This window comes from Streptomyces sp. NPDC051636 (assembly GCF_044453765.1).
Taxonomy (GTDB): domain Bacteria; phylum Actinomycetota; class Actinomycetes; order Streptomycetales; family Streptomycetaceae; genus Streptomyces.
The window spans coordinates 500,662-554,769 of sequence record NZ_JBITDA010000002.1; the positions used below are offsets into that span (position 1 = coordinate 500,662).

Below are 54,108 nucleotides of genomic sequence, written 5' to 3' on the forward strand. Positions count from 1 at the left end.
CACGGTAGCCGTGGGCATGGGTCTCGACGTACTCCAGGTACGCGTCGAGGCCGGTGGTGAGCTGCTCGCGCACCGGCACCCCGGACACGACCTCCGTCATGCGGAGCATGCGCTCGCTCTCGCGCTCGACGACCGCCGCGAAGAAGTCCCGTTTCGTCGGGAAGTAGTGGTACAGCAGCCCGCGCGAGACGCCGGCGATCTCGGCGACCCGCTCGATCCACACCTCGTCGTACGGGCTCTCGGAGAACAACTGCGCGCCCACCGACAGCAACTGCTCGCGGCGCTCCCGGGTGCTGAGTCGGCGGCGGATGCGCTCACCCTGGTTCGCGGCCATGTCCGCACCTTACTTGACGTGGATTCAACAAGGGGCTCAGACTGGAACGCGCTATTGAACCCACGTACAACACGCTCGGCCGACGGTTTGGACCAAGGGAGATCGCGTCATGGCGGAGACGGGCACCAGGACGACGGGCGGGGCCGCGCCGCCGAAAGGGTTCCGCGGGGCCGAGCTGGGCTGGCCGGAGCTGGACCGCATTCCCCGTCCGCCGTACCGGATTCCCCTCCTCGGCGACGTCCTCGGCGCCGGCCGGGACACGCCCCTGCAGGACTCGATGCGGTACGCCCGCCGGCTCGGCCCGGTCTTCCGGCGCAAGGCGTTCGGCAAGGAGTTCGTGTTCGTGGCCGGCGCCCGGCTCGCGGCCGACCTCGCGGACGAGTCGCGGTTCGCCAAACACGTGGGCCTCGGGGTGGCCAATCTGCGGCCGGTCGCCGGGGACGGGCTGTTCACGGCGTACGACCACGAGCCCAACTGGCAGCTGGCGCACGATGTCCTGGCCCCCGGCTTCAGCCGTGAGGCGATGGCGGGCTACCACCCGATGATGCTGGACGTGGCCGGGCGGCTGACCGGCCACTGGGACCGGGAGCTGGCGGCCGGGCGCGCCGTGGACGTGCCCGGTGACATGACGAAGCTGACCCTGGAGACGATCGCCCGGACCGGGTTCGGGCACGACTTCGGCTCCTTCGAGCGCGGCCGGCCGCATCCCTTCGTGGCCGCGATGGTCGGCACGCTCAGCCACGCGCAGCGCCTGAACATCGTGCCCGCACCGCTGACCCCGCTGCTGCTGCGGGGCGCCTCCCGGCGCAACGCGGCCGACATCGCCCTCCTCAACCGGACGGTCGACGACCTCGTACGGGCCCGGCGCGGGACCGGCGGGCAAGGGGACCTGCTCGACCGGATGCTGGCGACGGCGCATCCGGAGACCGGGGAGCGGCTGTCGCCGGAGAACGTCCGGTACCAGGTGATCACCTTCCTGGTCGCGGGCCACGAGACCACCTCGGGCACGCTCTCCTTCGCCCTGCACTACCTCTCCCGGCACCCGGAGGTGGCGGCCCGGGCCCGCGCCGAGGTGGACCGCGTCTGGGGCGACACGCCGGCGCCCGGCTACGACCAGGTCGCCAAGCTGCGGTATGTGCGCCGGGTCCTGGACGAGTCGCTGCGGCTGTGGCCGACCGCGCCCGCCTTCGCCCGCGAGGCCCGGCAGGACACGGTACTGGCCGGTGAGCATCCGATGCGCCGGGGCGCGTGGGCGCTGGTACTGCTGCCCATGCTGCACCGCGACCCCGAGGTGTGGGGCCCGGACGCCGAGCGGTTCGACCCGGACCGGTTCGACGCCAAGGCCGCCCGGGGCCGCGCCCCGCACGCCTTCAAGCCGTTCGGGACGGGCGCGCGGGCGTGCATCGGCCGCCAGTTCGCGCTGCACGAGGCGACGCTCGTCCTCGGCCTGCTGCTGCGCCGCTACGCCCTGCGCGCCGACCCCGGATACCGGCTCAGGGTCTCCGAGCGGCTGACGCTGATGCCGCAGGGCCTGCGGTTGCGCCTGGAGCGGCGCCCCGCCCCGGCCGCCCGGCCCGCCCCGGTGACGGCCCCGGACGCGCAGAGCCCCGCGTCAGCGCCGCGCTGTCCAGTGCACGGGGTGGGTGACTGACTCCGGCAGCCGGGTGCCGGCGCTGCCCCGGGCCGCGTCGACCTGGGGCTGGGTCAGGAAGAACGCGCCGGTCAGATCGGCGTCCGTGAGTTCGGCGCCGCGCAGGTCGGCGCCGATCAGGTCCGCGCCGCGCAGGTCGGCGCCGGTGAGATCGGCGGCGATGAGGCAGGCACCGCGCAGGCTGGCGCCGCGCAGGTCGGCCCCCTTCAGCCGGGCGCCCATGAGGTCCGCGCCCCGGCGGTCCTTCTTCTTGCCGCCCTTTCCTCCGAAGCCCGCCCGCACCAGGTCGCTGGTGCGCAGCAGGAGCACGTTGACCTCCTGCCGGTGGGCGGCCACGTCCAGCGCGGCCAGTTCCCCGGGGGTTCCGCGGGTGAGCAGCTCGGTCTTCTCCCGGGCCTCGCGCAGGTCGGCGTGGACGGGGCGGGCGGCGGGCAGGCTCAGCGCCTCGGTGAGGTACCAGAGCAGTTCCTGGAGCTGCCGGACGACCGGGAACACCTCGAACATGTGCCGGGCCTGCTCCCGGGAACCGGTCCGCCAGTCCTGCCCGCCGAAGGTCACCTGGGAGACCTTCTGGCCGGCGCCGAAGCAGTCGTAGACCGTACAGCCGGTGAAGCCCTTGTCCCGCAGGCGGGTGTGGATGCCGCAGCGGTGGTCGCCCCGGAGGTTGGGGCAGGGCTTCCCGGCGGGCTTGTCGAGCGCGAAGTCCGCCGAGCGGGCGAAGGGCAGGGCGACGCAGCACAGCCCGAAGCACGAGGCGCAGTCGCCGCGCAGTTCCGACAGGCCGGCTATCTGATCTGGCATGCCTCCAGCCTAGTGACCTGGAGAACCGCCCTTTCCCTGGCCGGTGGCGGCACGGCCGTCAGCGGCGGGGTCTGCGGCTCCGGCCCCACGGCAGCGGCTTCGCCGCGTTGACCGCGGCCACCGCTCCGCCCACCGCCCCGCCGCGAACTCACCGATGAATTCCCGGCGTTGTGGGCGTCTCCTCATCCAGCGGAAAACAAGCTCGGCTACCACTGTGGGTGGCAGCCGACACCGGACAGGAGCCGTACGCATCGAGGAGCGACGCCATGTGCAGCCATCAGCCTCCGTGCCCCACCGCCGACAGCCCGGACCACCACACCGCCGTGATCACCTCGGCCCACCCCGAGCAGGGCTGGAGCCTGCTGTGCAACGGCATCATCGTCTTCGACGACACCGGTGAGCTCCTGCCCGACGGCCGGACCGTGGACCCGCACCGCACCCCGGGTCCGCTGGCCGTGGCCGTCTGACCGTCACTCCGGGAGGGCGGGCAGGTCGAGCCGGGCCAGGCGGTCGGGGTCGGCCACGATGTACATGCCGGTGATCTTGCCGTCGGCGATGGTGAGAGCGGTGACGGACATCGCACGGCCCTCGGGCGCGGTGACGAGCCCCAGTGAGCCGTTGACCAGCACGGGCCGCGCGAAGTTCGCGAACCGGGCGAACAGGACCGCCTGTTCGGCCACCGCCTTCGCCCCGCGCACCACCTTGGACGCGGCCGCACCCCGCACCAGGGCACCCGCGTCCGCGCGCAGCACCACGTCGGGGTGGAGCAGGGCGACGAGCGCCTCGAAGTCCCCGCCGCGGGAGGCGGCCAGGAAGGCGTCGAGCACCTGGCGCTGCCGCCCGAGGTCGGGGTCGGCCGACGGGGTGGCGCCCTGTACCCTGCGGCGGGCCCGGCTGGCCAGTTGCCGGGTCGCGGCCGGGGTGCGCTCCACGACCGGCGCGATGTCGTCGAACGGCACGGCGAACATGTCGTGCAGGACGAACGCGAGCCGCTCGGCGGGCTCCAGCATCTCCAGAACGACCAGCAGGGCGAGGCCCACCGAGTCGGCCTGGAGCACCTCCTGCTCGGGGTCGAGATCCGACAGCGGCCGGATCACCGGATCCGGCACGAACGTGTCGTCCATCGGCTCCTCGCGGCGCGCGGTGCGCGAGCGCAGCATGTCGGGGCAGACCCGGCCGACCACCGTGGTCAGCCAGCCGCCCAGGTTCCTGATCTCGTCCGGGTCGGTCCGGCCGAGCCGGAACCACGCCTCCTGGACGGCGTCCTCCGCCTCGGCCGGCGAGCCGAGCATCCGGTAGGCCACGGCCTTCAGATGCCCGCGGTGCTCCTCGAAACGGTCGGCCAGTACGTCGTCGCCGTTCATCTGCTCCCCCTGTCCGCCGGCAACCGGCAACCGCTACCTGCTGAAGACTTCGAACGCCACCGCCGGCTTTCCCCCGAACCGCTTCCCCGTCGCCGTGGCGTTGGCGGTCAGGAACCCCCGGGCGTACGATTCCGGGTCCTCATCGGTCAACGCCTCTATGTACGTGCGGTGTTCGAGCAGCGACCGCACCGCCCGCTCCAGGCCCGGCGTCGCGTCCACGGCGTGGGTGGGCGACGCGGAACCGGCGACGGCCACCCAGCGGACGCCGTTCCAGGGCGGAAGGCCCTGCTCGACGAGTTCGGGGAAGATCCACCGGTTTCCGGCGTCCCCGGCGGCGTCCAGGGTGGCGCGCCCCACCGCCACGTGGTCCGGCGTGTTCCAGGCGACGCCGCCCCAGGTGTCCCGGTGGTTGAGGGTGATCACCAGTTCCGGGCGGTGGCGGCGGATCGCGCCGGCGATGTCGCGGCGCAGGGCGGTGCCGTACTCGATGACGCCGTCCCTGTGGTCGAGGAACTCCACCTTCGACACGCCCACGACGGCCGCGCTCGCCCGCTGCTCCCGCTCCCGCAGCGGCCCGCACCGGGCGGGCTCCAGGGTGTCGATGCCCGCCTCGCCGCGGGTCGCCAGCACATAGGCGACCTCACGGCCGGCGTCGGTCCAGGCGGCGACGGCCGCGGCGCACCCGTACTCCAGGTCGTCGGGGTGGGCGACGACGGCGAGTGCGCGCTGCCAGTCGGTCGGCATGGGCTGAAGCTGGGTGATCTCCGGCTCGGTCATGGGCGCAGACTAGCTGGTCAGGGCCTGTACGGCGGATCAGGTCGCAGACATGGGCGGTTCCTCATCGGCGCCGGTGAGCGGGGCGAATGGCGGTGCCCCCTCGCGCGTGAAGCCGGCCGTGGGGAGGGCGTGCCAAAACCCGCGTCTGCGGCATGATCCGCCGGACAGGCCCTGGCCGGTGACGGGTGACATCACACCTCGTCACGGGCCATCGCCAGCAGCCGGTCCAGGACGCGGGGCGCGCCTGCCCGCAGGCCGTCGTGTTCGTACTCGTCGGTGACCCAGGTGCGCAGGCCCCGGATCGCGCGGGCGGTGCGCAGCGAGTGGGCGGTGTCGACGTACATGTCGTCGTGGTAGACGGCGGCGACGACCGGGACCTCGCCCGCGGCCAGGCGCGCGGGGTCGTACAGCGGCGGCCAGTCGGTGCGGGCGGCGAGCAGCTCGGCGGTCTCGCGCAGGGGGCGCAGGGCGGGGTCGCAGTCGAAGGTCCAGGGGTGGACGCTCTCGCCGGTGAAGAGCACCGGCGCGTCGCCGCCGAGGGCCTTGGCCGCGTCGAACTGCGGGAACTCGGCGCGCACCCGTTCCGCGGCCCAGGCGGTGGGGCGGTCGTCCTGGCCGTAGATCGCCTCGTGGACCAGGGCGTAGAGGGGGTGGCTCGCGTACGACAGCTGGCCCTGGACCTCCTCCTGGAAGGCATCCGACAGCTCCCAGCCGTGCGGCGTGCGGACAAAGGCCTGCTCCAGCAGGTAGTGCAGGCGGTGGCTGCCGTCGCTGACGCCGAGGAGGATGCCCAGGGACTGGAAGGCCTCGACGGTGAGGCGGTAGCCGTTCGGCAGGACCACGTCGTGGGTGAGCAGGTGGTCGGCGATGCGGCGGGCGCGTTCGACGTCCTGTGGGTAGCGGGCGTAGTGCGCGGTGACCTTGCGTTCGACGCGCGGGTAGGCGGCCCGGTAGACGTCGTCGGCGTGTGCGTCCAGGGAGGGCAGGCCACCGGTGATCAGGGCGGTGTTCAGGCCCTGAGGCGCCAGGGACAGATAGGTCACCGCGCAGAAGCCGCCGAAGCTCTGGCCGAGGACGGTCCAGGGGGCGCCGTCGGTCAGCCGCGGGCGGATCAGCTCGCAGTCGCGGACGATCGAGTCGGCCCGGAAGCGGGCGAGGAAGTCGGCCTGTTCGGCGGGGCCGCCGCGCAGCGGGAGCGTCTGCCGGTTGACGGGCGTGGAGTGGCCGGTGCCGCGCTGGTCGAGGAGCAGGACGCGGTGGTCTTCCAGGGCGCGGCCGAGCCAGGCCTGCTTGCCGATGAAGCGGTACGCCCCGAAGCCGGGGCCGCCGGTCAGATGGACCAGCCACGGCAGGTCCCGGTCCGCCTTGTCGCTCGCGACGACCTCCCGGGCGTACAGCTCGATGGTCTCGCCCGCCGGATCGGCGTGGTCCAGGGGCACGGTGAAGCGGTGGTCGGTGAGGACGACGCCGGGCTGGCGGTAGCTGACGGTCAAGGAATCTCCCGGGACGCACGGATGGTCGCGTCCCAGTCCAGCACATGTCCGTGCGCCGTCCGGCCCCCGGGATCATGGAATGATACTGAATGGGGAATCAGCGGGCGGCGAGGCTGGAGCGGCGCACCACCAGCTCCGGCTGGAGCACCATCCGGCGGTGCTCGTGCGCACCCGGCGCGTCCTGTGCCTCCGTCTCCCCAGGGCAAGTTCGGCGGCGAGGGCGCCGATGGTGGACGGCGGGCTGGCGTACGGAGGTGAGCGGGACGGCGGCGGCGGCCGCCAACTCGATGTCGTCGTAGCCGACGATCGCGAGGTCGTCCGGGACGACGACCCCGGCCGCGTACATGGCCCTGCAGCACGCCGAGGGCGAGGAGGCCGTTGGCGCAGAAGACGGCGGTGGGGCGGTCGGCGAGGCCGAGCAGGCGGGCGCCGGCGTCCCGGCCCGCGGCCACGTCGAGGCGTTCGGTGGGCAGTTCGCGCAGGGCGTCGGGGCCGAGACCGGGCTCCGCGAGGGCGTTGAGGGCGCCGGTGCGACGGTCGGCGACCGTGCAGGCGTCCGCTGACCTCGTAGTCGATGCCGTGCAGGTACATGTTGCGGGCCGTGCTGGAGCCGTGCGAGCTGGTGCAGGTGCCCGTGGAACTGGTCCACTCCCCCAGCGCGGTCCACTTCGAACCGCCGTACTCGGCGAGGGCGTTGCGTCCGTTGCCGGAGACGCCGACGCGGTAGCTCGGCTGGAGCTTGCCCTTGGGGGTGGAGACGAACTGCGGGTACGTGAACCGGGAGGTGAGCGCGAGCCCGTCGAGCGAGGTCTGTACGGCGCCGAAGCCGGACGACGTCCAGGCCGTGGACGCCGGCGTACCGAGAGGCGTGCCGGGCACCGGGTCAGCCGGTGCCGCAGACGCGGGCGCGGGTCACGCGGTGCATCCTCGACTCGCTCGCCGCTCGCCCACCGCCGGGCCGTCGAGGACGCCCAGCGGCCGGCCGGGAACCCGGTGGACGTGGTGCGCATCGTGGGCGGCGGCACCCGCAACGCGCTGCTGTGCCGGCTCACCGCCGACGCCAACGGGCTGCCGGTGGTCGCCGGACCCACGAAGGCCGCCGCCCTCGGCAACGTACTGGTGCAGGCCCGGGCGCACGGGCTGGTCGGCGACCTCGCCGGCATGCGGCGGCTGCCGGCGCGTACGCAGCCGCTTGACCCGGTACGAGCCCCAGGCCGACACCGCGCGGGAGGCCCAGGCCCGGCTCACCGCTCCGTGAACCGGGGGTCCCCCAGGCCCCCACCGCCCATTACGCTGCACTCGTCCGATGACCGACCTCAAGGAGCCGCGATGCGTGTCGCCCTGTTCCTGACCTGTGTCAACGACACGCTCTATCCGGACACCGGCCGCGCGGTAGTGAAGCTGCTGACCAGACTGGGCGTCGAGGTCGACTTCCCGATGGCCCAGACCTGCTGCGGGCAGGCGCACTACAACACCGGCTACCGCCACGAGGCCGAGCCGCTCGCCCGGCATTTCTCCGATGTCTTCGCAGAGTACGAGGCGATCGTGACGCCCTCAGGGTCGTGCGGGGCGATGGTACGGGAGCTGTATCCGCGCATGGGCGAGCGGGCGCGCGCCGAGGGGCGGGGGGACGCGCTCGCGGCCGTGCTGGCGCCGGTGGTGCCGAAGACGTACGAGCTGACGGAGTTCCTGGTGGACGTGCTGGGGGTGACGGACGTCGGGGCGTACTACCCGCACAAGGTGACGTACCACCCCACCTGCCACGGGCTGCGGAGCCTGGGCCTGGGCGACCGGCCCCGGCGGCTGCTCCAGGCCGTGAAGGGGCTGGAGCTGGTGGAGTTGCCGGGAGCCGACGAGTGCTGCGGCTTCGGCGGGACCTTCGCGCTGAAGAACCCGGACGTCTCGGCGGCGATGGGCGCGGACAAGGTGCGCAACGCCGAGTCGACGGGCGCGGAGGTGCTGTGCGCGGCCGACAACTCCTGTCTGATGCACATCGGCGGCATCATGACCCGGCTCAGGGCGGGCATGCGGCCGGTGCACATCGCGGAGATCCTGGCGAGCACGGAGGAGGAGCCGGCCGTATGAGCGGAACGTTCGTGGGGATGCCGGCCTTCCCCCAGGCGGCTCACGAGGCAGTGCACAACCCCACCCTGCGCGGCAACCTGCGCCACGCCACGCACACCATCCGGGCCAAGCGCGCGGAGACCGTCTCGGAGGTGTCCGACTGGGCCCAGCTCCGGGAGGCGGGGAAGCGGATCAAGGATCACACTCTTCGTCATCTGGACCGCTATCTGCTCCGGTTGGAGGAGGCGGTCACGGCGGCGGGCGGCACCGTCCACTGGGCGGCCGACGCCGACGAGGCCAACCGGATCGTCGCCGGCCTGGTCAAGGACACCGGTGAGTCCGAGGTCGTCAAGGTCAAGTCGATGGCCACGCAGGAGATCGGCCTCAACGAGGCACTCGAAGCGGAGGGCATCCGCGCCTACGAGACCGATCTCGCCGAGCTGATCGTGCAGTTGGGCAAGGACCGGCCCTCGCACATCCTGGTACCCGCCATCCACCGCAACCGGGGCGAGATCCGGGACATCTTCCGCTCCGAGATGAAGGAGTGGGGCCGCCCGGCCCCTGACGGTCTCACCGACGCGCCGGCCGAACTCGCCGAGGCGGCCCGGCTGCACCTGCGGGAGAACTTCCTGCGGGCCAAGGTGGGCATCTCCGGCGCCAACTTCATGGTCGCCGAGACCGGCACGCTGGTGGTCGTCGAGTCCGAGGGCAACGGCCGGATGTGCCTGACCCTGCCCGAGACGCTGATCTCGGTCGTCGGCATCGAGAAGATCGTGCCGACCTGGCGGGACCTGGAGGTGTTCCTGCAGACGCTTCCCCGCTCCTCCACGGCCGAGCGCATGAACCCGTACACCTCGATGTGGACGGGCACCACGGACGAGGACGGCCCGCGCACCTTCCACCTGGTCCTGCTCGACAACGGCCGCACCGACGCCCTCGCCGACGAGGTCGGCCGCCAGGCGCTGCGCTGCATCCGCTGCTCGGCCTGCCTGAACGTCTGCCCGGTGTACGAGCGGGCGGGCGGCCACGCCTACGGCTCGGTCTACCCCGGCCCCATCGGAGCGATCCTGAGCCCCCAGCTCCGGGGCACCGCAAGCGAGATCGACGCCTCGCTGCCGTACGCCTCCTCGCTGTGCGGTGCCTGCTACGAGGTGTGCCCGGTCGCCATCGACATCCCCGAGGTGCTGGTGCACCTGCGGGAACGGGTCGTTCAGGGCGGCACGGCGACCCGGGAGGGCAACAAGGTGGTGCTCAAGCCCGCCAAGGGCCATGCCGCGGAGCGGGCGGCTATGCGTGCCGCCCGCTGGGCGTTCGCCCACCCCGGCGCCCTGCGGGCCGGGCAGCGGCTCGCCTCCCGCACCCGCCGCCTGCACCCCCGTACGCTGCCGGGCCCGGGCCGGGCGTGGAGCGGGACACGCGACCTGCCCGCCGTACCGGCGGAGCCGTTCCGCGACTGGTGGCAGCGCACACACGGTGAGAACGGCGAGAAGGGGGCGGCGAAGTGAGCGGCAGGGACCGGGTCCTGGGCCGGGTGCGGCGTGCCCTCGCGGACGTACGGCCGGACGGCACCCCGTACGAGCAGGCCGTTCCCCGGGAGTACCTGCGGCGGCACGGCGACCGGAATGCCGAGGAGACGGTCGGTCTGCTGGCGGAGAACCTCGTGGACTACCGGGCGATCGTGCACCGCGCCACCGTGGAGGAGTTGCCGTATCTCGTCATGCGGCTGCTCGCCGAGCGCGGGAGCCAGTACGTGATCGTGCCCCCGGGACTTCCGCCGGCATGGATGTCCGCCGCCGACCCGGCCCGGGTCCATGACCGTGCCGCCGGCACGCCCCACGAGCTGGGCAAGGCGGAGAGCGTGGTCACCGGCTGCGCGCTCGCCATCGCCGAAACCGGCACGATCGTCCTGGACGGCGCTCCCGACCAGGGCCGGCGCCGCATCACCCTGATCCCGGACCACCACATCTGCGTGGTGCGGGTACCGGACCAGGTGGTGTCCTCCGTCCCCGAGGCCCTCGAACGCCTCGACCCGGCCCGCCCGTTGACCTGGATCTCCGGCCCGTCCGCGACCAGTGACATCGAACTGGACCGGGTGGAGGGGGTGCACGGGCCGCGGACGCTGGAGGTCGTGCTGGTCAGCCGCTGACCGCCCTCCGTGCGGCGAGCGGCGAATCCGCGTGACAGCGAAGGTGAACAAGCGCTTAGATAGGGGCCCTGGAAACCGACGCCCGCCCGCACCCGGAGGCCCCGTTGTTCACATCCGTCGACGACGTCTCCGCCCGCCTCGCCGAGACCGGCTACCTCGCCTCGCCCGCCGTCGCCACGACCGTCTTCCTCGCCGACCGGCTGGGCAAGCCGCTGCTGGTGGAGGGCCCCGCCGGGGTCGGCAAGACCGAGCTCGCCAAGGCCGTGGCCCAGGTCGCGGGGGCGCGGCTGGTGCGGTTGCAGTGCTACGAGGGGGTCGACGAGTCCCGGGCGCTGTACGAGTGGAACCACGCCAAGCAGCTGCTGCGCATCACCGCGGGCCGCGACGAGACCTGGGACGAGACGCGCACGGACATCTTCAGCGAGGAGTTCCTGCTGCCGCGCCCGCTGCTGACGGCCATCCGCGGCGACGAGCCGAAGGTGCTGCTGATCGACGAGACCGACAAGGCCGACGTCGAGGTGGAGGGGCTGCTCCTCGAGGTGCTCAGCGACTTCCAGGTGACCGTGCCCGAGCTGGGCACGGTCACCGCGACCCGGCGGCCCTTCGTCGTGCTCACCTCCAACGCCAGCCGCGAACTGTCCGAGGCGCTGCGCCGCCGCTGTCTGTTCCTGCACATCGGCTTCCCCGAGGAGGAGCTGGAGCGGCGCATCGTACGGCTGAAGGTGCCGGGGCTCGACGAGGCGCTGGCCGAGTCGGTGGTGCGGGTGATCGGGGCGCTGCGGGCGATGGACCTGCGCAAGGTGCCCTCGGTCGCCGAGACCATCGACTGGGCGCGCACGCTGCTGGCGCTCGGCGCCGACACGCTGGACGAGACCGTCGTCCGCGACAGCCTGGGCGTGGTCCTCAAACACCAGGACGACATCCTGAAGGCCGCCGCCAAACTCGACCTGGACGCCCTGTGACCACCCCGGCGGGGGTCGCCGACCGGCTGACGGGCCTGGTCGGGGCGCTGCGCGCGCACGGCGTGCGGATCGGCACCGGCGAGACCTTGGACGCGGCCCGCGCGGTGGAGGCGCTGGGGCTCGCGGACAGAGAGCTGCTGCGGGAGGGGCTGGCGGCGACGCTGCTGCACGGCACGGGACAGCGGGCGGTGTTCGACCCGGTCTTCGACCTGTACTTCCCCCGGGGCGTCGGCGGCCCCGACACGGTGGCGGCCGCCGACCGCGACGAGCTGCGCGACCGGCTCGCCGCCGCGCTCGCCGACGACGACGGGGCGGCGATGGCCCGGCTGGCGGCTCAGGCAGTCGACGCGCTGGGCGGCTACGGGAGTTCACCGGAGTCGGACGGCTGGTCGTCCTACCAGACCCTCGACCGGCTCCGCCCGCAGACCCTCCTGGCCCAGGTCCGCGCGGATGTGCGGGCGCGGCACGGGCGGGCCGGTTTCGCCGACCGGCTGCTGGACGACGAGATCCGGCGCCGTATCGAGGCCTTCCGTGCCCTGGTCGCGGCGGAGGCGCGGCGGCGGGTCGCCGAGCGGCGCGGCCGGGAGCCGATCGCCCGGCGGGCGGTCGCGCCGACCGCCGACCGGGTGGACTTCCTCTACGCGGGCCGGGACCAGCTGGCCGAACTGCGCCGGACCGTGCGGCCGCTGGCCCGCAAACTGGCCACCCGGCTGGCCGCGCGCCGCCGCCGGTCCGCGCGCGGCACGATCGACCTGCGCCGGACGCTGCGCGGCTCGCTGTCGACTGGCGGGGTGCCGATGCGGCCGGTGCTGCGCCGGCGGCGGCCCGTTCGGCCCGAACTGGTGCTGCTGTGTGATGTGTCGGGGTCGGTGTCGGGCTTCTCGGACTTCACGATGCTGCTGGTGCAGGCGCTGCACGACCAGTTCAGCAAGGTGCGGGTGTTCGCCTTCGTCAACCGGCTCGACGAGGTGACCGGGCTGCTCCGGCACGGCGCCGCCGACCCGGAGGGGCTCGGCGCCCGCATCCGCGCCGAGGCCACGCTCACCGGCTGGCACGGCAGCAGCGACTACGGCGTCGCGCTGGGCGAGTTCGCGGAGCGGTACGGCGACGCGGTCGGCCCGCGCACCACCGTGTTCGTCCTGGGGGACGCCCGCACCAACATGAGCGACCCCAACCTGGCCTCGGTACGCGACATCGCCTCGCGGGCCCGCCGGGTGTACTGGCTGAACCCCGAGCCGCGTGCCCAGTGGGGCACGGGCGACTCGGCCGCGCCCGCGTACGCGGAACTGGTCGAGATGCACGAGTGCCGTACCGCGCGGCAGCTCAGCGGGCTGATCGGGCGGCTGCTGCCGGTGTGACGCGTGCCGAACCCGGCACCTTCCCCACCGGCAACAACATCTCCGCAAGCCGGAGTGGACGGTGGGCGGGGCCCGCGCGCGGTGAACGGTGCCGCCGCCCACGAAGGGTGACGGCACCCGCCCCGCCGGCCGGACCGTGTCCGCTACGTCCCCGAGGCCTTCGCGTACTCCTGGGCCATCTGTCCGGCGAAGTCGTACACCACGACCGGTTCGTCACCGACCACCCACGCGTCGTGGCCGGGCGGGCACACGAAGACGTCGCCGGGGCCGACCTCGGCCTCGCCGCCCTCGCCGTCCATCCGCAGACGCATCCGCCCCTGCACCACGAAGCCGTTGTGGTGGACCTGGCAGCTCTCGGTGCCCGCGATCGGGGCCACGGACTCCGACCAGCGCCAGCCCGGTTCGAAGGTGCCCACGGCGAAGTCGAGCCCCGTGAGGTGGACGGCTTCGAGGTGGCCCCGGGGAAAGTCGCGCCGCTCGTCCGGCTTGTCGACCGTCTTCACTTCCAGCATCGCCATGACGGTGTCCTCCCTTCCAGCCGCTCACCACGGCCGGGGCCGGTCTCCGTCACCCGGCGGCCTCGGTGGCACCGGCGCTGTGCGCGGCGATCCTGCCCCACCCTCCATCGTCGGCCCCGCAACCCGGCACCGCCATTCGGGCCCCGCCCGCCGTCAGCTCTCGGACGCCTCGGGCGGGGCGGCGGCCCGGGCCTGGGCCAGGTAGGTGTAGGCGGAGGCGCGGGAGATCCCGAGCCGTCCGGCGACCTGTTCGACCGCGCGGCGCACCGCGAACACGCCCCGGGCGTCGAGGCCGCGGAACAGCTCCAGGCGCTGGGCCCGGCCGAGCTGGGCCCAGCTCGCGTTCTGCCTCAGCTGGTGGGCGTCGATGATGGCGTCGACCACCGCGTCGATGTCGTCGCCGAACGCGGTGGTCGGCGGCTCGGCGGCGTCCGTACCGGTCCCGGCGACGGCGCCGAGCAGGGCGTGCGCCTGGGTCAGCGCGGTGACGTCGAGGTTGACGCACAGCGCGCCGAACACCGCGCCGCCGGAGTCCCGCAGCACCATCGTGGACGACTTGACGAGCTTCCCGGCCGGGGTCCGGGTGAGGTAGTTCAGCTCGTCGGCCGCCGCGTCGCCCCGGGCGGCCATGCGCATGCCGATCTCGCTCATCGCCCCGCCCACCGTGCGTCCGGTCACCTCCCCGGCGATCGCGACCACCGACTTCTCCGGCCGCCGGTAGTCGTGCAGGACCACCTCGCAGACCGGTCCGAACGTCGTCACGATCCCGTCGACGACCGGACCCAGCGCGGCGAGGATCGCGTCCCGCTCCGCCTCCAGGACGCGCTCGTCGGCCATCGGGATCTCCTTCGCCTTTCGGGGCTACGAGACTACTCGTCCAGGCCGTGTACGGGGAGTCCAGCAGCGGGGGTCATGGAGGCGCCCGCGCCGTGGGCCGAAGTGGTGCGCCGCCGTACCGCGTACACCGCGCAGGCGTAGGCCGCGTCGAGGAGGAAGCAGCCGACGTAGAGGTAGTACATCAGGGCGTTCTCGTGGCGCGGTACCGCGTCGGGGTCGGTGAGCAGGGTCAGGGAGGCGCAGCCGGTGCCCAGGAGCTTGGTCACCGCGATGCCGGGGGACTGGCCTCGGGTGCCCCGGCGGGCGGCGAGCATGGCCAGGAACATCGCGGACATCGCCATGTTGCTGCCGAACGCGGTGATGGCGCCGGCGCCTTCGTCGAACTGCTGGGAGGCGAAGTCCATGCCCGGGTAGGCGAGCAGCAGCAGCGCGGCCAGCGCCGGCAGGAACATCCGCTCGGGCAGGTACGGGAATTCGGCCCGGCCGAACCGGACGACGGTGTAGCCGATGCCGAGGTCGAAGCAGAACCACACGATGTTGATCGCGTGCATGGCGCCGGACGGCGGTCGCACGAACGCGAACATGAACTCCCAGCTGAAGTTGGTGGCGAACGCGACGACCGGCATCCCGAACGTCCGCTCCCTGAGCCCCGTGCGGATCAGCAGCACGTAGGCGGCCGTCCAGAACAGGCCCGTCCCGAGAAGAAAAGCCGTGTGCAGTCCCTGCATGCTGACCCTCCGTCAAGTGCCGTGGTCCGGTGCGTGCCGGCGACTACTCTGGCACGGTGACCCTGCCGGACGTGCTCTCGACCGCGGTGGACGACACCGGGGATCCGCCGCTCGCGCCGCTGCCCGCGCACGTCGCCGTACTGCTGCGGCGCGTGGACGCTCCACCCCGGCTGGACGCCCACCTCCGGGCGGTGCACGACGTCGCCGTGCGGATCGCGGACTGGGCCCGGCAGGAGTGCCCGGCCCTGGACTTCGACCGGGACGCGGTGCTCTTCGGCGCCGCCACGCACGACATCGGCAAGACCGTGTAACCGGCCGAGCTGTCCGGCCCCGGCGCGCGGCACGAGACGGCGGGCCGTGAGCTGCTGCCGGCGCAGGGGCGGACGCGGAACCGGCCCGGTTCGCCGGGACCCACGCGTCGTGGGCGGACCCGGGCATCCGCTTCGAGGACGTGCTGGTGAGCCTGGCCGGCAAGGTCTGGAAGAACAAGCGCGTCCCAGAGCTCGAGGGCCTTGTCGTGGCACGGCTGGCCCGGGCCGGCGACCGCCCGGCATGGGAGGCGTTCCTGCGCCTGGACGCCCTCCTCACGGCCGTCGGCGAGGACGCCGACCGGAGACTGGCCTACCAGGCGTGCCACCCGGTCGACCACCGGGCCCCCGCTACCAGGACCGCCCCGCCCGCAGCAGCAGAGCCCGCACCCGCGGCACGTCCGGGTTCTCGGCCGGGCCCGGCCGCTGGACCAGGAAACCCGTGTTGATGGGCGGATCCTCGGGTTCGTGGAGGGGGACGAGCGCGCCGGAGGCGAGCTGGTCGAGGCAGAGGTAGCGGGGCAGCACGGTGAAGCCCGCGCCCGCGACCACGGCCGACAGCACCCCGCGCAGGTCGGGCACGGTCACGGCGGCGGGGCAGGACAGCCGCCGGCCGAAGGTGTGGCGCCAGTACCGGCGGGCGATCGGCAGGTCCTCCGCGTACGTGATCAGGGGCACGGAGTGCAGGACGGCGGGCCCCTCGACGGCCAGCCGCTCCTTCACCCGCCGGGCCCACAGGGGGGCGGCGACCAGGACGAACTCCTCGTCGGCCAGCGGGACCGCGTTCAGGGCGCGGCCGCGTGGCCGGGAGGTGGCGATGACCAGGTCGTGGCGGCCCGCGCGCAGTTCGTCGAGCAGCGGGTCGGTCAGCCCGGTCGCCACACGCAGCCGTACGCCCTCGGCGACCAGCGGCGCCAAAGCGGGCAGCGCGCGGGTGCAGAGGAGTTCGGCGGGCCCGGCCAGGTGGACCGGGTCGGACCGGCCGCCCGCCGCCGGGGCCGGGCCGGCGACAGTGGCGAGCTCGTCGAGGGGCGCGGCGACGCGGGCCGCCAGCTCGTCCGCGACGGCCGTCGGTACGACACCGCGCGGGAGCCGCTCGAACAGCTCCCGCCCGGCCTGCCGCTCCAGCGCGCGCATCTGGGTGGTCACCGTGGGCTGCGACAGGCCCAGCAGCCGGCCGGCGCCGGTGAAGGAGCCCGAGCGGTAGACCGCGAGGAAGGTCCGCAGGAGGTTCAGGTCGAGGGAGGTGCTGTCCACCGGTCCAGTATTCCCCCGGCAGTCATAGGAATTCCAATGCCTGCTATCCAGGAGCTCATTGGATACCTATGGCTGGACGGGTTAGGTTCACCGTCGACGGCACACCCCGAACTCCGGAGAAAAACCAATGTCACGGATCCTCTTCGTCATGACCGGCGCCGACCGGTGGACGCTCGCCGACGGCACGAAGCACCCCACCGGCTTCTGGGCCGAGGAGGCCGTCGCCCCGTACCGGGCGTTCAAGGACGCCGGCCACGACATCGTCGTCGCCACGCCCGGCGGCGTGGTCCCGCCCGTGGACCCGGGCAGCCTTTCCGCCGAGGCCAACGGCGGCCAGGACAACGCCGACGCCCTCGCGCGCACCCTGGAGGCGATGACCGAACTGCGCAGCCCCGTCCGGCTGGAGGAGGTGCGGCTCGACGAGTTCGACGCCGTCTTCTACCCCGGCGGGCACGGCCCCATGGAGGACCTGGCGGTCAACGCCGACTCCGGCAGGCTGCTCGTCGACGCGCTGCGGTCGGGCAAGCCGCTGGGCGTGGTCTGCCACGGCCCGGCCGCCCTGCTCGCGGCCGTCACGGCCGACGGCTCCAACGCCTTCGCCGGGTACGAGGTGGCCGCGTTCACCAACGCCGAGGAGACCCAGGCCGGTCTCGCCGGCAAGGCCAAGTGGCTGCTCCAGGACCGCCTGTCCGAGGCGGGCGTCGAGGTCCGGGTGGGCGAGTCGTGGGCGCCGAACGTGGTCGTCGACCGCAACCTGGTCACCGGCCAGAACCCGGCCTCCTCCGCCCCGCTCGCCACCGAGCTGCTGAAGAAGCTGGGCTGAACGGCCGTTGCCCGGACAGATGTCGACCCGGTGCAGCGTGTGATCCCTGCGCCGGGTCGACCGCCTGGTCACCGAACGGGCCAACGCCGAACTGGCCGCCCTGAACGGGTAGCGGGACACGGGCAGTGGAATATTGAACAACCGGGCTCCGTTGTCGGTCTCGAAGGAGGTCACCAGTGGAGTCTCTAGGGGACACGACGTACTACGACCAGGGAACGGCGGCCGAGCGCTGGGAGCGCGCGCGGCTGTTCTTCGACGCCCAGGACTACGCGGGCGCGGCCCGCGTGCTGGCCGGGCTGGTCGAGGAGGTACCGGAACAGACCGGCCCCCGGCTGCTGCTGGCCCGCTCCTACTACCACTCGGCCCAACTGCTGCGCGCCGAGGCCGAGTTGCGCGTGATCGTCGAGCGCGACCCGGTGGAGCACTACGCCCGGCTGATGCTCGGCCGCACGCTCCAGCGACAGAGCCGCCACGAGGAGGCCGAGTCGCACCTGCGGATCGCCTCGGCGCTCGCGGGTGACTTCGAAGCCGTCTGAGCAGTGCGCCTTCAGGGCCCGGTTCCGCACGGAACCGGGCCCTCGTCATGTCAGGCCCGCCGCCGGCTCCGTCAGCCGCGGGCGGGCACGGTCCGGCTCACCACCCAATGATGCTTGCCCAGGCGGCGGGTGCGTGCGAAGCCCTGGCTCTCGAAGAGTGCCACCGTGCCGTGCGACGGAGTTCCCGGGGCGCGTGGTGACGTGTGTCACAAGGGCTGTGTGGGTGGCCGTGCGATGCTGGCGCGATGGCATCTCCCTCTGGTCGTACGCCCCTTGCCGAGCGGGTCGAGGAACTCCTCGCCACCGGCGGACCGTTGCCGATCGTGGCGGCCGGTGACCCGGTGCTGCGGCGCGGCACCGAGCCGTTCGAGGGGCAGTTGGAGCCGGCGCTGCTGGCCCGTTTCGTCGAGGCGCTGCGCGTCACCATGCACGCGGCGCCGGGCGTCGGGCTCGCCGCGCCACAGGTCGGGGTGGAGCTGCGGATCGCGGTCATCGAGGACCCGGCACCGGTACCGGACGAGATCCGACTGGCCCGAGGCCGGGTGCCGCAGCCGTTCCGGGTACTGGTCAACCCCTCCTACGAGCCCGTCGGCACCGCCCGCGCCGCCTTCTTCGAGGGCTGCCTGAGCGTGCCGGGCTGGCAGGCGGTCGTGGCCCGGCACGCCGAGGTGCGGCTGCGGGCCCAGGACGAGCACGGGCGCCCGGTGGACGAGGTCTTCACCGGCTGGCCCGCGCGCATCGTCCAGCACGAGACGGACCACCTCGACGGCACGCTGTATCTGGACCGAGCGGAGCCGCGCTCGCTGTCGTCGAACGAGGCGATGACGGAGCGCTGGACGCAGCCGACGCCGGAGACGGCGGCGCGGGAGCTGGGGTTCGAGCTGCCCTGAGCTGCGTCGGCGACGGCCGCCGGGTGCGCGGCTCCAGCCCGTTCCCTGTCACCGTACGGCCGCCCGCACGCAGCGCCCCCACAGGGAGCATGCGGCTCCCGCGCGGCAGAGGTCAGCCCCGGTAGGCCTCCAACAACCGCAGCCACACCTCGCTCAGCGTCGGATAGGACGGCACCGCGTGCCACAGGCGGCTGACCGGGACCTGGCCGGCGACCGCGATGGTGGCCGAGTGGATCAGTTCGCCGACGCCGGGGCCGACGAAGGTGACACCGCGCAGGATCTCGTCGTCGAGGTCGACGACCATCCGGGCCCGGCCGCGGTAGCCCTCGGCGTACAGGCCCGCGCCGGCGACGGAGGAGAACTCGACGTCGACGGGCCGGACCCGGTGGCCGGCCTGTTCCGCCTCGGCGAGGGACAGGCCGACCGCGGCTGCCTCGGGGTCGGTGAAGACGACCTGCGGTACGGCATGGTGGTCGGCGGTGGCGACGTGGGCGCCCCACGGGCCGGAGTCGGTGACGGAGTCGCCGGCGGCACGCGCGGCGATGGCGGCGCCCGCGATGCGCGCCTGGTACTTGCCCTGGTGGGTGAGCAGGGCGCGGTGGTTGACGTCGCCGACGGCGTACAGCCAGTCGCTGCCGGTCACGCGCAGGCTGTCGTCGACCTCCAGCCAGGAGCCCGGCTCCAGGCCGATGGTGTCGAGGCCGATGTCCTCCGTGCGCGGAGCGCGGCCGGTGGCGAAGAGGATCTCGTCGGCCTCGACGCGGTCGCCGGAGCCGGTGACCACCACGACGGTGCCGTTCTCCCGGGTCACCGACTCCACGGAGGTACCGGTGCGGACGTCGGCGCCGGCCTCCGTGAGCGCCTCGGCGACCAGTTCGCCGGCGAACGGCTCCATGCGGGACAGCAGGCCCTTGCCGCGGACCAGGACGGTGACCTGCGAGCCGAGGGCCTGCCAGGCGGTGGCCATCTCGGTGGCGACGACACCGCCGCCGACCACGACCAGCCGGCCGGGCGCGGACTTCGCGCTGGTGGCCTCCCGGCTGGTCCACGGCTTGACCTCGGCGAGCCCGGGCAGATCGGGCAGCTCGGCGCGGGTGCCGGTGCACACGGCGACGGCGTGCCGGGCGGTGAGGGTGGTGAAACGGCCGTCGGGGCCGGTCACGGTGACCGTACGCGGCCCGGCGATCCGGCCGTGGCCCCGGTAGAGGTCGGCGTCGATACCGCGCAGCCAGCCGACCTGGCCGTCGTCCTTCCAGTGCGCGGTGTACTCGTCGCGCCGGGCGAGCACCGCGTCCGCGTCGAGGGGCCCCTGGACGGCCTGGCTCAGGCCGGGCAGGCGGCGGGCGTCGGAACGGGCGATGACCGGGCGCAGCAGCGCCTTGCTGGGCATGCACGCCCAGTAGGAGCACTCGCCGCCGACCAGTTCGGTCTCGACGACCGCGGTGGTCAGCCCCGCCGCCCGGGTGCGGTCGGCGACGTTCTCGCCGACGGGGCCGGCCCCGAGCACCACGACGTCGTACGCGATGGATTCCGTTTCCGTCATGGGCCCAGTCTGGTCGGTGGTGTGCCCGGTGGCCACATGGGTAGGCGGCCGGAATATGTACTCAGAGGGCCGTGTTCTCCCCACGGCTTCCGCCCCCATGTCGAGGAAGAGGTAGACGCATGAGCAGCACCGTGGAGCTCACCAAGGAGAACTTCGACCAGACGGTCACGGACAACGAGTTCGTCCTGATCGACTTCTGGGCGTCCTGGTGCGGGCCGTGCCGTCAGTTCGCACCCGTGTACGAGAAGGCGGCCGAGGAGAACCCCGACCTGGTCTTCGGCAAGGTGGACACCGAGGCCCAGCCGGAGCTGGCCCAGGCCTTCGGCATCCAGTCGATTCCGACCCTGATGATCGTCCGTGACCAGGTCGCCGTGTTCGCCCAGCCCGGCGCGCTGCCCGAGTCCGCCCTCGCGGACGTCATCGGGCAGGCCCGGAAGCTGGACATGGACGAGGTCCGCAAGAGCATCGCCGCCCAGGAGGGCGACGGGCAGGGCGAGTAACGCCCGGGGGCAATGCCTGGAACGGGTACGTCGCCACGTCCCCGCGCACCGTCGTCCAGCGCACTCGGTGAAGGCCTCCAGGTCGGCCTCGCCGCCGAAGCGGGCGCCGGTGCCGGACCCGGCGATCCCGCCGAAGGGCGCGACGGCCTCGTCGTTCACGGTCTGGTCGTTGATGTGCGCGATCCCGGTCGGGATGCGCTCGGCCAGGTCCATTCCCCGGGCCGCCTACCGGGTGACGGAGTTGAGGGACTGCCAGGTCTTGGGTTCGAGCAACGGCAGGACGGCTCTCCGATCGCCCCCGGGCTTTTGGTTGAGCCTGCGACATCCTAGTGAGCGGTCAGCTGGAGTCCCTCGGCACCACCGACGCCCCCAGCACCTTGTGCGTCTCGGGCGCGGCGCCGGGGTCGCGCACCGCGTGGTCGACCAGTTCGGCGAGGTCGCGGCCGGACGGCAGCTCGATGTGGATCGTGCTGAGCCGGGGCCGCAGCAGGCGGCCGAGCATCAGGTCGTCGGCGCCGATCACGGCCGTGTCCTCGGGGATGCGGACGCCCTCGTCCTGCAGGGCGCGCATCAGCAGCATCGCGTACTCGTCGTTGTACGCGAACACCGCGTCGAGGTCGGACTCGCGCCAGCGTGCGGCCAGTTGGGCGGCGGCCTCCTCGTCGTAGGCGAGGGGCAGCCCGGCCACCGTGGCGTCCGTGCCGTCCAGGGCCTGCCGTACGCCCTCCAGGCGGGGCCGGGAGAAGAGATCCAGACCGGGTTCCTCGGGGACGACGACGCCGATACGGCGCCGGCCGCGGGCGTACAGGTGGGTGGCGGCGCAGTGACCGACGCCGGCGTGGTCCATCAGCAGCGCGTGGGCGCCCTCGACGGGCTCGGGGCCCAGGGTCACCACGGCACGGGCGCCGGCCCGCTTGAGGACGGCGACGCCCTCGGGGCCGAGTCCGGCGCCGGGGACCAGGACGGCGACCGGCCGCAGTTCGGCCCAGGCGCGGGCCGCCTCGTCGCCGTGCAGACCGACGGTTCCGTACTGCACGACCGTGTAGTCGAGGCGGCCGAGGGCCCACTGGAGTTCGTTGATGAACTGGCCGTAGAGCGGGCCCACGGGGACGGTCGGGGCGGGCATCAGGACCATGCGGCTGTGTCCGGCGCGCAGGCTGCGGGCCGCCGCGTGGGGCACGTACCCGAGTTCCTTCGCGGCCTGGTGGACGCGGCGGCGCGTCGGCTCGCTGATCCGTACCGCACTGGTGTTGTTCAGGACGTAGGAGACGGTCGCGCGCGAGACGCCGGCCAGGCGGGCCACATCGGCGCTCGTGGGGACGGAGCGCGGTGCGGGCGACCCGGGCGAGGGCGAGTTCGGTATCTGCACCATGACGTACCGCATCTTGGCAGAGGCCCAACGGGCCGATGCGGGCGGGGGAACGTCGTTCACGGTTGGACCAGGGCCCGCCCCGCGGGCCCGCCGCCTCCTCCGCGGCGGGCGGCGGATCACCGCGGCGGCTCGGCCCCCGTCACCCGCGCCACCAGGTCCAGCCATCCGGCCTCCAGGCGCTCCCGCGGCACCCCGCACTGCTTGGTCAGGTGGTGGATCAGGGCGGGGTCGAGGGTGCCCATCAGGGTGTGGGCGAGGAGGTCGCAGTCGGCGTCGGGGACGGCCTGTCGCAGCAGGGTGACGACGTGGCTGAGCTGGACGCGGCGGGCGGGCACGGCGAACCGGCGCTCCGGGTCCGGCTCGGCGGCCAGCTGCAGTTCCAGGTCGTCCGCGGCGCGACGCAGCACGCCGACCCCGAAGGCCGCCAGCCGCTCCACCGGCGGGGCCCCCGGCCCGAGCGGCGGCGGGCCGGTCATGAACGCGGCCTGGAACTTCTTCTCCGAGTGGTCCAGCAGCGCGGTCAGCAGCCCCGTGCGGTCACCGAAGCGGCGGAAGACGGTGCCCTTGCCCACCGAGGCCGCCGCGGCCACCGCCTCCATCGTGACGTTGGCGGCGCCCTGCTCCTTCACCAGCCTGGCCGCGGCCTCCAGCAGCCGGGCGCGGTTGCGGGCGGCGTCGGCCCGCAGGCACGGCTCGTCGCCGCCGGTGCCGAGTTCGAGCAACTGCGGGGCGCCGACGGGCTCCTGGACCTTCGGGAAGGGCGGCAGCGGGCTGGACATGAAGACAGCGTAAAGCACGCGGGAAGAAACTGGACCACGGTCCGGTTAGACTGCTACAAAGTTAAACGGACCTCGGTCCGGATCGTAACGGTGACGTTTCAGCACCTTGGAGTCAGCATGTCCGTTCGCATTCTCGCCCTCGTCGGCAGCCTTCGCGCCGGTTCGCACAACCGCCAGCTCGCCGAGGCGGCCGTCAAGCACGCACCCGAGGGCGCCGACGTGGTGCTCTTCGAGGGCCTGGCCGACATCCCCTTCTACAACGAGGACATCGACGTCGAGGGCAGCGTCCCGGCCGCCGCGGCGAAGCTGCGGGAGGCCGCCCACGCCGCCGACGCCTTCCTTCTCTTCTCGCCCGAGTACAACGGCACCATCCCGGCCGTCCTGAAGAACGCCATCGACTGGCTGTCCCGCCCGTACGGTGCCGGCGCCTTCGGCGGCAAGCCCGTCGCCGTGGTCGGCACCGCCTTCGGCCAGTACGGCGGCGTGTGGGCGCAGGACGAGGCGCGCAAGGCCGTGGGGATCGCCGGCGGCAAGGTGATCGAGGACATCAAGCTCTCCATCCCCGGTTCGGTGACCCGCTTCGCCGAGACCCACCCGGCCGACGACGCCGAGGTCGCCGCCCAGCTGACCGAAGTCGTCGCGCGCCTGCACGGCAACGTGGGCGTGGCCGCCTGATCCCGGCGCAGCACCCCGGAGGGGCCGGAGCCGTGCGGCTCCGGCCCCTCCGCCGCGTCAGTGGAGCCCGGCCGGCCGCTGAACGGCCGGCGCCGCGAACCGCTCCATCCACTCGGCCGTCTCGCCCGGCCGCGGGGCCAGGACCACGGTGTCGACGCCCGGCTTCGTGTAACCCTCGATGTCCCGCGTGAAGGCGTCGAGGTCACCGGCGGTGGCCGGCTCCCCCGGAGTGGCCGAACCGGTTGATGTGCACAGCCACCCGCATGTCCGTCTCCGTCCGTCCGGATCCTCGTCGACAGTGGGACGTCAGGACTTCGAGCGCCCTCGAAGTCAAGGCCGACGGGGAAGAGGTGACACCGGCCGGGCCACCCGCCGTACGGCGGACGCCGGTTCCGCCGTACGGCGGCCCCCTCGCCGGGAGCGGCGCGCCGATGATGACCGTACGATCGCAGCGCCCCCGTGTGAGGAGAAACCGTGACGTCGGCCCCGCCTCCGTTCGACCCGGAACTCGCCGCCGCCCTGGAGATGATCAAGGACGTGATCTCGCCGGGGCTCACCCCGCAGGAGATCGGCACCGCCCGGCAGGGGGCGGGGATCGAGATGCTCGCGGACCTCGACCTCACCCTGGGCGGCGCGTTCGAGGTGGAGGACCGTGCCGTACCGGGCCCCGAGGGCGCCCCCGACGTCTCCCTGCTGATCTGCCGCCCCACCGCGCCGGCGACCGCCGGGCCGCTGCCCGTGATCTACCACGTCCACGGCGGCGGCATGGTCCTCGGCAACAACCGGGCCGGCGTGGAGGGCCCGCTGGCCTGGGCGCGGGAACTGGACGCGGTCGTGGTGTCGGTGGAATACCGCCTCGCGCCCGAGCACCCCCACCCCGCACCGATCGACGACGTCCACGCGGGCCTGCTGTGGACGGCGGAGCACGCCAAGGAGATCGGCGGCGACCCGGAGCGGATCGTCCTCGCCGGGGCCAGCGCGGGCGGCGGCCTCACCGCGGCGCTGGCCCTGTTGCTCCGCGACCGCCGGGGGCCCCGGCCCCGCGGGCAGATGCTGCTGTGCCCGATGCTCGACGACCGCAACGACACCTTCTCCAGCCACCAGATGGCCGGCCTCGGCACATGGGACCGCACGGCCAACGAGACCGGATGGGGCGCCCTCCTCGGCGACCGCCGGGGCGGCCCCGAGGTCTCCCCCTACGCCGCCCCCGCCCGCGCCACCGACCTCTCCGGCCTGCCCCCGGCCTTCCTCGACGTCGGCTCCGCGGAGACCTTCCGCGACGAGGTCGTCGACTACGCCTCCCGGATCTGGCAGTGCGGCGGCATCGCCGAGCTCCACGTCTGGCCCGGCGGCTTCCACGGCTTCGACGGCTGCACCCCGCAGGCGGCACTGTCCCAGGCGGCACGGGGTGCTCGGCTGGGGTGGCTGCGCAGGCTGCTCGCCGGGTGACGCGGCACACTCGTCCGCTCATCCCGTGGTCGCGCGTTCCCCGGACGGTGCCCGTCGAGTGGCCGGACGGTCCAGGTGGGCCACCACGGTGGAGTGGAAGCGGTGCACGGCGTCGTCGACGCTGCGGATGAAGCCGGACTCGGCGCTGCCCCGGCCGCTGCCCATCCCCTTGAACAGGGAGAGGCGGAAACCGGTGATCTGGACGCCGTCGCCCTTGGGCAGCAGGTCGGCCGGCTCGGGACGGAGCCGCTCCAGCGTGCCGCGCGGGCCGCCCGCCGCACCCTCCACCAGCGTTTCGATGTGGAGGTCGGCCGGCGCCTCGGCCAGCCGCCGGATCAGTCGCTTGACCCAGGTCAGGGGGTAGCCCTGCTCGGGTGCCGGGATCTCGACGGAGGTGCGCAGTTTGCCGGTGCGCAGATCCGCGGCGACCGCGAGCACGCCGGGAGTGCCCTCGATGCGCAGCTCCGCTTCGAGCCTGCCCTGCAGGCACAGCTGCTCGGCGAGGCGGCTGCGGCGCTCGTGCGGGTCCGCGCCACGCCGAGTCCGCTGGACGGGCAGCACCTTCTGCCCGAGTTCGCCGCCCAGCCCGAGGCAGACCTGCCGGATGAGCCGCTCCCAGCTCTCGACCACCTCCAGGGCGCGCGGGTCTCCCTGGCACAGCGTCTCGTCGTCGATGCCGTTGCGGACCGGGACCCAGGCCGGACCCATGTTCTGGAAGCCGTGGCAGCCGGAGTTCTCGTGCTGGAGGTAGTGCAGCAGCTCCTGCAGCAGCCAGGCGTGCGAGGCGTCGCCGACTCCCTCGTGCCGGATCAGCAGCTGGGCCTGGTGGGCGACCTCGGCCCAGGACAGGTGCCTGAGGGCCACCTTGTGCTTGCGCCTGCCGTCGGTCTTGACGTCGACGAGCGGGCTGCCCTCCAGGGCGACGTCGTTGGACAGCGTGATCACGGCCTCGTAACCGCGGCGGGCGGCGACATCCATGTACGCCTGCACCTGATCGGCCTTGAGGGCGCTGCCGTTGGTCTTCGTCTCGACCAGCGCCGTCCACAGCTTGCCGGCCCGCTCGACGCGGACGATCCCGTCGGGGCGTCGCGGGGTGTCGCCGTGCGGCAGGGACACCTCGGTGAACGTCTCCATGCGGCCGGCCGGCGCGCCGAAGGCGGCGGTCAGGCGCCTGCCGAACTCCGGCACCTGCGCCATCACGGAGAGCAGGACCGACGTGGCACGCGTCTCGCGGTCCCGGTCGCTCTTGAGAGCGGAGACGGGAAAGAGCCGGGCCTGCTTCCAGGAGTCGTTCTCCGCCAGGGACTTACGGCTCGCCCGGGGCAGGATCACCTTCTTCCGCGCCGTACGGGGCCTGCCCGACGGCTTGCCCGGCCCGGTCGCGTCGCCGGGCGGGCGGGGCGCCGGTACGGCGTCCAGCGGCGGCGGCGCCTGCGTCGCGACGGCCGAAGCCGGGCGGTCGGCGTCGGTCTGCTCCTCGCCGGGCATGGCGTCGAGCGCGCCGTCCGCCGCCGCGTCGTCGTCGATGTCGACGCCGAAGTCCGTCGCCAGACCGGCCAGACCGGTGTCGTACCCCTGTCCCACGGCACGGAACCTCCACTCGTCCGCGCGCCGGTACAGCTCACCGAAGATGATCGCGCTCACCGCGTCGGCGTCGTCGATCGCGAATCTCAGGAGAGGGTCGCCGACCGCGTCGGCCAGCGTCACGGTGAGGTCTTCCAGTTCCTTGAAGCGGGCCCCGCCGTAGCGGCTCGCGGCGACGACGATCCGTCGCACGTCGTCCGGGACCGCCGTCAGGTCGAAGCCGATCCGGTCCTCGTCGCCGTCCTGCGTGGGCGTCTTGCCCAGCAGTTGCACGCTTCCGTCGGCCGCGACCGGGTTGTTGTAAAAGTAGAAGTCGCCGTCACCGCGGACCTTGCCGTCCGCGTTCAGCAACAGGACGGACACGTCGGCGTCACCTTCACCGCTCGGGCTGGCCCGGCCCAGACTGACGATCACCGAGCCGACATGCTCACTCAGGGCCGACAGCGATACGTTCGACCCCTTCGCCATTTCCTGCACGAATCCCCCCACCCCAACTGCTTGCCGCGCAACACCATGTGACATGTCGCACACACCCGGGCAACTGTAATACCCCGGTGGCGGCGACCGGGGCGGAACCGGAGGCTGACTGGCCGGGTGCCTGACCGCGCTGGATCGCGGGCGCCGGGCCGCCGTCCAGGTCGCCTACTTCGACCGGCCGGCCGAGAACCGGGCCGGGCCGGAGGCGCTGGTGCGCGGGGCCGCCGGCCTGGCCGGGTGTCCCGCGCGGCTGGTCGACGAGGAGCGGCGGGCCGGGCTGCGGGCGGAGCCCGGCGGGCGGCGCGTGGACGGGCGGGCGGTCGAGGCCGCCACCGCGGACGCGCCCTGGACGCTGCGCACGCTGCACCCGGTCGCCTCGACGGCGAGCCTGCGGGCGGACGCGGCGGAGTCAACGTGCACCACTCCACGCTCCAGGACCGGCCGGCCCACGCCGAGCACCTGCCCGGCTGGCCGGTGCGCACCCCGCAGGGCCGGTTCCGGCCGCAACTCGCCCTGTCCATGCGGCACTCGGCGCGCAGGCAGGGCGACCGCTCAGTAGACGTCGCGGACGTAGCGCTTGTCGGCGGCGAGCTGTTTTACGTACGCCGCCGCGTCGTCCTCCGCCAGCCCGCCGTGCACCACGGCGATGTCCGTGAGGGCCCGGTCCACGTCCTTGGCCATGCGGGAGGCGTCGCCGCAGACGTAGAAATGGGCGCCGTCCTGGAGCCAGGACCACAGCAGGGGGCCGTGTTCGCGCATCCGGTCCTGGACGTAGACCTTGGCGCGCTGGTCGCGGGAGAAGGCCGTGTCGAGGCGGGTGAGGCCGCCCTCGGCGAGGAAGGCGGTCAGCTCGTCCTCGTAGTAGAAGTCGGAGGCCCGGTGCTGCTCGCCGAAGAACAGCCAGTTGGGGGCGCGGTGGCCGCGGGCGCGCCGCTCCTGGAGAAAGCCGAGGAAGGGCGCCACGCCGGTGCCGGGGCCGACCATCACCATGGGGGTGGCGGGGTCGGCGGGCGGGCGGAAGTGCGGCGAGCGCTGGACGTGGACGGGTACGGGCGTGCCGGGTTCGGCGTCGGCGAGGAAGGGGGAGCACACGCCCTGGCGGGCGCGGCCGTGCAGGTTCTCGTACCGGACGACGGACACCGTCAGCGACACCAGGTGGGGGTCGGTGAGCGGGCTGGAGGAGATGGAGTACAGCCGCGGTTGCAGACGGCCCAGCACGTCGGCCCACTCCTGCGCGTCGGCGCGGACGCCGAACTCGGCGACCACGTCCACGGCCTGCCGGCCCCAGGTCCACTTCGCCAGCTCGCCCTTGTTGTCCGGCCGCAGCAGCTTGCGCAGCTCGCGCGGGTCACGGGCCTGCTCGGCGACGAAGCGCAGCAGGCCGGGGCTGACGCGGGTGATGTCGAGGTGGCGCACAAGGGCGTCGCCGAGGGTCACCTCACCCACGCCGTCGACCCGCACCTCCGTGTCCGCGTCCAGGCCGGTGACGGTCAGCCACTCGGCCGCCAGCCGTGTGGAGTTCAGGGGCCGTACGGCCAGGGCGTCGCCCGCCTCGTACACCAGGGGCTGCTCGCTGTCGCGGGTGTCGAAGGTGAAGCGGCGGACCTCCTTGCCCGCGCCCGGCAGGCTGAGCAGCCGGTTGCCGGTCAGGCGGGCGGTGACGGGGGCCGGCTTCTTCTTGGCACGGGGAGCGGCCGGGGACGGGGTCGCCCGGGTGCCCTGGAGGGCGGTGAGCACCTGGTCGAGCCAGGCGTGTGCGGCGCTCTCGTAGTCGGGTTCGCAGTCGGTGCGCGGGGCCAGGCGGACCGCGCCCAGTTCGTCCAGGCGCCGGTCCAGGCGGCGGCCGTGCCCGCAGAAGTCGTCGTACGAGGAGTCTCCGAAGGCGAGCACGGCGTAGCGCCGTCCCTCCAGGCCTCCGGCTCCGGGCGCGGTCAGGGTGTCCCAGAAGCCGGCGCCGTTGTCGGGGGCGTCGCCGTCGCCGAAGGTGCTGGTGATCAGCAGCAGGTCGGCGCCGGCGGGCAGGGCGGTGAGGTCGGCCTCGTCCATGGCGACGAGGGAGGTGGCGTGGCCGCCGGAGGCGAGCCGTTCGGCGGTGGTGGCCGCGAACTCCTCGGCGTTGCCGGTCTGCGAGGCCCACAGGATCACGACCCGGCGGCCGGTGGCGGGCGGGGCCGAGGGGGTGGCGGCGGCCCGGGAGTACATGCCGGCGAGGGTGCCGTTGACCCACAGGGCGTGCTCGGGACTGAAGGGGGCGTCCGGCGGCAGTACCGGGACGCCGGGGGCGCCGGCGGGGATGCCGGCGAGGAAGCCGACCAGGTACTGCCGTTCGCGCTCGGTGAGGACGGGCGGCGGGGCGGGGTCGAGGCCGAATGCGGCGGCGGCGGAGGGCTGGACCGCGGACGGCACGATCGGCGGTGCCTCGGTCACCGGCGGCTGCACGCTCACCGGCGTCACGACCTTGGTCAGCGACACCGCGCACACCTTCAGCTCCGGCTGGAAGGACAGCGGGTCGACGGCGTCGTTCGTGACCGCGTTGACACTGAGGTACTCGCCGAACAGGTCGTTCCAGTGGAACGGGGCGAAGCAGCAGCCCGGCCGCACCCGGTCGGTGACGACGGCGGGCAGGACGGCCCGCCCGCGCCGGGAGGCGACCTCCACCGAGTCGCCGTCGGCGATGCCCAGGTCTGCCGCGTCCTGCGGGTGTATCTCGACGAAGGGGCCGGGGTTGAGCTTGTTCAGCTTGGGCACCCTGGCCGTCTTGGTGAGGGTGTGCCACTGGTGCTGGAGGCGGCCGGTGTTGAACACGTACTTGTAGTCGTCGTCCGGCATCTCGGCCGGCGGCAGGTGCGGGCGGGCGTGGAAGACGGCGCGGCCGGTGGGGGTGGGGAAGGTGAGGGTGCCGTCCTCGTCGACGTACCGGACGGGGTTGCGGTCGGGGCCGTCGGCGGTGGGCGCGGGCCACTGGACGGGGGTGTCGCGCAGCCGCTCGTACGTCACCCCGCGCAGGTCGTAGCCGGTCTGCGGGTTGTGGGCCCGTTTGATCTCCTCGAAGACCTGCGCGGCGCTGTCGTAGGAGAAGCCCCGCTCGTAGCCCATGGCACGGGCGACGGCGGCGATGATCCGCCAGTCGGCGGTGGCCTCGCCGGGCGGGTCGGCGGCGGGCCGGGCCAGGGTGAGGTTGCGTTCGCTGTTGACGAGGACGCCCTCGGTCTCGGTCCACAGGGCGCCGGGCAGGACGACGTCGGCGTAGGCATTGGTCTCCGTGTCGGCGAAGACGTCCTGGGTGACGACGAACTCGGCGGCCTCCAGGCCCTCGATGACCGTGCGGCGGTTGGCGACGGAGGCGACCGGGTTGGTGCAGATGATCCAGCAGGCCTTGATGTCGCCGTCGGCCATCTTCCGGAACATCTCGACGGTGCCGTGGCCGACGCCGTCCGCGCGGATCGTGCCCGGGGGCAGCTCCCACAGCTCTTCGGTGAAGGCGCGGTCGGCGTCGGCGAGGACGGACCGCTGGCCGGGCAGGCCCGGGCCCATGTAGCCCATCTCCCGGCCGCCCATGGCGTTGGGCTGGCCGGTGAGGGAGAACGGGCCGCTGCCGGGGCGGCAGATCTTCCCCGTCGCGAGGTGGAGGTTGACCAGGGCGTTGGTGTTCCAGGTGCCGTGCGTGGACTGGTTGAGGCCCATCGTCCAGCAGCTGGTCCACTCCCCCGCCTCGCCGATCAGCCGGGCCGCCTGGCGGATGTCGTCCTCGGCGAGGCCGGTGAGCTCGGCGACGGCGGCGGGCGGGTAGCCGGCGAGGAAGTCGGGCATCGCCTCCCAGCCCTCGGTGTGGGCGGCGATGAACTCCGGGTCGGTGTGGCCGCCGACGTGCAGCAGGTGCAGCAGGCCGTTGAGCAGCGCGAGGTCGGTGCCCGGCCTGATCTGCAGGAAGAGGTCCGCCTTCGCGGCGGTGGCGGTGCGGCGCGGGTCGACGACGATCAGCTTGGCGCCGGCCGACTTCACCCGGTCCATCATGCGCAGGAAGAGGACGGGATGGCAGTCGGCCATGTTCGAGCCGATGACCAGGAACAGGTCGGCGCGGTCGAAGTCCTGGTACGAACCGGGCGGGCCGTCCGCACCCAGCGACAGCTTGTAGCCGGTACCGGCACTGGCCATGCACAGACGGGAGTTGGACTCGATCCGGTTGGTCCGGATGAAGCCCTTGGCCAGCTTGTTCGCGAGGTACTGGGCCTCCAGGCTCATCTGGCCCGAGACGTAGAGCGCGACCGCGTCGGGCCCGTGCTCGTCGACGATGGCCCGCAGCCGCCGTGCCGTCTCGGCGACCGCCGCGTCCAGCGGGGCCGGCACCGGCTCGTCCCCGCGCTCGGGCCGGACCAGGGCCGTGGTCAGTCTCCCCGGCGCGGACAGCATGTCGGCCGTGGTCGCGCCCTTGGTGCACAGCCGGCCGGAGTTCGCCGGGTGCTCCTTGTCGCCGGACGCCTTCAGGACCGTACGGCGTCCGTCCGGCCCCCTGCCGATGTCGAGCACCAGGCCGCAGCCCACACCGCAGTACGAGCAGACCGTCCGCACCGCCTCGATGCCGTCGGTCCCCGAGTCCGGCGCGGCCACGGGCGCCCCCTGTCGTGTGCTGATCGGCCTGTCGTACACAGTGACCGTACGAACAGCCGATTACGGGAACGTCGCTCCGGGGATCATCGGGAGTTAAGCCCGGCGCACAGAGTGGGGGTGCGGGGTGTGAGCGGGGCCGGCGCGCGGGCACGCGACGCCGCGCGGACACCCACCTGGGGCAGGACGCGTCCGCGCGGCTGCTCGTGGGAGCCGGTCAGCTGGTCGCCCGTACCGCGTCGCGGGCGTGATCGTTGCACCGCAAAACTTGAAGGGTCAACGGTCAGGGTGGAGAACCTGAGATCGCACGCGGCGAACGGGCACACCGACCAGGGATCATCCGAATGACCTGTGTGCATCTCCCCGTGGTCGGCGTATGCCCAGGCCGGCCGCATCAACCGCGCCGTACGGGGTGGCGGTGGTGGCCGGATCACAGCGCATCGCGGAGGGCCAAGGGCGGCCGCGTTCATGGGCGTTGGGGCCGGCCGGTACGGTTTGACCATGGAGGCTTCCGCAACGAACCCGGCCGACGACAACGTCAGGCTCCCGGCGGTCATCAAGGCCACCGCGCGACAACTACTGGTGAAACTGGGCGCCGGGGGGCTGTCCCTTGATGCCGTGGCCCGTGACAGCGGTCTGGCCCTCCCGGAGGTGGAAGCCGTCTTCCCGCACCGGGACGACCTGCTGACCGCGCTGGTCATCGACGCCTACAACGAGTCCGCTGCCGCGATGGAACAGGCCGATCAGGCCGCCAGGGACGCCCATGCGTCGGCGGGCGCGCGGCTGCTTGCCGTCACTCGTGCGCTGCGGCGGTGGTCCTTCGGCAACCCCGCCGAATTCACGCTGATCTACGGCTCGCCCGTTCCGGGCTACCACGCCCCGCAGGACACGGTCCCGCCCGCCTCGCGCACCCCCACCGTGCTCGCCGGCATCGTGCGTTCGGCGCTGGAGGCCGGTGAACTCACCCCGCCCCGGCGGGCGGTGCCCGGTCCGCCGCTGCTTCTGCCGGAGGCCGTGGAGCTGTTCGGCGGTGTGCCCGAGGCTCCATTCTCGGACATCATCGAACGCGGCATCGTACTGTGGAGCAATCTGATCGGACTCCTGGTCTTCCAGGTCTTCAGCCGTACCCACGACAGCGTCCGGGACGAGGCCTCGTTCTTCGACTACGCCATCGCCGTGGCGGCCGAAAGCATCGGACTCGTGGTTCCCTTGGGGGAACACACCGACTGAACCGTCCGCCGTACGCGCGGGCACCTGCAGGAATCAGGCCGTGAACACCACCAGAACCCTCTGCTTCGTCATCGCGGCGCTCTCGTCGTACGCCGCCCTCGTCTACCGGCTGTGCCAAGCGCGGCGCAGCTGGAAGGACAACGCCTACCGCACACTGGTCGTCACGCTGCTGTTCCAGTGCCTCACCTTCACGATGGGCGCCGTCGCCATGGGGAGCAAGAGGTTCCTGGGCGTCGGCAACCTCGCCATCCTGGTGATGCACCTGTCGGCGGTCGCCTTCTGCGTCAGCGCGCAGATCATCCTGCTGCGCTGGGCGACCGCCGACGAAGAGGCGGTACGCAAGACCCGTTACTGGCTGATCACCGGCATCGTCCTCGACGCGCTTCTGACGGCGCTGTTCTTTCTGGCCGACGGTCCCGGCCGGCCGGCTTCGGACTTCGACACCGGCAGCGGCCGGCCGCTGGTCCTCACCTACCTCCTGGTCTTCATCGTCTCCCAGGCGGTTCCGTGCGTCACCATCTTCCGCCAGTGCGGCCCCTATGCCCGTATGACCGACAAGGCGTCGCTGCGCCAGGCCCTGCGGCTGCTCTCCGTCGCGGCGGTGGTCCTCTTCCTGTACTGCCTGGCCAGGACGGTCAACATCCTCACCGCCGCGCGCGGGATCGACATCGGCGTCTGGAAGGTCGCCGCTTCCGTCTTCAGCGCGGCCGGCATCGTCACCCTCTCGCTCAGCCTGACCATGCCCTCCTGGGGGCCCTCGGCCGCCAGGCTCCTGGAGTGGGCGCGCAGTTACCGGTCGTACCGGGCCCTTTACCCGCTCTGGCGGGACCTGTACGAGGCCTCCCCGGACATCGTCCTGGAGCCGCCGGGGGCTTCCGTGTCCGATCTCAACTACCGTCTTCACCGGCGGGTCGTCGAAATACGGGACGGATGGCGGGACTTGCGGCCCTACATCGACCGCACCGCCAACGGCGTCGACGGGCCGGACCAGGGAGCGAGCGAGGAGTCCCGGCAGGCGCTCGCCGAAGCGGCACAGATCAGGCAGGCCCTGCACGCCAAGCGCACCGGCACCATCCCCGACCACAACAAGGACGCCGGCGACTTCGAAGACCGTGATACGGACAACTTCACGGCTGAGGTGGCCTGGCTCACCAAAGTCGCATCCGCCTACAGTAAACTGGGCGGCGCGGGTTGAGAGCTCCCGCCCGGTCTGTATCCCCCGTCAGACCGGGCGGGCTTCCCCCGGGTTCCACCCCCGTTTCCCCCGTTCCCCGGTTCCCCCGTCTTTCCCGTCGGGCCGGGCGGGTGGGTCCCGCCCGGCCCTGCCCGACCCATCCCCCGACGGCCGGACCGGTCCGCATCACCGGCACCCAACTCGGCTACCCCCGTGAACCAAGTTAGCTGACAGCTATCGGCGAGCACCAACGTTGGCGGAGTCTCGGCCAATTGTCAACCAACCGCTAATCTGCGAGACTGGCGGATAGCCAAGGGCTATGCCGAGGAGGTGACGGGAGGTAGATTGGCAATGTCCGAGACCGACGACCGGCCCGTGCTGGCAGTGCGTCTGGACGACCTCTTCAAGACGGTTCGTCCCAAGGGCAGGCACTGGACCAACGCCGAGGTGGCGGAGGAGCTGAAGCGGGCCAACCCCGAACTCAGGGTCGGGGGCGTGTATCTGTCGCAGTTGCGGACGGGCAAACGCTCCAACCCCTCACCGGACCTACTGGCTGCCCTGGCTCGCTTCTTCGGCGTTTCGGTTGCCTACTTCTTCGACGACAAGGTCGCCGAGTCGGTACTCAGCGAGGTCGCCGCCATCGAGGCGTTGCGGCAGTCCGGGGTCCGCGCCGTGGCGATGCGGGCGGCCGGGATGAAGAAGGAGAACCTCCAGGCCATCACGGCCATCATGGACCAGTACCGGCAGTTGCAGGGCCTTCCGCCCGTCACCGACCCCTCGGACGCGGAGTGAGGGGCCCCAGGAGGGGGCGGTCGGCCGATCAGGACCGCCGCAGCCAGCTCAAGAAGCTCCGGAAGGCCGGCGCACAGCGGATCGCTGAACTCGATCTGCCGAAAGTGGCCGATGTGGCCGAACTGTGCCGCTACCTCGGCGAGATCCGCGACCGTCCCATCACGCTGGTCCCGATGCAGATGCCCGCTTCGCATCCGTGCGGCATGTGGGTCGCCGCACGCGACGAGGACCTGATCTTCTACGACGCCAACACGACCGGCGCGCATCAGGAGCACATCATCTTGCACGAGCTGGGCCACATCATCTGCTGCCATCGCGGCGCAGGTTGGCTGGACGAGGCGACCGCCCGCCTCCTCTTCCCCAACCTCGACCCCGACCTCGTGCGTGACATGCTCCTGCGCGCGACCTACGACGACGTCCAGGAACAGGAGGCGGAGATCATCGCCTATCTTCTCTCCCAAAAGGTGGGCAGTACCGAGCAGCGGCATGGCGCGCCCCCGGCCGAGGAGGCCGGGGAAGGCGGGGATTCCGGAAAGAACGCCATGCTCAGCCGGATCGAACGCACCCTGATCTGACGTGAGTCGCTCATTCCCCGGCGGATGCCACCTCCTCGGCCAGGATCGACACGGCCCGTCGGATGTCGTCCTCGCGGTGTTCGCTGGTAACGAAGAACCGCAGCCGCGCGAGCCCCTCCTCCACGGCGGGGTGGAAGATCGGATCGGCGATGACCCCCCGGTCGAAGAGCCGGTCCGCGATGCGCAGGGTCTTCGCCGAGTCGCCGAGCAGACACGGCACGATGGGCGTGTCGGCACTGGAGCCCGTCGCCAGACCGGCCGAGGCGGCGAGGCCCAGGAAGAGCTCCGCGTTCCGCCGCAGAGCGCGCACCCGGTGCGGTTCCGCGACGATCAGCTCTGTGGCGGCCAGCGCCGCGGCCGCGTTGGCCGGGGTGAGGCCCACGCTGTAGACGAAGCCGGGCAGCGTGTGGCGCAGCCACCGCACCATCCGGGCCGATCCGCCGAGGTAACCGCCGCAGCTGGCGAAGGCCTTGGAGAGGGTGCCCATCCACAGATCCACGTCCGCCCGGTCGACGCCGAAGAACTCACCGACGCCACGGCCGTGTTCGCCCACGGTGCCGATGCTGTGCGCCTCGTCGACCATCAGCAGGGCGCCGTAACGCCTCTTCAGCTCGATCACGGCGGGCAGGTCGACGAGGTCGCCGTCCATGCTGTAGGCGCCCTCGACGGCGATCAGCACCCGCCGGAAACGGGACCGGTTGAGCCGCAGCATGTGTTCCAGCCGGCCGATGTCGTTGTGCGCGAACGGGCGTCGCGCCGCCCCGGACAAGGCGCAGCCCTGCAGGATGCTGTCGTGGGCGAGCGCATCGTGCACGACGAGGTCCCCCGCGCCGACGAGGTGCCCTATCGCGGTGACATTGGTGGCGTGGCCACTCACCAGCGCCAGGCAGTCGTCGACGCCGAGGAAGGCGGCGAGCGCCCGCTCCAGCCGTACGGTCAGATCCCGTTCGCCGGAGAGCACACGGCTCGCGGAAACGGAGGTCCCGTACCGGTCCACCGCCCGGTGCACGGCCTCGTTGACCGCCGGATGGCCGGAGAGCCCCAGGTAGTTGTAGCTGCCGAAGGACAGGTACTCGCGGTCGCCGATCAGGGTCCTGTCGCGGATGTTGCCCTCGTGGACCCGGAAGTACGGGAAGTCCGCACCACTGCCGGTGATCGAGCTCAAGCGCTCCTCGAACTGCCTCACCTCGGGGAAGTCATCGACGCGCGCTGTCTCGGCACCCCAGTGCGCCCGCGTATGCCGGGGCAGGAGTGCGCCGGGGACCGGCGGCACCGCGAGGTCCGGATCGACCAGGGCGATCAGCCGCTCGATGGTGAGTCCGGGCGAGAAGATCTCATCGGTGCGGAAACCCGGTATCCGCTTGCCGATGTTGACCTCCAGCTCCTGCAGCATCAGGGAGTCGAAGCCGAGATCGGCCACGAGTGTCATCCGCTCGCTCAGGTCGGAGAGGGGGAAGACGCCGGCCCGCGACACCTCTTCGAGCACGATGGATGCGGCGTGTGTGGCGGCTGCGGCCGGTCTGGCCGCGGCCTGTGTGGCGGATTCGGCGGATGCGCCATCGATCCGCGCCGCCACGGGCGCCGCCTCGGGCGAGTCCACCGGCTTGGGAGCGTCCCCCGCTGCCTCAAGGGGGTTGGGCGTGTCCCCCGGCTCGCGAGCCGACTCGTCCACCACCCAGTGGTGGCGCGGGGCGAGCGGGCTCGGCGGCAGGGTGCACGGGGGTATTCGCTCCATGACGGGACGGATCCCCGAGCCGGTGACCGCGCGCTTCGCGAGCCGGGCCAACGCGGCCGTGCGCGCCTCGGCGGACAGCGTCCCCGGCGCCGGCACCGCGGCCTCCGGCGGTTCACCGGGGGGCACCGTGCCGGCCACCTGACCCGGCCCGAGATCTCCGGTGCGGCCCGCCGCCACGGCCTCGGCCGCCGCGGTCAGTTTGGCGACGGCGTCAGGGGCGTCCTCCGCCACCACGGCCAGGCGTTCCGCGAGGGGAGCCCGGCGGGCCAGCGTGTCCGCCACCCCGGCCGGCGATGGCTGGTCGCCGGCGATGGTGTCCGCCAGTTCCCGGGCGTAACGGGCCAGCCCGGCCCGGTCGCGAGCGCTGAGGACCAGAAGGTGCGGCCCCTCGTCCGGTGCCGGGCGGACCGGTGCCGTGGGGCACTCCTCCACCACCACATGGACCCCGGTGCCGCCGAAGCCGAAGGCGCTCACCCCCGCCCGGCGCGGCTGCCCGGACTCCGGCCATGGGGTCGGCGACGTCGGGACGGTCAGACGCGCGGCGTCGAGCCCGGAACGATCGGCCAGGCCGAACTCCGGCTGCGGCGGTATCACTCCTCGGTGCACGGCCAGGACGGTCTTGATCAGCCCGGCCAGCCCCGCGGCGTTGAGCGAGTGCCCGACCACCGCCTTCACCGCGCCCAGGAAGGCGGGTGCGCCCCGCTCACCGCGCAGTTCCCGCAGGACACCGACCTCGACCGGATCGCCGACCGTGGTCCCGGTGCCGTGCGCCTCCAGATAACCCACCGCGTCCGGGGGCAGGTCCGCGTCCCGGTAGGCCCGGCGCAACGCCCGGAGCTGACCGGCCGCCTGGGGATGCATACCGCCCTGCACGGTCCCGTCATTGGCCGTTCCCACACCCCGGATCACCGCGTAGACCCGGTCGCCGGCCGCCAGCGCGTCGGCCAGGGGCCGCAACACCAGGACCCCGGCGCCCTCTCCCAGGACGAAACCATCGGCCTCCGCGCCGAACGGCAGGCACCTGCCGCTGCGCGAGATGGCGCCGATCCGGCACAGTCCCACCAACAGGTCTGGGGTGAGCTGCAGTTGGGCGCCACCGGCGAGTGCGATGCGGCATCGGCCCGCGCGCAGTGCGAACACGGCGTTGGCCACGGCCATCAGGCCACCGGAACACGCCGAGTCCAGCGCATAGCTCTCGCCGTGCAGATCGAAGACCGAACTGATCGTGTTCGGCCCCATGTTGAGCAGGAGTCCGGCCACGGAGGTGCCCTGCAGCCCGTCGACCGCGCGGGCGGTCTCCAGCCACCGGGGGTCGGCCACCCGTGCACCGAACTCACCGCCGGCCAGCTGACGCATGCGGATCTGCAGGGTGCTGATCTCGCGGTAGCCGCTCTCGGTGAGCGACGTGATCACCGAGGTCTCCTCACGGTCGAAGCCCTCGGCCTCCCATCCCGCGTCCTGGATCGCCTCGCGGGCGAGGTCGATCAGCAGCCGGTGCTGGGGGTCCATCGCCCTGGCCCGCCGCGGCGGGATGCCGTAGTGCACGGCGTCGAAGTGGCCCACATCCGGCAGCAGCGCCATGGTGTCCGTGTACACCGAGGACGAATCACGGAAGTTGTCGCTGAGGAAGGCGGCGAGACGCCACCGCGAATCGGGGACGGTGGAGAACTGCCCCTGCGGGGCCGTCAGGAGCCGCCAGTACTGGTTCACATTCGGCGCCCCCGGAAACCGGCAGGCCATCCCCACGATGGCGATGTCGTCCCGTCGCGCTCCCGCTGAACCCACTGTGGAATCTTTCCCTGTCACAGATGTCACCCGGTGGTGCCCAGTCGTGCGCGCCACCAGTCCACGGTCGCCTTGACCTGCTCCTCGACGGGCGTGGCTCGAACCGTGAACTCAGCCTCGTAAGCGCTGGAGTCGACGACGAACGGACGGTCGAACTGGTAACGGATCTCCCTCAGTTCCCGGAGCAGCGGGGAGAAGAGCGACGCGGCACCCAGCACGGCCGGCGGCAGCCGGCGCACCGCGACCGGACCCGTTCCCGCCTCGGCGGCAAGGCGGTCGACCATCTCCCGGGTGGACAGCGCGGGCTCCGTCGGGACGTGCCAGGCCCGTCCCCAGGCCCGTTCCTCCTCCGCGACCTCGACGAGGGCCCTGGCCACATCGGGCAGATAGCTCCAGCTGTGCGGGACGTCCGGGTCCCCCAGCGTGGAGACCCGCTTGCCGCGCAGCAGTTGCGGCATGACCCGCGCGGCCAGGTGGCCGCCGTCCGTCACCCCGGGCCCGAAGAAGTCCGAGGCCCGTAGCTCGACCGCCTTGATACGACCCTGCTCGTGCAGTTTCCGTGCCTGCTCCCAGACGGCGGCGCGCACCCGCCCCTTGCGGCCGGTCGCCGCGAGCGGCAGCTTTTCGGTCATGGGACCGTCCACCGGGCCGTAGCCGTAGAGGTTCCCCAGCATGACCAGGACGGCCCCGGTCGCCTCGGCCGCCGCACACACCGACGCGGCCAGCGGCGGCCATTCACCGGCCCAGCGATGGTAGGGCGGTGCGGCACAGCAGTGGACCGCGGCCGCGCCCTGCGCGGCGTCGGTCAGCCGCTCGCTGTCCGCCGCGTCCAACGCGACGTGCTCGATGCCTGGTTCCGGGCTTCGGCCCGACTTGGTGATGACCCGTACTGAATGGCCCTTTTCGGTCAGCAGCCGTGCGGTGGCCGCCCCGGCGGGCCCAAAACCGATAACAACATGAAAGCTCACGGGCGCACAGTAGCGCGACTGTGTGTTGATCTTGTGTCAGATACGTCGGAGGCAGGCCACGCGGAAGGCGCCCGTCGTCCCCCGCCCGGTGCGCGCGACGGCCTGTCCACGGTCGGCCGGCTGCCGCCCCCGTTACACGGCGAACTCGTCCAGGAGCTGGGGGCCGTTGTTGCCGACATCGTTGACGGCGGGGGAAACGGGCCGGGCCCGCAGGTGGCCACCGGCGGGTCGGCCGAGCAGCGCGCGCAGTTCGTCCGGATCCTGACGGTGGGGGTCGAGCCAGGCGCCGTAGTGACCGGGCGTGAGGGCCAGCGGCATGCGCGGGTGGACGCGTCCGGCCGCGTCGGTCGCCTCGGTCGTGAGGATGGCGCACGTCATCAGCCAGGCGGCAGGATCGTCGTCCCGCTTCACCGCCGGGTCCCGCCAGTATTCGTACAGCCCGGCCAGCGCCATCACCCGACCGTCGGCAGGATGGATGAAGTACGGCTGCTTTCTGGGCTTGTGCGTGCCCTCGGCCTTGATCTGCTGCCACTCGTAGAAGCCGTCGGCCGGCAGCAGACAGCGGCGCTTGACGAACGCGCGGCGGAACGCGGGCTTGTCGTGCACCGTCTCCACCCGCGCGTTGATCATCCGCGCGCCGATCTTCACGTCCTCCGCCCACGACGGCACCAGACCCCAGCGCAGCGGCCGCAGCTCTCTCCGCGGCGGCGCAGCAGCTCCCTCGTCGCGCGGGGTGCGCTCGAGGACGGCCCACACGTCGTCGGTCGGGGCGACGTTCCAGTTCGGCGCCAACGCCTCCTCCGGGCGCCAGGCGGTGACCCGGAACAGCCGGACCAGGTCCTCCGGGCCGCGGGTGGAGACGTAACGGCCGCACATACCGCAACTGTGCCACCGAGGGGGGGTGCCCCGCGGCAACACCGCGATCGCCGCGCAGGCGAAAGTGACATTTTGGGTCTACGGTGATCCAGAAGGGGGCGGCAACCGGAACCGGCGTCACGGAGGAGGCTGCAGTGAAGGAGCACTTCGTCTGGGTGACCACGCGCCGCCTTCGCCAGGGCACCGTGGAGGACTTCGAGAGCGCCTGGCAGCCGGCCCCCTACCCGAAGGGGATGCGCCGCGCCTTCGCGTACTGGTCCGAGGACGGACAGGAGATCACCGGGGTGTCGTTCTGGGACTCCAAGGAGGCATGCGATTCCTGGCGGGCCTCCGAACCGGAGGCGCAGCGGCGGGCGAGGATGGCGCCGTACGTCGCCGAAGAGCGCGAAGGCTTCTACCGGGGACGTGAACTCGCCGTCCCCGAGCGGTAGCCGCGGGCGAGCGGGGACGCCCTGAGGCTGCGGCGCCCGTGCGCCGTCTCCGCCGCGAAGTGGACGGGCGGTGGATTTATCGTGTTCAGTGCACGGTTGCCTATCGTGCTGCCTGCCGTCCGCAGGGGGCGAGATGAAGGTCGAACTGGTTCAACGGGCTGCCGACGCACTGTTCGACGTCCCGGACGACGCCCATGAGGAGATCGTCGCACTCATCGAGGCTGTGGCCGAGGACACCGGGACACAGCCCCCGGCACTGGCCGCAGCGTTCGGTGAATGGTGCTGGCTCGTGTACACCGTCCAGGGGGACGTGGTCGAAGTGCTGGATGTCGGCTGCCTCCGGTGACATCGGCGGCACATGGCCGTCAAGGAGTCGGGCCCCGTGACAGTGAGTGATGGATCGTGCGAGCCGGGTACGAAGTGACCCGGTTCGAACTGGAAGGGGCGGGAACTCGCGCTCAGCCCCCGATGCGCGCCTCGGCCGCGGAGATGACCTCTTCGCGTCGCCGATGGCGCTGTTCGTACTCCAGCACCCGTCGGACCGCGCTGAGGGGAACGTCCTCCAGCCGCGCGGTGATCTCGTCCGGCTCCATGGCGTCGTAGCCGGCCCACGGCTGTTCCGCCCGCAACTGCTCGATGGCGTCGAGGACTCGCTTCCGTTTGGCATGCGCGCGTTCATATCCCTCGACCACCGCCAGGTCCGCCTGGGACAACGTGGGCAGCCGCCGCCGGATCTGATCCGTGCTGAGCTGGCTGAATCCGAGAATGGGCAGGTCCTCCTCCCGCTTGACCGTTCCCAGGAACTCCTCGGCGACCGGGCCGGGCGGGAAGGCCTCCCGCGGAGTACCGCCGACGGCCCCCTTGGCGCGCCGGATACCGCGCTGGGCGATGTCACGCGCCCGGTCGAAAGCGGTTCGCATCGTCCGGGCCGCTGTATCGGCAAGCCTGCCGTTGTGATTCTCCCGGGGCCCGGAGCCGTTGGCGGACGCCGTCACGGCGCGGGCCTGCTCGGCGAGGCTGTCTTCCAGGGCCCGCAGCAGTTCCTCGTCCTGGCGGCGCACCGAGCCGAGTAGATCGGCGGTGGCCCTGTCGTCCACTTGTTCGGCGAGGACCTCCCCGGCCCGGGACGCCGCCAGCGCCCGCGCCACAGCCGCGTACTCGTCCTCCGCGTTCCTCAGCAGCTGCCGCGCATCGGCCGGGCCTCTGCCGGGCAGCATGCCCGTCACGATCTTCGAGCCGATCGTCAGCGGCAGCATCGCCGTGCGCGCCGCGCCCCGCGAGACGAACCGCGTCAGGCCCGCCGCCGAGCCGAGTACGCCCTGGGGCTGCAGCTCGCGCACCTGGTACTGGATGAGGTGGAGGTTTTCCTGGACCTCGGCGGCCTGGCGTTCGAGCATCTGCCGGTACGGGCCGGGCGGCGTGACCGTCACGTCCGCCCGGAACCGGTCGAGGACCGCGGCATGAGCCTGGCGCGCATCGTCCAGCACCGGTACGAGTTCTTCCGTCATCACTGCCATGCGGTGCTCCCTGCGGGAAGGAGGAGGCGGCAGTCCGCCGCACACGGGAAGCGGTTGCCCTCGGCAGACCCTCATGGCCGGGCAACCGGCACCATCCTGCGGGACCCACGCCAAGATCGCCTGGCGGCCGGAGCCGGGAAGTCCCCGGCCGGCCCGGACGTACGGCGGTGCCGGTGCTGATGAGGACGTGCCGGGTTGGCCTGTCCGGGTGACGGGGAAGGGTGAGGACGGCACGGGCGTGCTCCGGCTCGCCCACGCACCAGCGTCCGGCCGGAACCGGCAGCGGCGTCCCGGCTGCGGGCGCAGAGCCCGCCACCAGTGCGGTCCTGTGCCGTGCGAGGGGGGGCCGGGCCGCGACCCTGCCTACGCCATGCCGATGGAGTCGAGCGCGGCGGTCACGCTCCTCGTCAGTTCCCGGGCATCCGCTCCGGCACGGGAGCGCAGGTTCACACCGTAGGCGAGCAGCGCCGGCAGCTCGGCGACGGCCTCGGGCTGGACGCCGGGGGCGAGCTGTCCCTGTGTTCCGGCGGTTGCCGGGGCCGCGTACATCGCCTCCCGCAGCTGCCGATGGTGCCGGTCGAGGACGGCCCGGACCTCGGCGTCGCCGTTCTCGGCCCCGGCGTGCGCGTTGGAGACCATGCAGCCCCAGCGGGCGTACTCCCCGGAGCAGCGCGCTTCGATCAGCGCGGTGAAGAAGTCGGCGACGGCCGGCAGGCCGCGCCCGTCCTCAGCCAGGCGCCGGAACGCCGGCTCGGAGCGTTGCTCCACGTAGCGGCGCAGTGCGGCGCGATACAGCTCCTGTTTGCCTCCGAAGGTGGCGTAGAGGCTGGAGCGACTGAGCCCCGTCGCCGTGACGACGTCCTGGATCCCGGTCGCGGCCAGGCCCTCACGCCAGAACAGCCGCATCACCGTCTCCAGCACCGTGTCCGGATCGAAGTGCTTGATGTCCGGCATGCCCTCACCCGCCCCCCACGACGATCCGGAGTGGGCCGACGCGGTACTGTCCGACACCTCCACCCGCTTCAGCATGTACGCGGCATCGCGGGGTCGTCCCCGGGATCCCGTGACCGCACTGATGCTCCTGGACGAGGCGCGTCACCCCGGAGTGTGATTCCGGCGCCCCGTCGCGCCGGGTGCCGGAGGAGGACGGGCGGACGTGGGCATCGTTGCGGGATTCGTCCGGGGCTGCGCAGCGGTGGTCCCGCGGAGCCGTTGGAGGGCGCGTGCTCGGTACAGACTTCACCCATGGATCACCCTGCTGGATCGATCTCGGCAGTCCGGACACCAACGGGGCGACCGCCTTCTACGGCGGCGTCTTCGGCTGGCAGTTCGTCTCCGCCGGGCCCGAGGCCGGCGGGTACGGGTTCTTCCAGAAGGACGGCAGCACCGTTGCCGCTCTGGGCCCGCTCACCGAGGAGGGCGCGCGCAGCGCCTGGACGGTGTACTTCCGCACCGACGACGCCCAGGCCACGGCCGGGGCCGTCGAGCAGGGCGGAGGCACGGTGCGGGTGGCGCCCATGGACATCATGGACGAGGGGCGGATGGCCCAGCTCACCGACCCGCAGGGGGCCCGGTTCGCGGTGTTGCAGCCGGGCAGGACGCAGGGCGGGCTGGAGAAGGCCTCCGAGGAGAACACCCTGGTGTGGGTGGAGCTCCACGTACCCGACCCGGTCGCCGGGATCGGCTTCTACCGCGACCTCTTCGGCTGGCGCTCGCAGGAGATGCAGGCACCCGGGATGACGTACCGGGTGCTCAGCCTCAGGGACGGGGACCAGCAGGCCACGTCCTTCGGCGGGGTGGCCCCGCTCCAGGAGGGCGCCCACGGGCCGGGCTGGGTGCCGTACTTCGCCGTCGCGGACGCCGACGAGATCGTGCGGAACACGCAGGAGAACGGCGGCTCGGTGCTGATGCCGGCGGCGGACGTGCCGGACGTCGGCACGATCGCGTGGCTCGCGGACACCTCGGGTGCCGTCTTCGCGGCGCTCAAGCCGAACCCGCGGCAGGCGTAGGCGGGAAGAGGCCTCCGGGCGGTCGGTCCGCAGACACGCTCCGGTTGCGGCCCGCTGACGGGTCGGCCGTCTGACCGGCCGCTCCGGGATGGCCCTGCTCTTGGCCGGCCTGCTGCGCGACTTCGGCGGCACGCTCGGCCCGGCCGTCATCGGCGCGATCGCCCTCAGCCGCGCCGCCGACGAGTTCACGCGGAATCTCTCCGGCTCGAACCTCTCCGCCGAGGTCAAGGCAGCGGCGGCGCAGGTCGCGACCGAAGGCGGGAGCTCGTCAACCTGGGCGTCTCCCGGCTCAACGGCCGCGGGCACTGCCTCGACCTGCACTCCGGCGCCGCGCTGCGCGTCGGCGGGACCACACGGCGGCCGGGGGTGCCGGCGGCCTGGCGGGACACCGAGCGGTTCGCGTCCGAGGAACGCGCGGCCCTGGCGCTCGCGGAGGCGGTCACCGGCCCGTCCGACGACGCCGTTCAGGAGCCGGCCTACTCCGTTGCCCGGCAGGTGGTCGGTGAGGCTCAGGTGTCGGCGGTCATCCGGGTCGCGATCACCAACGCGTTCGACCGCGTCTCGATCCTCAGCAAGCATCCGGTGCGTCAGGGCCCCTTCAACGGCGGCCGGCTCCCTCCCGCCGCACGCGGCCCGTCACCACCACCAGGTCCAGCGCTGCCACCAGCGCCAGTGCCCCGCACACCGCGGCCAGGGTGACCAGGGCACCGCGGCCGGGGGTGTCGCCGGGGCCGGAGCGCGCGGCCCAGACACCGAAGACAGCGGTGCCCGCGGCGAAGACGGGCAGGAAGACGGCGGAGAGCAGCAGACGCGAACGCAGTGCGCTGCGGGCGGTGACCGGTTCGGTGCCGGTTCGAGCGGAGCGCCGGCCGGGGGTGCCGGGCCGCGTCCGCCGTCGGTTGTCGTGGCTCACGGCGCACCCTCCTTCCAGGATGAGGGCGACAGCGTCCGCCCACCCGCGTAGCCCGCCGGGCGGGAAGGCAAACAGGCCGCACCGTTTCCCGTGCCGTGACGGGCGTGACGCACGGCATTCGGGGAACACACTGCATCCTGTACCAGCCGGCAGGAGGAACGTACGAACCTGTGAAGGAGGCGACCATGGCCGAGCCCCCCATCCCCGTACCGCCGGAACCCACCCCGCCCCCGCCGGTCCCCGGCCACCCCGATCCGGCGCCCGGTCCCCCGCTGCCGAAGCCGGTGCCCGAGCCGCCGCCCGGCCCGTCACCCACCCCGCCGCCCGGCCCGCGGCCGCCCGAGCCCGGCCCCGTACCGGAGCCGTCCCCGGCGGGGGCCGCGTCCGCTCACTGAGGCGTCGGCGCGAAGTCGGCGGCCGCGCAGCGCAGCCGGGCGCCCTGGCGCAGGAGTTCCTGCTGGACGACCCGGTGGGGCACCTCGCGGGGGCGCCGGCCGAGGCGGACGGCGAGCGCGGCGCAGACGCCCGCGGCCTGGCCGGTCGCCATCGCGATGGGCATCACGCGGTAGGAGGAGTGCGCCACGTGGGTGCCGGAGATGCAGCGGCCGGCGACCAGCAGCCGCTCCGTGTCCCGGGGCAGCAGGCAGCGCAGGGGGATGTCGTAGTAGCGGCCCCGTGGCACGCGCTTGAGGACGGTTCCGGTGCCCTCCGGGTTGTGGATGTCGATCGGATAGGCGCCGTGCGCGACCACGTCGGTGAAGGGGCGGGCCTGCAGGATGTCGTGCCCGGTGAGCTGGTAGTCGCCGAGGATGCGGCGGGTCTCCCGTACGCCGATCTGGGTGCCGCTCTGCACCGCGTAGGCGTTCTCGAAGCCGGGGACGCGGGTGCGCAGGAAGTGGTCGATCTGGGCCATCTGGCGGCGGGCGGCGCACTCGGCCCGGGTCAGGTCCCAGACGTCGATGCCCAGCGCCCCGGTGACCCGGGTGCTGTTGACGGCGACCTCGTGGGGGTGCGGGGTGCCGAAGAAGAGGATGTCCTCGCGCGACAGGTGGAGTTCGCCCGCCGCCGTGGCCTCCTCGACCAGATCCCACAGCCCGTGCACCCCGCGCCACTGGTCGGGATGGGACCGCACGTAGTCGGCGAACCGGGGCCGTACGAAGTCCACCACCCGGAACATCAGCGTCATCGGCTGTACGAGCCCGTCCTCGGGGCGCCCGATCTCGCAGGGCGCTCCGCAGGCGGCGGCCACGTCGCCGTCGCCGGTCGCGTCGACCACGACCCCCGCGTCGATCACCACCGGTCCTGACTTCGTCTCGAACACCACACGCCAACCGTCGTCCACGGGCAGCGCGGTGGAGGCGAAGGCGTGCAGCAGCAGGCGCACGCCCGCCCCGTCGAGCAGGTCGAGGAGGACGGACTTGTACACCTCCGGATCGAACGGCACGGTGTACCCGGTCTCCAGCGAGGGGGGAATGCAGCCGCCGCGTTCGGTGAGCCGGTCCAGCAACCGCCACAGGAAGCCGGCGACCACCGCCTCGCCCTCGCCGTGGTCGCCGGGCAGCAGCCGGCCGCCCTGCTCCCAGGGATCGTCGAACACGGCCTGTTTGTGCTCGTTGTGGAACGACATCAGCGGCATCACCAGGGCCACGGTGGCGTTGCCGCCGAGGAAGCCGTAGCGCTCCACGAGAACGACGTCGGCACCCGCGTCGGCGGCCGCGTACGCCGCGGCGGTGCCGGCCGGGCCGCCGCCGACGACCAGGACGTCCGTCCGCCCGCCGTGCCGGGCCGGGCGCGGGGGAAGGGTGACGGTCCGGGGGTGGCGCGGTTCTTCCAGGAGGGGCATCGCTTTCTTCCCGTCGGCTCGGTGTCGCTTCCCGTCGGCCAGGTGGCGCGTCCTGTCGGCTCGGGTTCCCTTCCGCCCGCCCCCACTACCTCCCGTCGACCCGGACCGGTTCCGCACCCGGTGTGAACAGGCACAGGTCGGGCTCGCGGTGCCGTCCGGCGTCGCGCGGGCCGCCGTCGAGGGAGTCGAGGAGATCACCGCAGCGCACGCAGGTCTGCCCGGCCAGCGCCCGCAGCCCGGCCACGCGGGCGCCCAGGTCCCCGCGCCGGTCGGGGAATTCGTCCCAGAGCCGGTCCACTTCGGCCAGGAGCAGCCCGGCCTGTTCCCGGGCCACGCCGATCAGCGCCGGCGCGCCGGTGCGCCGGGCGAAGTCGAAGACCTTGCCGGAGTACGGCAGCGGCAGGAACGGCAGGCCGGTGACCGCGGCGAAGATCACGAAGTGCAGGCGCATGCCGACGACCAGGTCGAGGTGGCTCATGAAGCCCAGCACCTGGCCCGGGCTGTAGGAATTGTGCAGGATCCGCCCGAGGTCCGGGGCGCTCATCCGGGACAGCACGCCGTGCGCGTGGTGGACGTCCTGGCGTTCCATCGGTACGAAGACCACGTGCGCGTCCAGGCGCCGGGTCAGGAAGTCGGCCACGTCGGCGAGGAGCGCGTGGTAGCTGGCCTCGTCGAGGTTCTCCGCCGCCCGGCCCGGCTCCCGTACGGACATCCCGATCAGGCGGGTGCCGACGGGCAGGCCCTCCTGGCGCATCATCTGCTCGGTGAAGGGTTCCGGCGGCAGCAGCAGTGCCGGGTCGGCGGTGACGGTGAGCTCGCACTCGACGCCGACCTCCTCCAGGACCAGGCGGGACTCCTCGTCGCGGACCACGACGTCGTCCATCGCGGGCAGCACGGTGCGCACCGCCTCGCGGTCCTCCGGCTCGCGCAGCGGGCCCGCGCCGACGGCGTAGGCGAAGGTGCGCACGCCGCGGTCGTGGGCCGCCCGGACCAGCCGCAGGTAGCGCCGCGCCTCCCCGTCGTAGAGGATCCCGCCGCCGCCGAGCACCAGCAGGTCCAGGCTCGCGATGGCGTCGAGCACGGGTTTCTGCGGGACGCCCTCCCAGGACACCACCTCGTCGGCCTGCGGCTGGTGGAGCCGGGTGTGGTCGGCGTGCCGGCTGAAGACGACGAGGCGGGCGTCCGGCCGGTGCGCGCGCAGGCAGCTCAGTACGCACTTCAGGATCGCCTCGTCACCGATGTTGCACCCGCCGTAGGAGCCGAGCAGGCCGATCCGCAGATCCGACGGGGAGGGGGACGGACGCTGGGTCTGGGTCATCCGGAACTCCTTGTCGAAGGAGGCGACGGGGCCGGACAGCGGTCCGGGGCAGCCCCGCCCACCGGGGGCGGGCCGCGTTGCTGTGGGGGGGGAGGCCCGGTCGTGGTGCCGGGCCCGGGCCGCGCGGCGGCGGGATCATCTCCGGTAAGGGCTCCGTACGCAGATCCGTACGTAGGAACAGTATGGGCGGTCGGAGCGCACCCCGCCTCAGGACCGCGTCCGCCCTTTCCGTCGCCCCCCTGGTCACGTGTGGTGGCCGCACTCCGGGGAACTCGGGGCCAGCCCACCGGGACGGGCAGACACGCTCCAGGGAGGTGCCATGACGACGGACACCGCGCGGTACGACGACGAGGGCGAGGTGCCCCTCGGGGGCTACGCCGTGCTCGCCGGCGCGTTCACGGCGGGTGCCGCCGTGTTCACGGCGGTGGCGCGTCGCCGTGGTGTACGGCTGCCCCAGCGGGTGCCGCCCTGGGACGTCGCCCTCATGGGCACGGCCGCGTACAAGGGTTCCCGGCTGCTGACCAGGGACAAGGTCACCAGCTTCGTACGGGCGCCGTTCACCCGCCGCCGGTCCGAGGACGAGGCCGCCGAAGTCACGGACGAGCCCCGTGGCACTGGGGTACGGCGTGCCGTGGGCGAACTCGTGTCCTGCCCGTTCTGCACCTCGGCCTGGCTGGCCGGCGTCCTGGTGTGCTGCTACGCCTCCGCGCCCCGGGCCACGCGCCTGGTCTGCGGCGGCCTCGGCGCGCTCACGGTGGCGGACTGGCTGCAGTACGCCTGGACCTGGACGCAAGCGGCGAACGCGGAGTGACCGTCCCGGGCCCCCAACGGCAGCAGCGACAGCAGGAGGAATGAGCAGGATGAGCGACCACACCCCCTCCCAGGCCGAGGGCGAGCCGGAGGAGCCCGGCGCCCGCACCACCGCCGACGACCCGGGCCCCGAGCACCCCCCGCCCTCTCAGGCCGAGGGCGACCGCGACGACGTGCCCGACACGGCCGAGGAGACGCCTGGGGGTACGGGTTCCTGACCCGGGCGACACGGCCGACCACCGACACGGCGGGAACCTCACCCCACGTACCGGCGAGCGGGTGAGTCCCGCCGCGCGTGCTGCAGGGCCGTCAGCCGCCGTTCGAGCTCCGGGGGTACGGGGTCGCGCTGCCGCAGGACCCAGGGCAGGCCGGCCGCCGCGCGGGCGAAGGCGCGGGCGGATGCGGCGTCCCGGGGAACGGTGACCATCAGGTGGGCGGTACGGCGCAGGGCGGGCAGGAGCGGGCGGCGCAGCCAGGTGAACCACAGCGTGTTGCGCAGCCCGAGGATCCTGCGGGCGGTGCTGTCCCGCAGGACGGAGGCCTCGTGGTGGACCGTCAGGTCCTCCACGTAGCTCAGCCACCAGCCCTGTCGCAGCAGGTCGGTGGCCAGCAGTTCCTCCTCACCGCCGAGCCACAGGCCGGGGTGGAAGCCGCCCGCGCCGCGGAAGGCGTCGGTGCGCAGCACGGTGGCCGCCGCGAGGAAGGAGCCCAGCGGCGGTCCCGGCAGCCAGTCGGGGCCGGTCAGCGGGGATTCCCGCAGCTCCTGTACGACGGGGTCCTCGGTGCCGGAGGGCTCCACGACGATGCGGGCCGTGACGCCCGCGAGCCGGGGCCGTTTGTCGAGCACGTCCGCCGCGCGCCTGAGGCTGCCGGGCTCCCACCAGGAGTCGTCGTCGCAGAAGGCGACGTAGGGCGTGCGCACCCGGCGCACCGCCAGGTTGCGGCCGACGGCGCCAAGGTTGCGGCCGGGGGTGAGCAGCCGGACGTCGGGGAAGTCACGCCGGACGGCCTCGGCCGTGCCGTCGGTGGAGGCGTTGTCGGTGACGATCACCGGGGGCCGCTCGGGCAGCTCCCGCAACAGCTTGAGCGTCCGCAGGAGTTCGGTGCGCCGGTTGTGGGTGATCACCACCACGGTCGTACGGCCGTCCCGCTCGCCGGTGTGCGCGTTCATACCGGTCCCCTCCCCCGGGGCGCGGGCCCGTCCAGCAGCCGGGCCGCCCGCTCGACGTGCGGGGGCAGCCTGCGGCGCCGGGCGATGGCGGCCGGGAGGCGAGTGAGGACCCCGCGCAGGGCGCGGCGGGCGGCCGGCCGGCCGGTGACGGCGTCGGCCGTCAGACGGGCGCTGGCCTTCAGAGCCACCGGGACCGGGCGGCGCAGCCACAGGGTGAGGACCTCGTTGCGGAGCTGAAGGTGGCCGCGGTCCGCGCGGTGGGATGGCTCGGGGTGGTGGCGGGCGGTCAGGGAGGGGGCGTAGGTGACACCCCAGCCGCCGGCCGCGAGGTCGTAGGCGAGCAGGGTCTCCTCGCCGCCGAAGAAGAGCACCGGGTGGTAGCCGCCCGCGGCGAGGAAGGCGTCCCGGCGCACCACGCAGGCGCAGCCGAGGAAGCCCAGGATCGCAGGGCCCGGAAGGTCGGGATCGCGCGGCAGGGGGGAGGCGGCGAGTACGTCGTTGAGCGGGTCGTCGGCGCCCTCTGGGCCGACGAGGGTGCGGGCGGCGACGAGGCCCAGGCGGGGGTGGGCGTCGAGGATGTCGGCGGCCCGGCCGAGGCTGCCCGGCTCCCACCAGGAGTCGTCGTCGCTGAAGGCGACGTAGGGCGTGCGGGCCTGCTGTACGGCGAGGTTGCGGCCGAGGGCGCCGGTGTTTTGGCCGGGCCTGAGGACGCGGACGGCCGCCGGGTGACGGCGTACCGCGAGCAGGGTGGCGTCGTCGGTGCTGTTGTCGACGACGATGACGGGCGGGCGCTCGGGCAGCGCGGTGAGGGCATCGAGGGTGCGCAGCACGCTGGCGCAGCGGTCGCGGGTGATCACGGCGACGGTGACCCGGCCGTCCGGGGCGTCGGCGCGGGCGGGCGGCGCGTCAGGGACGGACCGAGGGAACACGGCTGTCAACTCCCTTTGCTTCCTCCGTGGTTGGTGGTTCGGGCCGCAGCAGGGAGAGTGCCGCGGCGGTGACCTCGTCGGCCGTGATGCGCAACAGCTGGGGGTCGGGGGCGTCGCCGTGCGGGTCGCCGGGCGGTCCGGGGTGCCACAGGGCGAGGTGGCGCGGGGAGGGCGGTGGGCCCCACAGGTGGGGTGGCACCGGGCCGAAGAGGGTCACGGACGGCGTGCCGTGCGCGACTGCGAGGTGGGCGGGGCCCGTGTCTCCGCTGAGGACCAGCGCCGCGTGGGCGACGAGCGCCGAGAGGGCGCCGAAGGGCAGCCCGCCGCGCAGCACGTCCCGCGCGGGCAGGCCGGTGCGGGCGGCGACGTCCAGCACCAGCGCGTCCTCCTTCGGCCCGCCGGTGAGGACGACCCGGTGACCGGCGGCCCGCAGCCGCTGTGTGACCTCGGCGTAGCGCTCGGCGGGCCAGCGGCGGGCGGCGGCCTCCGCGCCGGGGTGGACGACCACCGCGCCGGGCGCCGGGGAGGGCGCGGACGGCGGGGGAAGGCGTACGTCGTCCGGGTCGGCGGGGATGCCGTACGCCCTCAGGAAGCGGCACCACCGGGCGCGCTCGTGCTCGTCCGGCCGCCACTCGGGGGGCCGGCCGGGTACGGGGTCGGGCTGGGCGAAGGCGAGCAGGCGGCCGGGGTGGAGGGCGGCGAGGGCGTCGCGGCTCTCGGGGCCGTTGCCGTGCAGGTCGATCGCGAGGACGGGGGGCGGTCCCGGCCAGTGCTCCAGCGACGGCACGCCCCGGTTCGGCGCATCGGCGGGCAGGACGTCGTCGACGCTCCCGGTGGCGAGGGCGGCCTCGGTGAGCGCCGGGGGCAGCGCCAGGACGACGCGGTGCCGGGGGAAGGCCCGGCGGATGCCGCGCAGCGCGGGCACTGAGGCGAGGAGGTCGCCGAGGCCCAGCGCGCGCAGCACCAGCAGGCGGGGCTTCTCCGGTGCGGCGGTCACCGTCACCTCCGTCCGTTCGAGCCGGTCCGCGCCAGGTTCTGCGGGCGCGGACCCAGGGCCGCCCGTTCGGCGATGCCGGTGGTGGAGCGGCCGTCGAGGTAGGGGAACAGCACGACCTGCCCGCCCCAGCTCGCCACGAGGGACGCCTCCGGCAGCTCGGCCAGGGCGTAGTCGCCGCCCTTGGCCCAGATGTGCGGGCGCAGTTCGCCGAGCAGCCGTTCCGGGGTGTCCTCGTCGAACACGGCGACCGCGTCGACGCACTCGAGGGCGCGCAGCACCCGGATCCGGTCCGCCTCCGGCACGAGCGGGCGGCCGTCGCCCTTGCGGCGGCGCACGGACGCGTCGGAGTTGACGCACACGATCAGGCAGTCGCCGGTGCGGCGCGCGGCCTGGAGGAGGGCGACGTGCCCGGCGTGCAGCAGGTCGAAGCAGCCGCCGGCGGCGACGACGGTGCCGCCCGCCGCGCGGACCCGGGTGGCCGTGCGCAGGGCGTCCCCGGTGGGCTCGCGGCCGGCCGCCGGGCGGGGCTCCTCAGCGGTGCCGGTCTCGGTGCCGAGGGAGCGGACGCCGCCCTCGGCGACGTACCGGGTGGCGGCGTGCACGGCCCCGCGTACGGCGGTCTCGGTGAGTTCGCCGTCCGCGAGGAGGCCGGCGGCCGTCGCGGCGAACCGGTCCCCGGCCCCGCAGGCGTCGCCCTCGGCGGTGACCGGCGAGGGCACCATGAGCGGGGTTCCGCCGTGGGACAGCAGCGCGCCCCGGCCGCCCAGGGTCACGGTGACGCAGGCCGCCCGCCAGGCGTGGACGAGGGTGTCGGCGTCCCGGGCGGCGGTGCGCAGTCCGCTGCCCTCCTGCGGCTCGTCCCCGCCGCCGAGGCGGCTCGCGAAAGTGCGGGCCTCGGTCGCCGACGGGGTCGCCACGCGGACGCCGGGCACCGGCGGCTCGCCGCGCGGGTGCGGGTCCCAGACGACGGGCACGTGCGCCGCCGCGCCGGCCAGTGCCTCGCGCAGGACGCCGGCGGTGCCGCGGCCGTAGTCGGCGACCAGGACGGCCCCGGCGTCGGCGACCGCCCGGCGGCCCTCGTCGGTGGCGCTCCCGGCCCGCCCGTCGCCGTCGTCCAGGCGCAGCAGCGGCGTGCCCTCCGCGAGGACGCGGGTCTTGCTGGACAGGGCGCCGGTCAGGGGCAGTTCGACCCGGCGGACCCGGC

At 73.2% G+C, this 54,108-nt stretch carries 55 protein-coding genes and 3 pseudogenes (2 of these 58 cut by a window edge); 28 read left to right on the top strand and 30 right to left on the bottom strand.

The genetic code is table 11. The features are described 5' to 3' along the window. Positions 1–334 carry the 5' portion of a TetR/AcrR family transcriptional regulator gene (locus ACIBBH_RS06000; protein ID WP_399402346.1) on the bottom strand. Its footprint begins 272 nt before the window's first position, so the window shows 334 of its 606 coding nt (coding positions 1–334); its start codon is at positions 332–334; its stop codon lies off the left edge, out of view. A 109-nt stretch (positions 335–443) separates the two neighbouring features. Here ACIBBH_RS06000 and ACIBBH_RS06005 point away from each other — a divergent pair, with 109 nt between their 5' ends. Next, positions 444–1,985 carry a cytochrome P450 gene (locus ACIBBH_RS06005; protein ID WP_399402348.1) on the top strand — a complete coding sequence of 514 codons (1,542 nt, stop codon included), beginning with the start codon at positions 444–446 and terminating at the stop codon, positions 1,983–1,985. On the opposite strand, the gene ACIBBH_RS06010 is transcribed toward ACIBBH_RS06005, so the two are convergent. Next, positions 1,947–2,786: a pentapeptide repeat-containing protein gene (locus ACIBBH_RS06010; RefSeq protein ID WP_399402350.1), complete on the bottom strand. Its 840-nt coding sequence runs from the start codon at positions 2,784–2,786 to the stop codon at positions 1,947–1,949. The genes ACIBBH_RS06005 and ACIBBH_RS06010 overlap by 39 nt on opposite strands. Before the next feature lie 266 nt (positions 2,787–3,052). Here ACIBBH_RS06010 and ACIBBH_RS06015 point away from each other — a divergent pair, with 266 nt between their 5' ends. Further along, on the top strand, positions 3,053–3,253 hold the full coding sequence (locus tag ACIBBH_RS06015) for a DUF5999 family protein (protein ID WP_399402352.1): 201 nt from the start codon (positions 3,053–3,055) through the stop codon (positions 3,251–3,253). Between the two features lie 3 nt (positions 3,254–3,256). Here ACIBBH_RS06015 and sigJ read toward each other — a convergent pair whose 3' ends face one another. The 4 genes from sigJ to ACIBBH_RS06035 all read right to left on the bottom strand — a co-directional run bounded on the left by sigJ (position 3,257) and on the right by ACIBBH_RS06035 (position 6,766). Next, on the bottom strand, positions 3,257–4,150 hold the full coding sequence (gene sigJ, locus ACIBBH_RS06020) for an RNA polymerase sigma factor SigJ (protein ID WP_399402354.1): 894 nt from the start codon (positions 4,148–4,150) through the stop codon (positions 3,257–3,259). Between the two features lie 33 nt (positions 4,151–4,183). Beyond that, the gene (locus ACIBBH_RS06025) at positions 4,184–4,927 is read right to left on the bottom strand and encodes a PIG-L deacetylase family protein (RefSeq protein WP_399402356.1); all 744 of its coding nucleotides are present in this window, start codon (positions 4,925–4,927) and stop codon (positions 4,184–4,186) included. A 191-nt stretch (positions 4,928–5,118) separates the two neighbouring features. Beyond that, complete coding sequence (locus ACIBBH_RS06030; protein WP_399402358.1) at positions 5,119–6,420, bottom strand: alpha/beta fold hydrolase; 1,302 nt, start codon at positions 6,418–6,420, stop codon at positions 5,119–5,121. A gap of 97 nt (positions 6,421–6,517) precedes the next feature. Next, positions 6,518–6,766 carry a substrate-binding domain-containing protein gene (locus tag ACIBBH_RS06035; RefSeq protein ID WP_399402360.1) on the bottom strand — a complete coding sequence of 83 codons (249 nt, stop codon included), beginning with the start codon at positions 6,764–6,766 and terminating at the stop codon, positions 6,518–6,520. On the opposite strand from ACIBBH_RS06035, the gene ACIBBH_RS06040 reads away from it, so the two are divergent. Continuing rightward, complete coding sequence (locus ACIBBH_RS06040; protein ID WP_399402362.1) at positions 6,765–6,983, top strand: hypothetical protein; 219 nt, start codon at positions 6,765–6,767, stop codon at positions 6,981–6,983. The genes ACIBBH_RS06035 and ACIBBH_RS06040 overlap by 2 nt on opposite strands. Here the strand turns inward: ACIBBH_RS06040 and ACIBBH_RS06045 are convergent. Further along, positions 6,967–7,275 (bottom strand): annotated as a pseudogene (locus tag ACIBBH_RS06045) (BNR-4 repeat-containing protein); the annotation flags it as partial. The gene ACIBBH_RS06040 and the pseudogene ACIBBH_RS06045 sit on opposite strands and share 17 nt — an antisense overlap. An 8-nt stretch (positions 7,276–7,283) precedes the next feature. Here ACIBBH_RS06045 and ACIBBH_RS06050 point away from each other — a divergent pair. From ACIBBH_RS06050 to ACIBBH_RS06075, 6 genes and pseudogenes are all read left to right on the top strand, one after another. Next, positions 7,284–7,678: pseudogene (locus ACIBBH_RS06050) on the top strand (FGGY-family carbohydrate kinase); the annotation flags it as partial. 71 nt (positions 7,679–7,749) lie between these two features. After that, the gene (locus ACIBBH_RS06055) at positions 7,750–8,505 is read left to right on the top strand and encodes a (Fe-S)-binding protein (RefSeq protein WP_399402364.1); all 756 of its coding nucleotides are present in this window, start codon (positions 7,750–7,752) and stop codon (positions 8,503–8,505) included. Continuing rightward, entirely contained in the window at positions 8,502–9,989 is a 1,488-nt protein-coding gene (locus ACIBBH_RS06060) for a LutB/LldF family L-lactate oxidation iron-sulfur protein (RefSeq protein WP_399402365.1), read from the top strand. The genes ACIBBH_RS06055 and ACIBBH_RS06060 overlap by 4 nt, the downstream gene beginning before the upstream one ends. Next, the gene (locus ACIBBH_RS06065; protein ID WP_399402367.1) at positions 9,986–10,630 is read left to right on the top strand and encodes a lactate utilization protein C; all 645 of its coding nucleotides are present in this window, start codon (positions 9,986–9,988) and stop codon (positions 10,628–10,630) included. The genes ACIBBH_RS06060 and ACIBBH_RS06065 overlap by 4 nt, the downstream gene beginning before the upstream one ends. Positions 10,631–10,734: 104 nt before the next feature. After that, positions 10,735–11,592 (top strand): AAA family ATPase, encoded by an 858-nt coding sequence (locus ACIBBH_RS06070; RefSeq protein ID WP_399402369.1) that lies wholly within the window; start codon positions 10,735–10,737, stop codon positions 11,590–11,592. Further along, a complete protein-coding gene (locus ACIBBH_RS06075) occupies positions 11,589–12,950 on the top strand; it encodes a VWA domain-containing protein (protein WP_399402371.1) in 1,362 nt (453 codons plus the stop codon). The genes ACIBBH_RS06070 and ACIBBH_RS06075 overlap by 4 nt, the downstream gene beginning before the upstream one ends. 143 nt (positions 12,951–13,093) lie before the next feature. Here ACIBBH_RS06075 and ACIBBH_RS06080 read toward each other — a convergent pair whose 3' ends face one another. The 3 genes from ACIBBH_RS06080 to ACIBBH_RS06090 all read right to left on the bottom strand — a co-directional run bounded on the left by ACIBBH_RS06080 (position 13,094) and on the right by ACIBBH_RS06090 (position 15,033). After that, entirely contained in the window at positions 13,094–13,462 is a 369-nt protein-coding gene (locus tag ACIBBH_RS06080; protein ID WP_399402719.1) for a cupin domain-containing protein, read from the bottom strand. 159 nt (positions 13,463–13,621) lie between these two features. Further along, positions 13,622–14,305 carry a transcriptional regulator gene (locus ACIBBH_RS06085; protein ID WP_399402373.1) on the bottom strand — a complete coding sequence of 228 codons (684 nt, stop codon included), beginning with the start codon at positions 14,303–14,305 and terminating at the stop codon, positions 13,622–13,624. Between the two features lie 32 nt (positions 14,306–14,337). After that, positions 14,338–15,033, bottom strand: a complete 696-nt coding sequence (locus ACIBBH_RS06090; protein ID WP_399402375.1) for a hypothetical protein — start codon at positions 15,031–15,033, stop codon at positions 14,338–14,340. A 56-nt stretch (positions 15,034–15,089) separates the two neighbouring features. Here ACIBBH_RS06090 and ACIBBH_RS06095 point away from each other — a divergent pair, with 56 nt between their 5' ends. Beyond that, positions 15,090–15,344: a hypothetical protein gene (locus tag ACIBBH_RS06095; protein WP_399402377.1), complete on the top strand. Its 255-nt coding sequence runs from the start codon at positions 15,090–15,092 to the stop codon at positions 15,342–15,344. A 348-nt stretch (positions 15,345–15,692) separates the two neighbouring features. Here ACIBBH_RS06095 and ACIBBH_RS06100 read toward each other — a convergent pair whose 3' ends face one another. Then, complete coding sequence (locus ACIBBH_RS06100) at positions 15,693–16,598, bottom strand: LysR family transcriptional regulator (protein WP_399402379.1); 906 nt, start codon at positions 16,596–16,598, stop codon at positions 15,693–15,695. A gap of 127 nt (positions 16,599–16,725) precedes the next feature. Here ACIBBH_RS06100 and ACIBBH_RS06105 point away from each other — a divergent pair, with 127 nt between their 5' ends. The 3 genes from ACIBBH_RS06105 (at position 16,726) to ACIBBH_RS06115 (ending at position 18,847) form a co-directional block, all read left to right on the top strand. Continuing rightward, the gene (locus tag ACIBBH_RS06105) at positions 16,726–17,421 is read left to right on the top strand and encodes a type 1 glutamine amidotransferase domain-containing protein (RefSeq protein ID WP_399402381.1); all 696 of its coding nucleotides are present in this window, start codon (positions 16,726–16,728) and stop codon (positions 17,419–17,421) included. 176 nt (positions 17,422–17,597) lie between these two features. Continuing rightward, positions 17,598–17,957, top strand: coding sequence for a tetratricopeptide repeat protein (locus ACIBBH_RS06110; RefSeq protein WP_399402383.1), 360 nt, complete (start codon positions 17,598–17,600; stop codon positions 17,955–17,957). A 245-nt stretch (positions 17,958–18,202) separates the two neighbouring features. Beyond that, positions 18,203–18,847, top strand: coding sequence for a peptide deformylase (locus tag ACIBBH_RS06115; protein ID WP_399402385.1), 645 nt, complete (start codon positions 18,203–18,205; stop codon positions 18,845–18,847). A 112-nt stretch (positions 18,848–18,959) separates the two neighbouring features. Here the strand turns inward: ACIBBH_RS06115 and ACIBBH_RS06120 are convergent, their stop codons facing one another. Continuing rightward, positions 18,960–20,390 (bottom strand): dihydrolipoyl dehydrogenase family protein, encoded by a 1,431-nt coding sequence (locus tag ACIBBH_RS06120; RefSeq protein ID WP_399402387.1) that lies wholly within the window; start codon positions 20,388–20,390, stop codon positions 18,960–18,962. Between the two features lie 119 nt (positions 20,391–20,509). On the opposite strand from ACIBBH_RS06120, the gene trxA reads away from it, so the two are divergent. Beyond that, a complete protein-coding gene (gene trxA / locus ACIBBH_RS06125) occupies positions 20,510–20,890 on the top strand; it encodes a thioredoxin (RefSeq protein ID WP_399402389.1) in 381 nt (126 codons plus the stop codon). Between the two features lie 19 nt (positions 20,891–20,909). On the opposite strand, the pseudogene ACIBBH_RS06130 reads toward trxA, so the two are convergent. The 3 genes and pseudogenes from ACIBBH_RS06130 to ACIBBH_RS06140 all read right to left on the bottom strand — a co-directional run. Next, positions 20,910–21,115 (bottom strand): annotated as a pseudogene (locus tag ACIBBH_RS06130) (aldehyde dehydrogenase family protein); the annotation flags it as partial. Positions 21,116–21,227: 112 nt separating this feature from the next. Then, positions 21,228–22,274 (bottom strand): LacI family DNA-binding transcriptional regulator, encoded by a 1,047-nt coding sequence (locus tag ACIBBH_RS06135; RefSeq protein ID WP_399402721.1) that lies wholly within the window; start codon positions 22,272–22,274, stop codon positions 21,228–21,230. A 104-nt stretch (positions 22,275–22,378) separates the two neighbouring features. Then, positions 22,379–23,041, bottom strand: coding sequence for a TetR/AcrR family transcriptional regulator (locus ACIBBH_RS06140; protein WP_399402391.1), 663 nt, complete (start codon positions 23,039–23,041; stop codon positions 22,379–22,381). Between the two features lie 117 nt (positions 23,042–23,158). Here ACIBBH_RS06140 and ACIBBH_RS06145 point away from each other — a divergent pair, with 117 nt between their 5' ends. After that, positions 23,159–23,716: an NAD(P)H-dependent oxidoreductase gene (locus tag ACIBBH_RS06145; RefSeq protein WP_399402393.1), complete on the top strand. Its 558-nt coding sequence runs from the start codon at positions 23,159–23,161 to the stop codon at positions 23,714–23,716. Positions 23,717–24,190: 474 nt separating this feature from the next. After that, positions 24,191–25,165 carry an alpha/beta hydrolase gene (locus ACIBBH_RS06150; RefSeq protein WP_399402395.1) on the top strand — a complete coding sequence of 325 codons (975 nt, stop codon included), beginning with the start codon at positions 24,191–24,193 and terminating at the stop codon, positions 25,163–25,165. A gap of 18 nt (positions 25,166–25,183) precedes the next feature. On the opposite strand, the gene ACIBBH_RS06155 is transcribed toward ACIBBH_RS06150, so the two are convergent. From ACIBBH_RS06155 to ACIBBH_RS06165, 3 genes are all read right to left on the bottom strand, one after another. After that, positions 25,184–27,217: a TerD family protein gene (locus ACIBBH_RS06155; protein WP_399402723.1), complete on the bottom strand. Its 2,034-nt coding sequence runs from the start codon at positions 27,215–27,217 to the stop codon at positions 25,184–25,186. Between the two features lie 174 nt (positions 27,218–27,391). Further along, positions 27,392–27,649, bottom strand: a complete 258-nt coding sequence (locus ACIBBH_RS06160) for a hypothetical protein (protein WP_399402397.1) — start codon at positions 27,647–27,649, stop codon at positions 27,392–27,394. A 129-nt stretch (positions 27,650–27,778) separates the two neighbouring features. Further along, a complete protein-coding gene (locus tag ACIBBH_RS06165; RefSeq protein WP_399402398.1) occupies positions 27,779–31,834 on the bottom strand; it encodes a molybdopterin-dependent oxidoreductase in 4,056 nt (1,351 codons plus the stop codon). Between the two features lie 498 nt (positions 31,835–32,332). Here ACIBBH_RS06165 and ACIBBH_RS06170 point away from each other — a divergent pair, with 498 nt between their 5' ends. From ACIBBH_RS06170 to ACIBBH_RS06185, 4 genes are all read left to right on the top strand, one after another. Further along, positions 32,333–33,061: a TetR-like C-terminal domain-containing protein gene (locus ACIBBH_RS06170; protein ID WP_399402400.1), complete on the top strand. Its 729-nt coding sequence runs from the start codon at positions 32,333–32,335 to the stop codon at positions 33,059–33,061. Between the two features lie 40 nt (positions 33,062–33,101). After that, a complete protein-coding gene (locus ACIBBH_RS06175; protein ID WP_399402402.1) occupies positions 33,102–34,256 on the top strand; it encodes an MAB_1171c family putative transporter in 1,155 nt (384 codons plus the stop codon). Positions 34,257–34,586: 330 nt separating this feature from the next. Then, entirely contained in the window at positions 34,587–35,027 is a 441-nt protein-coding gene (locus ACIBBH_RS06180; RefSeq protein WP_399402404.1) for a helix-turn-helix domain-containing protein, read from the top strand. Continuing rightward, positions 35,024–35,602 carry a toxin gene (locus ACIBBH_RS06185; protein ID WP_399402406.1) on the top strand — a complete coding sequence of 193 codons (579 nt, stop codon included), beginning with the start codon at positions 35,024–35,026 and terminating at the stop codon, positions 35,600–35,602. Before ACIBBH_RS06180 ends, ACIBBH_RS06185 begins: the two co-directional genes overlap by 4 nt. A 10-nt stretch (positions 35,603–35,612) precedes the next feature. Here the strand turns inward: ACIBBH_RS06185 and ACIBBH_RS06190 are convergent, their stop codons facing one another. The 3 genes from ACIBBH_RS06190 to ACIBBH_RS06200 all read right to left on the bottom strand — a co-directional run bounded on the left by ACIBBH_RS06190 (position 35,613) and on the right by ACIBBH_RS06200 (position 40,966). After that, positions 35,613–39,122 carry an aminotransferase class I/II-fold pyridoxal phosphate-dependent enzyme gene (locus tag ACIBBH_RS06190; RefSeq protein ID WP_399402408.1) on the bottom strand — a complete coding sequence of 1,170 codons (3,510 nt, stop codon included), beginning with the start codon at positions 39,120–39,122 and terminating at the stop codon, positions 35,613–35,615. Positions 39,123–39,148: 26 nt separating this feature from the next. Then, positions 39,149–40,090: an NAD-dependent epimerase/dehydratase family protein gene (locus ACIBBH_RS06195; RefSeq protein ID WP_399402409.1), complete on the bottom strand. Its 942-nt coding sequence runs from the start codon at positions 40,088–40,090 to the stop codon at positions 39,149–39,151. Positions 40,091–40,222: 132 nt separating this feature from the next. Continuing rightward, a complete protein-coding gene (locus ACIBBH_RS06200) occupies positions 40,223–40,966 on the bottom strand; it encodes an SOS response-associated peptidase (RefSeq protein ID WP_399402411.1) in 744 nt (247 codons plus the stop codon). 134 nt (positions 40,967–41,100) lie between these two features. Here ACIBBH_RS06200 and ACIBBH_RS06205 point away from each other — a divergent pair, with 134 nt between their 5' ends. Both ACIBBH_RS06205 and ACIBBH_RS06210 read left to right on the top strand, forming a co-directional pair. Continuing rightward, on the top strand, positions 41,101–41,397 hold the full coding sequence (locus ACIBBH_RS06205; RefSeq protein ID WP_399402413.1) for a hypothetical protein: 297 nt from the start codon (positions 41,101–41,103) through the stop codon (positions 41,395–41,397). 133 nt (positions 41,398–41,530) lie between these two features. Further along, on the top strand, positions 41,531–41,743 hold the full coding sequence (locus ACIBBH_RS06210) for a hypothetical protein (RefSeq protein ID WP_399402415.1): 213 nt from the start codon (positions 41,531–41,533) through the stop codon (positions 41,741–41,743). 112 nt (positions 41,744–41,855) lie between these two features. Here the strand turns inward: ACIBBH_RS06210 and ACIBBH_RS06215 are convergent, their stop codons facing one another. Beyond that, the gene (locus tag ACIBBH_RS06215; RefSeq protein WP_399402417.1) at positions 41,856–42,914 is read right to left on the bottom strand and encodes a hypothetical protein; all 1,059 of its coding nucleotides are present in this window, start codon (positions 42,912–42,914) and stop codon (positions 41,856–41,858) included. A 363-nt stretch (positions 42,915–43,277) separates the two neighbouring features. Continuing rightward, positions 43,278–43,868, bottom strand: coding sequence for a TetR/AcrR family transcriptional regulator (locus tag ACIBBH_RS06220; RefSeq protein ID WP_399402418.1), 591 nt, complete (start codon positions 43,866–43,868; stop codon positions 43,278–43,280). Between ACIBBH_RS06220 and ACIBBH_RS06225 the strand changes: the two genes are divergently transcribed. The 3 genes from ACIBBH_RS06225 to ACIBBH_RS06235 all read left to right on the top strand — a co-directional run bounded on the left by ACIBBH_RS06225 (position 43,867) and on the right by ACIBBH_RS06235 (position 45,622). Beyond that, entirely contained in the window at positions 43,867–44,025 is a 159-nt protein-coding gene (locus tag ACIBBH_RS06225; RefSeq protein ID WP_399402420.1) for a hypothetical protein, read from the top strand. The two genes, ACIBBH_RS06220 and ACIBBH_RS06225, sit on opposite strands and share 2 nt — an antisense overlap. A gap of 112 nt (positions 44,026–44,137) precedes the next feature. Continuing rightward, positions 44,138–44,923 carry a VOC family protein gene (locus ACIBBH_RS06230; protein ID WP_399402422.1) on the top strand — a complete coding sequence of 262 codons (786 nt, stop codon included), beginning with the start codon at positions 44,138–44,140 and terminating at the stop codon, positions 44,921–44,923. Between the two features lie 273 nt (positions 44,924–45,196). Next, entirely contained in the window at positions 45,197–45,622 is a 426-nt protein-coding gene (locus ACIBBH_RS06235; protein WP_399402725.1) for a carboxymuconolactone decarboxylase family protein, read from the top strand. On the opposite strand, the gene ACIBBH_RS06240 is transcribed toward ACIBBH_RS06235, so the two are convergent. After that, the gene (locus ACIBBH_RS06240; RefSeq protein ID WP_399402424.1) at positions 45,522–45,836 is read right to left on the bottom strand and encodes a DUF6343 family protein; all 315 of its coding nucleotides are present in this window, start codon (positions 45,834–45,836) and stop codon (positions 45,522–45,524) included. The two genes, ACIBBH_RS06235 and ACIBBH_RS06240, sit on opposite strands and share 101 nt — an antisense overlap. A gap of 185 nt (positions 45,837–46,021) precedes the next feature. Between ACIBBH_RS06240 and ACIBBH_RS06245 the strand changes: the two genes are divergently transcribed. After that, on the top strand, positions 46,022–46,231 hold the full coding sequence (locus ACIBBH_RS06245) for a hypothetical protein (RefSeq protein WP_399402425.1): 210 nt from the start codon (positions 46,022–46,024) through the stop codon (positions 46,229–46,231). Here ACIBBH_RS06245 and ACIBBH_RS06250 read toward each other — a convergent pair. Then, positions 46,225–47,679, bottom strand: a complete 1,455-nt coding sequence (locus tag ACIBBH_RS06250) for an FAD-dependent oxidoreductase (RefSeq protein WP_399402427.1) — start codon at positions 47,677–47,679, stop codon at positions 46,225–46,227. The two genes, ACIBBH_RS06245 and ACIBBH_RS06250, sit on opposite strands and share 7 nt — an antisense overlap. A gap of 85 nt (positions 47,680–47,764) precedes the next feature. Further along, positions 47,765–48,997 (bottom strand): polysaccharide pyruvyl transferase family protein, encoded by a 1,233-nt coding sequence (locus ACIBBH_RS06255; RefSeq protein WP_399402429.1) that lies wholly within the window; start codon positions 48,995–48,997, stop codon positions 47,765–47,767. Positions 48,998–49,316: 319 nt separating this feature from the next. On the opposite strand from ACIBBH_RS06255, the gene ACIBBH_RS06260 reads away from it, so the two are divergent. Beyond that, positions 49,317–49,808 (top strand): DUF1360 domain-containing protein, encoded by a 492-nt coding sequence (locus tag ACIBBH_RS06260; RefSeq protein ID WP_399402431.1) that lies wholly within the window; start codon positions 49,317–49,319, stop codon positions 49,806–49,808. A 49-nt stretch (positions 49,809–49,857) separates the two neighbouring features. Further along, on the top strand, positions 49,858–50,025 hold the full coding sequence (locus tag ACIBBH_RS06265) for a hypothetical protein (protein ID WP_399402432.1): 168 nt from the start codon (positions 49,858–49,860) through the stop codon (positions 50,023–50,025). Between the two features lie 38 nt (positions 50,026–50,063). Here the strand turns inward: ACIBBH_RS06265 and ACIBBH_RS06270 are convergent, their stop codons facing one another. The 4 genes in view from ACIBBH_RS06270 to rfaE2 are tightly spaced (at most 2 nt apart) and all read right to left on the bottom strand, a layout consistent with a single transcriptional unit that may run on beyond the window. Continuing rightward, positions 50,064–50,978 (bottom strand): glycosyltransferase family 2 protein, encoded by a 915-nt coding sequence (locus tag ACIBBH_RS06270; protein WP_399402434.1) that lies wholly within the window; start codon positions 50,976–50,978, stop codon positions 50,064–50,066. After that, positions 50,975–51,907 (bottom strand): glycosyltransferase family 2 protein, encoded by a 933-nt coding sequence (locus ACIBBH_RS06275; RefSeq protein WP_399402436.1) that lies wholly within the window; start codon positions 51,905–51,907, stop codon positions 50,975–50,977. The genes ACIBBH_RS06270 and ACIBBH_RS06275 overlap by 4 nt, the downstream gene beginning before the upstream one ends. Then, complete coding sequence (locus tag ACIBBH_RS06280; protein ID WP_399402438.1) at positions 51,885–52,904, bottom strand: glycosyltransferase family 9 protein; 1,020 nt, start codon at positions 52,902–52,904, stop codon at positions 51,885–51,887. The genes ACIBBH_RS06275 and ACIBBH_RS06280 overlap by 23 nt, the downstream gene beginning before the upstream one ends. A gap of 2 nt (positions 52,905–52,906) precedes the next feature. Beyond that, positions 52,907–54,108, bottom strand: partial view of a D-glycero-beta-D-manno-heptose 1-phosphate adenylyltransferase gene (gene rfaE2, locus ACIBBH_RS06285; RefSeq protein WP_399402440.1) — the 3' portion only. Its footprint extends 244 nt past the window's final position; the window shows 1,202 of its 1,446 coding nt (coding positions 245–1,446); its start codon lies beyond the right edge, outside the window — the gene reads right to left on this strand; the stop codon is at positions 52,907–52,909.

Bases quoted from the DNA above. Each gene is read 5' to 3' on its own strand.
- ACIBBH_RS06005 (WP_399402348.1), top strand. From the start codon at position 444: ATGGCGGAGACGGGCACCAGGACGACGGGCGGGGCCGCGCCGCCGAAA.
- ACIBBH_RS06010 (WP_399402350.1), bottom strand. From the start codon at position 2,786: ATGCCAGATCAGATAGCCGGCCTGTCGGAACTGCGCGGCGACTGCGCC.
- ACIBBH_RS06015 (WP_399402352.1), top strand. From the start codon at position 3,053: ATGTGCAGCCATCAGCCTCCGTGCCCCACCGCCGACAGCCCGGACCAC.
- sigJ (WP_399402354.1), bottom strand. From the start codon at position 4,150: ATGAACGGCGACGACGTACTGGCCGACCGTTTCGAGGAGCACCGCGGG.
- ACIBBH_RS06025 (WP_399402356.1), bottom strand. From the start codon at position 4,927: ATGACCGAGCCGGAGATCACCCAGCTTCAGCCCATGCCGACCGACTGG.
- ACIBBH_RS06040 (WP_399402362.1), top strand. From the start codon at position 6,765: ATGGCCCTGCAGCACGCCGAGGGCGAGGAGGCCGTTGGCGCAGAAGAC.
- ACIBBH_RS06035 (WP_399402360.1), bottom strand. From the start codon at position 6,766: ATGTACGCGGCCGGGGTCGTCGTCCCGGACGACCTCGCGATCGTCGGC.
- ACIBBH_RS06055 (WP_399402364.1), top strand. From the start codon at position 7,750: ATGCGTGTCGCCCTGTTCCTGACCTGTGTCAACGACACGCTCTATCCG.
- ACIBBH_RS06060 (WP_399402365.1), top strand. From the start codon at position 8,502: ATGAGCGGAACGTTCGTGGGGATGCCGGCCTTCCCCCAGGCGGCTCAC.
- ACIBBH_RS06080 (WP_399402719.1), bottom strand. From the start codon at position 13,462: ATGCTGGAAGTGAAGACGGTCGACAAGCCGGACGAGCGGCGCGACTTT.
- ACIBBH_RS06085 (WP_399402373.1), bottom strand. From the start codon at position 14,305: ATGGCCGACGAGCGCGTCCTGGAGGCGGAGCGGGACGCGATCCTCGCC.
- ACIBBH_RS06090 (WP_399402375.1), bottom strand. From the start codon at position 15,033: ATGCAGGGACTGCACACGGCTTTTCTTCTCGGGACGGGCCTGTTCTGG.
- ACIBBH_RS06105 (WP_399402381.1), top strand. From the start codon at position 16,726: ATGTCACGGATCCTCTTCGTCATGACCGGCGCCGACCGGTGGACGCTC.
- ACIBBH_RS06115 (WP_399402385.1), top strand. From the start codon at position 18,203: ATGGCATCTCCCTCTGGTCGTACGCCCCTTGCCGAGCGGGTCGAGGAA.
- ACIBBH_RS06120 (WP_399402387.1), bottom strand. From the start codon at position 20,390: ATGACGGAAACGGAATCCATCGCGTACGACGTCGTGGTGCTCGGGGCC.
- trxA (WP_399402389.1), top strand. From the start codon at position 20,510: ATGAGCAGCACCGTGGAGCTCACCAAGGAGAACTTCGACCAGACGGTC.
- ACIBBH_RS06135 (WP_399402721.1), bottom strand. From the start codon at position 22,274: ATGCGGTACGTCATGGTGCAGATACCGAACTCGCCCTCGCCCGGGTCG.
- ACIBBH_RS06140 (WP_399402391.1), bottom strand. From the start codon at position 23,041: ATGTCCAGCCCGCTGCCGCCCTTCCCGAAGGTCCAGGAGCCCGTCGGC.
- ACIBBH_RS06145 (WP_399402393.1), top strand. From the start codon at position 23,159: ATGTCCGTTCGCATTCTCGCCCTCGTCGGCAGCCTTCGCGCCGGTTCG.
- ACIBBH_RS06155 (WP_399402723.1), bottom strand. From the start codon at position 27,217: ATGGCGAAGGGGTCGAACGTATCGCTGTCGGCCCTGAGTGAGCATGTC.
- ACIBBH_RS06170 (WP_399402400.1), top strand. From the start codon at position 32,333: ATGGAGGCTTCCGCAACGAACCCGGCCGACGACAACGTCAGGCTCCCG.
- ACIBBH_RS06180 (WP_399402404.1), top strand. From the start codon at position 34,587: ATGTCCGAGACCGACGACCGGCCCGTGCTGGCAGTGCGTCTGGACGAC.
- ACIBBH_RS06200 (WP_399402411.1), bottom strand. From the start codon at position 40,966: ATGTGCGGCCGTTACGTCTCCACCCGCGGCCCGGAGGACCTGGTCCGG.
- ACIBBH_RS06210 (WP_399402415.1), top strand. From the start codon at position 41,531: ATGAAGGTCGAACTGGTTCAACGGGCTGCCGACGCACTGTTCGACGTC.
- ACIBBH_RS06215 (WP_399402417.1), bottom strand. From the start codon at position 42,914: ATGGCAGTGATGACGGAAGAACTCGTACCGGTGCTGGACGATGCGCGC.
- ACIBBH_RS06225 (WP_399402420.1), top strand. From the start codon at position 43,867: ATGCCCTCACCCGCCCCCCACGACGATCCGGAGTGGGCCGACGCGGTA.
- ACIBBH_RS06220 (WP_399402418.1), bottom strand. From the start codon at position 43,868: ATGCCGGACATCAAGCACTTCGATCCGGACACGGTGCTGGAGACGGTG.
- ACIBBH_RS06245 (WP_399402425.1), top strand. From the start codon at position 46,022: ATGGCCGAGCCCCCCATCCCCGTACCGCCGGAACCCACCCCGCCCCCG.
- ACIBBH_RS06250 (WP_399402427.1), bottom strand. From the start codon at position 47,679: ATGCCCCTCCTGGAAGAACCGCGCCACCCCCGGACCGTCACCCTTCCC.
- ACIBBH_RS06255 (WP_399402429.1), bottom strand. From the start codon at position 48,997: ATGACCCAGACCCAGCGTCCGTCCCCCTCCCCGTCGGATCTGCGGATC.
- ACIBBH_RS06260 (WP_399402431.1), top strand. From the start codon at position 49,317: ATGACGACGGACACCGCGCGGTACGACGACGAGGGCGAGGTGCCCCTC.
- ACIBBH_RS06265 (WP_399402432.1), top strand. From the start codon at position 49,858: ATGAGCGACCACACCCCCTCCCAGGCCGAGGGCGAGCCGGAGGAGCCC.
- ACIBBH_RS06270 (WP_399402434.1), bottom strand. From the start codon at position 50,978: ATGAACGCGCACACCGGCGAGCGGGACGGCCGTACGACCGTGGTGGTG.